Source organism: Mycobacterium sp. Marseille-P9652 (assembly GCF_902652685.1).
Taxonomy (GTDB): Bacteria; Actinomycetota; Actinomycetes; order Mycobacteriales; family Mycobacteriaceae; genus Mycobacterium.
Map to the genome: position 1 here is coordinate 1 of NZ_CACRUY010000021.1, position 56578 is coordinate 56578.

Annotated in this window: 54 protein-coding genes and 3 pseudogenes (1 of these 57 cut by a window edge); 18 read left to right on the top strand and 39 right to left on the bottom strand. The window is 70.3% G+C overall.

Going from position 1 to position 56578, the window contains the following annotated elements:
- Nucleotides 1-82: 82 nt before the first annotated feature.
- The gene (locus tag GPY60_RS26620; RefSeq protein WP_444850858.1) at nucleotides 83-565 is read left to right on the top strand and encodes a hypothetical protein; all 483 of its coding nucleotides are present in this window, start codon (nucleotides 83-85) and stop codon (nucleotides 563-565) included.
- A gap of 191 nt (nucleotides 566-756) precedes the next feature.
- Here GPY60_RS26620 and GPY60_RS13220 read toward each other — a convergent pair whose 3' ends face one another.
- The 5 genes from GPY60_RS13220 to GPY60_RS13240 all read right to left on the bottom strand — a co-directional run bounded on the left by GPY60_RS13220 (nucleotide 757) and on the right by GPY60_RS13240 (nucleotide 6816).
- Nucleotides 757-1644 (bottom strand): L,D-transpeptidase, encoded by an 888-nt coding sequence (locus tag GPY60_RS13220; protein ID WP_156688132.1) that lies wholly within the window; start codon nucleotides 1642-1644, stop codon nucleotides 757-759.
- Nucleotides 1645-1782: 138 nt separating this feature from the next.
- A complete protein-coding gene (locus GPY60_RS13225; protein WP_156688133.1) occupies nucleotides 1783-3210 on the bottom strand; it encodes a phytoene desaturase family protein in 1428 nt (475 codons plus the stop codon).
- Nucleotides 3207-4955 carry a DUF3556 domain-containing protein gene (locus GPY60_RS13230; RefSeq protein WP_156688134.1) on the bottom strand — a complete coding sequence of 583 codons (1749 nt, stop codon included), beginning with the start codon at nucleotides 4953-4955 and terminating at the stop codon, nucleotides 3207-3209. Before GPY60_RS13230 ends, GPY60_RS13225 begins: the two co-directional genes overlap by 4 nt.
- A 142-nt stretch (nucleotides 4956-5097) precedes the next feature.
- Complete coding sequence (locus GPY60_RS13235) at nucleotides 5098-6306, bottom strand: PucR family transcriptional regulator (RefSeq protein WP_370462719.1); 1209 nt, start codon at nucleotides 6304-6306, stop codon at nucleotides 5098-5100.
- A 75-nt stretch (nucleotides 6307-6381) separates the two neighbouring features.
- Nucleotides 6382-6816 carry a hypothetical protein gene (locus GPY60_RS13240; protein ID WP_156688136.1) on the bottom strand — a complete coding sequence of 145 codons (435 nt, stop codon included), beginning with the start codon at nucleotides 6814-6816 and terminating at the stop codon, nucleotides 6382-6384.
- 254 nt (nucleotides 6817-7070) lie between these two features.
- On the opposite strand from GPY60_RS13240, the gene GPY60_RS13245 reads away from it, so the two are divergent.
- The 3 genes from GPY60_RS13245 to GPY60_RS13255 are packed head-to-tail and all read left to right on the top strand — an operon-like array spanning nucleotide 7071 to nucleotide 10717.
- Entirely contained in the window at nucleotides 7071-7826 is a 756-nt protein-coding gene (locus GPY60_RS13245; protein WP_156688199.1) for a lysophospholipid acyltransferase family protein, read from the top strand.
- A gap of 3 nt (nucleotides 7827-7829) precedes the next feature.
- On the top strand, nucleotides 7830-9452 hold the full coding sequence (gene fadD12, locus GPY60_RS13250) for an acyl-CoA ligase FadD12 (RefSeq protein WP_156688137.1): 1623 nt from the start codon (nucleotides 7830-7832) through the stop codon (nucleotides 9450-9452).
- Nucleotides 9449-10717, top strand: coding sequence for an alpha/beta hydrolase (locus GPY60_RS13255; protein WP_156688138.1), 1269 nt, complete (start codon nucleotides 9449-9451; stop codon nucleotides 10715-10717). The genes fadD12 and GPY60_RS13255 overlap by 4 nt, the downstream gene beginning before the upstream one ends.
- Here GPY60_RS13255 and GPY60_RS13260 read toward each other — a convergent pair.
- The 7 genes and pseudogenes from GPY60_RS13260 to uvrC all read right to left on the bottom strand — a co-directional run bounded on the left by GPY60_RS13260 (nucleotide 10714) and on the right by uvrC (nucleotide 18512).
- The gene (locus GPY60_RS13260; RefSeq protein ID WP_156688139.1) at nucleotides 10714-11520 is read right to left on the bottom strand and encodes an SDR family NAD(P)-dependent oxidoreductase; all 807 of its coding nucleotides are present in this window, start codon (nucleotides 11518-11520) and stop codon (nucleotides 10714-10716) included. The genes GPY60_RS13255 and GPY60_RS13260 overlap by 4 nt on opposite strands.
- Nucleotides 11521-11561: 41 nt before the next feature.
- Complete coding sequence (locus GPY60_RS13265; RefSeq protein ID WP_156688140.1) at nucleotides 11562-12224, bottom strand: TetR/AcrR family transcriptional regulator; 663 nt, start codon at nucleotides 12222-12224, stop codon at nucleotides 11562-11564.
- A gap of 3 nt (nucleotides 12225-12227) precedes the next feature.
- The gene (locus tag GPY60_RS13270; RefSeq protein WP_156688141.1) at nucleotides 12228-13619 is read right to left on the bottom strand and encodes a WS/DGAT/MGAT family O-acyltransferase; all 1392 of its coding nucleotides are present in this window, start codon (nucleotides 13617-13619) and stop codon (nucleotides 12228-12230) included.
- Between the two features lie 20 nt (nucleotides 13620-13639).
- Entirely contained in the window at nucleotides 13640-14617 is a 978-nt protein-coding gene (gene whiA, locus GPY60_RS13275) for a DNA-binding protein WhiA (protein ID WP_156688142.1), read from the bottom strand.
- Nucleotides 14614-15646: pseudogene (gene yvcK / locus GPY60_RS13280) on the bottom strand (uridine diphosphate-N-acetylglucosamine-binding protein YvcK). The gene whiA and the pseudogene yvcK overlap by 4 nt, the downstream one beginning before the upstream one ends.
- An 8-nt stretch (nucleotides 15647-15654) precedes the next feature.
- Nucleotides 15655-16572, bottom strand: a complete 918-nt coding sequence (gene rapZ / locus GPY60_RS13285; protein ID WP_156688144.1) for an RNase adapter RapZ — start codon at nucleotides 16570-16572, stop codon at nucleotides 15655-15657.
- Complete coding sequence (uvrC, locus tag GPY60_RS13290) at nucleotides 16569-18512, bottom strand: excinuclease ABC subunit UvrC (RefSeq protein ID WP_156688145.1); 1944 nt, start codon at nucleotides 18510-18512, stop codon at nucleotides 16569-16571. The genes rapZ and uvrC overlap by 4 nt, the downstream gene beginning before the upstream one ends.
- A gap of 124 nt (nucleotides 18513-18636) precedes the next feature.
- Here uvrC and GPY60_RS27085 point away from each other — a divergent pair.
- The 3 genes and pseudogenes from GPY60_RS27085 to GPY60_RS26625 form a co-directional block, all read left to right on the top strand.
- Nucleotides 18637-18768 (top strand): annotated as a pseudogene (locus GPY60_RS27085) (DivIVA domain-containing protein); the annotation flags it as partial.
- A gap of 33 nt (nucleotides 18769-18801) precedes the next feature.
- A pseudogene (locus tag GPY60_RS27725) lies at nucleotides 18802-19041 on the top strand (DivIVA domain-containing protein); the annotation flags it as partial.
- A 152-nt stretch (nucleotides 19042-19193) separates the two neighbouring features.
- The gene (locus GPY60_RS26625) at nucleotides 19194-19337 is read left to right on the top strand and encodes a hypothetical protein (protein ID WP_197283660.1); all 144 of its coding nucleotides are present in this window, start codon (nucleotides 19194-19196) and stop codon (nucleotides 19335-19337) included.
- Between the two features lie 6 nt (nucleotides 19338-19343).
- Here the strand turns inward: GPY60_RS26625 and GPY60_RS13300 are convergent, their stop codons facing one another.
- The 6 genes from GPY60_RS13300 to GPY60_RS13325 all read right to left on the bottom strand — a co-directional run bounded on the left by GPY60_RS13300 (nucleotide 19344) and on the right by GPY60_RS13325 (nucleotide 23080).
- Nucleotides 19344-19745 (bottom strand): hypothetical protein, encoded by a 402-nt coding sequence (locus GPY60_RS13300; RefSeq protein WP_231639639.1) that lies wholly within the window; start codon nucleotides 19743-19745, stop codon nucleotides 19344-19346.
- A 46-nt stretch (nucleotides 19746-19791) separates the two neighbouring features.
- Nucleotides 19792-20469 carry a hypothetical protein gene (locus GPY60_RS13305; protein WP_156688147.1) on the bottom strand — a complete coding sequence of 226 codons (678 nt, stop codon included), beginning with the start codon at nucleotides 20467-20469 and terminating at the stop codon, nucleotides 19792-19794.
- Between the two features lie 18 nt (nucleotides 20470-20487).
- Nucleotides 20488-20949: a PH domain-containing protein gene (locus GPY60_RS13310; protein WP_156688148.1), complete on the bottom strand. Its 462-nt coding sequence runs from the start codon at nucleotides 20947-20949 to the stop codon at nucleotides 20488-20490.
- On the bottom strand, nucleotides 20946-21428 hold the full coding sequence (gene ribH, locus GPY60_RS13315; protein ID WP_156688149.1) for a 6,7-dimethyl-8-ribityllumazine synthase: 483 nt from the start codon (nucleotides 21426-21428) through the stop codon (nucleotides 20946-20948). The genes GPY60_RS13310 and ribH overlap by 4 nt, the downstream gene beginning before the upstream one ends.
- Nucleotides 21425-22702, bottom strand: a complete 1278-nt coding sequence (locus GPY60_RS13320; RefSeq protein ID WP_156688150.1) for a bifunctional 3,4-dihydroxy-2-butanone-4-phosphate synthase/GTP cyclohydrolase II — start codon at nucleotides 22700-22702, stop codon at nucleotides 21425-21427. Before GPY60_RS13320 ends, ribH begins: the two co-directional genes overlap by 4 nt.
- Nucleotides 22703-22810: 108 nt before the next feature.
- On the bottom strand, nucleotides 22811-23080 hold the full coding sequence (locus GPY60_RS13325; protein ID WP_231639640.1) for a hypothetical protein: 270 nt from the start codon (nucleotides 23078-23080) through the stop codon (nucleotides 22811-22813).
- 195 nt (nucleotides 23081-23275) lie between these two features.
- Here GPY60_RS13325 and GPY60_RS13330 point away from each other — a divergent pair, with 195 nt between their 5' ends.
- Complete coding sequence (locus GPY60_RS13330) at nucleotides 23276-23551, top strand: hypothetical protein (RefSeq protein WP_231639641.1); 276 nt, start codon at nucleotides 23276-23278, stop codon at nucleotides 23549-23551.
- Between the two features lie 10 nt (nucleotides 23552-23561).
- Here the strand turns inward: GPY60_RS13330 and GPY60_RS13335 are convergent, their stop codons facing one another.
- Entirely contained in the window at nucleotides 23562-24164 is a 603-nt protein-coding gene (locus tag GPY60_RS13335; protein WP_156688151.1) for a riboflavin synthase, read from the bottom strand.
- Nucleotides 24165-24248: 84 nt separating this feature from the next.
- Here GPY60_RS13335 and GPY60_RS13340 point away from each other — a divergent pair, with 84 nt between their 5' ends.
- Nucleotides 24249-24956 carry an LppX_LprAFG lipoprotein gene (locus GPY60_RS13340; protein WP_197283661.1) on the top strand — a complete coding sequence of 236 codons (708 nt, stop codon included), beginning with the start codon at nucleotides 24249-24251 and terminating at the stop codon, nucleotides 24954-24956.
- Nucleotides 24953-26506 carry an MFS transporter gene (locus tag GPY60_RS13345; RefSeq protein WP_156688153.1) on the top strand — a complete coding sequence of 518 codons (1554 nt, stop codon included), beginning with the start codon at nucleotides 24953-24955 and terminating at the stop codon, nucleotides 26504-26506. Before GPY60_RS13340 ends, GPY60_RS13345 begins: the two co-directional genes overlap by 4 nt.
- A gap of 3 nt (nucleotides 26507-26509) precedes the next feature.
- Here GPY60_RS13345 and ribD read toward each other — a convergent pair whose 3' ends face one another.
- The 7 genes from ribD to GPY60_RS13380 form a co-directional block, all read right to left on the bottom strand.
- Entirely contained in the window at nucleotides 26510-27544 is a 1035-nt protein-coding gene (gene ribD, locus GPY60_RS13350; protein ID WP_156688154.1) for a bifunctional diaminohydroxyphosphoribosylaminopyrimidine deaminase/5-amino-6-(5-phosphoribosylamino)uracil reductase RibD, read from the bottom strand.
- A complete protein-coding gene (gene rpe, locus GPY60_RS13355; protein ID WP_156688155.1) occupies nucleotides 27541-28239 on the bottom strand; it encodes a ribulose-phosphate 3-epimerase in 699 nt (232 codons plus the stop codon). Before rpe ends, ribD begins: the two co-directional genes overlap by 4 nt.
- Before the next feature lie 9 nt (nucleotides 28240-28248).
- Nucleotides 28249-29649, bottom strand: coding sequence for an RsmB/NOP family class I SAM-dependent RNA methyltransferase (locus GPY60_RS13360; RefSeq protein ID WP_156688156.1), 1401 nt, complete (start codon nucleotides 29647-29649; stop codon nucleotides 28249-28251).
- Nucleotides 29646-30575 (bottom strand): methionyl-tRNA formyltransferase, encoded by a 930-nt coding sequence (gene fmt, locus GPY60_RS13365; RefSeq protein WP_156688157.1) that lies wholly within the window; start codon nucleotides 30573-30575, stop codon nucleotides 29646-29648. Before fmt ends, GPY60_RS13360 begins: the two co-directional genes overlap by 4 nt.
- A 43-nt stretch (nucleotides 30576-30618) precedes the next feature.
- Nucleotides 30619-31107 (bottom strand): MarR family winged helix-turn-helix transcriptional regulator, encoded by a 489-nt coding sequence (locus tag GPY60_RS13370; protein ID WP_156688158.1) that lies wholly within the window; start codon nucleotides 31105-31107, stop codon nucleotides 30619-30621.
- Between the two features lie 127 nt (nucleotides 31108-31234).
- Entirely contained in the window at nucleotides 31235-33181 is a 1947-nt protein-coding gene (locus GPY60_RS13375) for a primosomal protein N' (protein WP_156688202.1), read from the bottom strand.
- Between the two features lie 46 nt (nucleotides 33182-33227).
- Nucleotides 33228-33992, bottom strand: coding sequence for a lysoplasmalogenase (locus GPY60_RS13380; RefSeq protein ID WP_156688159.1), 765 nt, complete (start codon nucleotides 33990-33992; stop codon nucleotides 33228-33230).
- Here GPY60_RS13380 and GPY60_RS13385 point away from each other — a divergent pair.
- Nucleotides 33991-34950, top strand: a complete 960-nt coding sequence (locus tag GPY60_RS13385) for an alpha/beta hydrolase (protein WP_156688160.1) — start codon at nucleotides 33991-33993, stop codon at nucleotides 34948-34950. The genes GPY60_RS13380 and GPY60_RS13385 overlap by 2 nt on opposite strands.
- A 23-nt stretch (nucleotides 34951-34973) precedes the next feature.
- Nucleotides 34974-35948, top strand: coding sequence for an alpha/beta hydrolase (locus GPY60_RS13390; RefSeq protein ID WP_156688161.1), 975 nt, complete (start codon nucleotides 34974-34976; stop codon nucleotides 35946-35948).
- A 5-nt stretch (nucleotides 35949-35953) separates the two neighbouring features.
- Here GPY60_RS13390 and GPY60_RS13395 read toward each other — a convergent pair whose 3' ends face one another.
- A complete protein-coding gene (locus GPY60_RS13395; protein ID WP_156688162.1) occupies nucleotides 35954-36982 on the bottom strand; it encodes a helix-turn-helix transcriptional regulator in 1029 nt (342 codons plus the stop codon).
- A 74-nt stretch (nucleotides 36983-37056) separates the two neighbouring features.
- Here GPY60_RS13395 and GPY60_RS13400 point away from each other — a divergent pair, with 74 nt between their 5' ends.
- From GPY60_RS13400 to GPY60_RS13425, 6 genes are all read left to right on the top strand, one after another.
- Nucleotides 37057-38445 carry a cytochrome P450 gene (locus tag GPY60_RS13400; protein ID WP_156688163.1) on the top strand — a complete coding sequence of 463 codons (1389 nt, stop codon included), beginning with the start codon at nucleotides 37057-37059 and terminating at the stop codon, nucleotides 38443-38445.
- Nucleotides 38442-39920 (top strand): flavin-containing monooxygenase, encoded by a 1479-nt coding sequence (locus tag GPY60_RS13405; protein WP_156688164.1) that lies wholly within the window; start codon nucleotides 38442-38444, stop codon nucleotides 39918-39920. The genes GPY60_RS13400 and GPY60_RS13405 overlap by 4 nt, the downstream gene beginning before the upstream one ends.
- A gap of 15 nt (nucleotides 39921-39935) precedes the next feature.
- The gene (locus tag GPY60_RS13410) at nucleotides 39936-40508 is read left to right on the top strand and encodes a pyridoxamine 5'-phosphate oxidase family protein (protein ID WP_156688165.1); all 573 of its coding nucleotides are present in this window, start codon (nucleotides 39936-39938) and stop codon (nucleotides 40506-40508) included.
- Nucleotides 40509-40581: 73 nt separating this feature from the next.
- Nucleotides 40582-42126, top strand: coding sequence for an arylsulfatase (locus tag GPY60_RS13415; protein ID WP_156688166.1), 1545 nt, complete (start codon nucleotides 40582-40584; stop codon nucleotides 42124-42126).
- Between the two features lie 2 nt (nucleotides 42127-42128).
- On the top strand, nucleotides 42129-43043 hold the full coding sequence (locus tag GPY60_RS13420; RefSeq protein ID WP_231639642.1) for an HAD family hydrolase: 915 nt from the start codon (nucleotides 42129-42131) through the stop codon (nucleotides 43041-43043).
- Complete coding sequence (locus GPY60_RS13425; RefSeq protein WP_156688203.1) at nucleotides 43036-43926, top strand: formylglycine-generating enzyme family protein; 891 nt, start codon at nucleotides 43036-43038, stop codon at nucleotides 43924-43926. Before GPY60_RS13420 ends, GPY60_RS13425 begins: the two co-directional genes overlap by 8 nt.
- On the opposite strand, the gene metK is transcribed toward GPY60_RS13425, so the two are convergent.
- The 12 genes from metK to pyrR all read right to left on the bottom strand — a co-directional run.
- Nucleotides 43923-45134 (bottom strand): methionine adenosyltransferase, encoded by a 1212-nt coding sequence (metK, locus tag GPY60_RS13430; RefSeq protein ID WP_156688168.1) that lies wholly within the window; start codon nucleotides 45132-45134, stop codon nucleotides 43923-43925. The two genes, GPY60_RS13425 and metK, sit on opposite strands and share 4 nt — an antisense overlap.
- 69 nt (nucleotides 45135-45203) lie before the next feature.
- Nucleotides 45204-46484: a bifunctional phosphopantothenoylcysteine decarboxylase/phosphopantothenate--cysteine ligase CoaBC gene (gene coaBC, locus GPY60_RS13435; RefSeq protein WP_156688169.1), complete on the bottom strand. Its 1281-nt coding sequence runs from the start codon at nucleotides 46482-46484 to the stop codon at nucleotides 45204-45206.
- 19 nt (nucleotides 46485-46503) lie between these two features.
- On the bottom strand, nucleotides 46504-46836 hold the full coding sequence (gene rpoZ, locus GPY60_RS13440; RefSeq protein WP_156688170.1) for a DNA-directed RNA polymerase subunit omega: 333 nt from the start codon (nucleotides 46834-46836) through the stop codon (nucleotides 46504-46506).
- A gap of 65 nt (nucleotides 46837-46901) precedes the next feature.
- The gene (gene gmk / locus GPY60_RS13445) at nucleotides 46902-47528 is read right to left on the bottom strand and encodes a guanylate kinase (RefSeq protein ID WP_370462720.1); all 627 of its coding nucleotides are present in this window, start codon (nucleotides 47526-47528) and stop codon (nucleotides 46902-46904) included.
- An 89-nt stretch (nucleotides 47529-47617) separates the two neighbouring features.
- Complete coding sequence (gene mihF / locus GPY60_RS13450; protein ID WP_067415791.1) at nucleotides 47618-47935, bottom strand: integration host factor, actinobacterial type; 318 nt, start codon at nucleotides 47933-47935, stop codon at nucleotides 47618-47620.
- Nucleotides 47936-48381: 446 nt separating this feature from the next.
- A complete protein-coding gene (gene pyrF, locus GPY60_RS13455) occupies nucleotides 48382-49206 on the bottom strand; it encodes an orotidine-5'-phosphate decarboxylase (protein WP_156688172.1) in 825 nt (274 codons plus the stop codon).
- Nucleotides 49203-52556 carry a carbamoyl-phosphate synthase large subunit gene (carB, locus tag GPY60_RS13460; RefSeq protein ID WP_156688173.1) on the bottom strand — a complete coding sequence of 1118 codons (3354 nt, stop codon included), beginning with the start codon at nucleotides 52554-52556 and terminating at the stop codon, nucleotides 49203-49205. The genes pyrF and carB overlap by 4 nt, the downstream gene beginning before the upstream one ends.
- Nucleotides 52556-53689, bottom strand: a complete 1134-nt coding sequence (carA, locus tag GPY60_RS13465; protein ID WP_156688174.1) for a glutamine-hydrolyzing carbamoyl-phosphate synthase small subunit — start codon at nucleotides 53687-53689, stop codon at nucleotides 52556-52558. The genes carB and carA overlap by 1 nt, the downstream gene beginning before the upstream one ends.
- Nucleotides 53686-54195 (bottom strand): PH-like domain-containing protein, encoded by a 510-nt coding sequence (locus GPY60_RS13470; protein WP_156688175.1) that lies wholly within the window; start codon nucleotides 54193-54195, stop codon nucleotides 53686-53688. Before GPY60_RS13470 ends, carA begins: the two co-directional genes overlap by 4 nt.
- Nucleotides 54192-55496: a dihydroorotase gene (locus GPY60_RS13475; RefSeq protein WP_156688176.1), complete on the bottom strand. Its 1305-nt coding sequence runs from the start codon at nucleotides 55494-55496 to the stop codon at nucleotides 54192-54194. Before GPY60_RS13475 ends, GPY60_RS13470 begins: the two co-directional genes overlap by 4 nt.
- Nucleotides 55493-56437 carry an aspartate carbamoyltransferase catalytic subunit gene (locus GPY60_RS13480; RefSeq protein ID WP_156688177.1) on the bottom strand — a complete coding sequence of 315 codons (945 nt, stop codon included), beginning with the start codon at nucleotides 56435-56437 and terminating at the stop codon, nucleotides 55493-55495. Before GPY60_RS13480 ends, GPY60_RS13475 begins: the two co-directional genes overlap by 4 nt.
- Nucleotides 56434-56578, bottom strand: partial view of a bifunctional pyr operon transcriptional regulator/uracil phosphoribosyltransferase PyrR gene (pyrR, locus tag GPY60_RS13485; protein ID WP_156688178.1) — the end only. It continues 419 nt past the right edge of the window; only the last 145 of its 564 coding nucleotides appear in the window; its start codon lies beyond the right edge, outside the window — the gene reads right to left on this strand; its stop codon occupies nucleotides 56434-56436. Before pyrR ends, GPY60_RS13480 begins: the two co-directional genes overlap by 4 nt.

The window sequence follows — 56578 nt, forward strand, 5'->3', positions numbered from 1 at the left end:
CCGCCCGCACACCGGGCGAGGCGGGGACGGTGGCCCGGCACCCGCGGCCGAAGTCTGCGCGACCAGCGCCCCGCTCACCGACATGGCCGGCGTCCCGCTGGTGGTACCCGGTCCGGTTCCGGTGGTGCCCGCCGGTGCGCCGCTGATCGCGCTCGGGCCGCCCGTCCCGGTGGGCGCACCCGTCCCGGTGGGCGCGCCCGTGCCCGTCGGCGCGCCCGTGCCCGTCGGCGCGCCCGTGCCCGTCGGCGCGCCCGTGCCCGTCGGCGCGCCCATCCCGGTCGGCGCACCCGTGCCCGTCGGCGCGCCCATCCCGGTCGGCGCACCCGTGCCCGTGGGCGCGCCCATCCCGGTCGGCGCGCCGGTGCCCGTCGGCGCCCCGGTGCCGGTGGTGCCCGTCGGCGCTCCGCTGATCGCACTCGCCGGTGGGCCCGTCGAAGGGGCCGCGCCGGCCGGTGCCGCCCCGATCATCGACATGTCCGGCACCGGCAAGGGCGCGCCGACCGGTCCGGCCCCGGCCGGCGGCCCCGTCGCCGGTCAGCCGCTGCCCGCGGGTCCCGCCCGCTGAGCCCGATCAACCGCCGCACGGACCCGCTGGGAGCTCCCAGCGGGTCCGTTCATTTCGGGGCCTGCTGATGGTTGCGGTGACCTGGCCACACTCGCGACGTGAGCCTTATGCGCCTAGCGCGCGGAAGAGTCGGGAACGCCTGCGAGACAAGGGGTTGCGAGGCGCTCGCGGAAGGACCGTCGTCCGGTCGTCTAGCTGGGCGGGGCTTCCCAGAGCAGCGGTGGCTGCGGCCGCGGCGGCTGCTGCGGCTGCGGCGGTTGCTGCACCGACTCCGGCGCCGCTTCCTGCACGATCACCGGGTCGCCGACATTGACCGTGTTGTAGTACCACTCGGCGTCCTCGGGGCTCAGGCTGATGCACCCGTGGCTGACGTTGTCCAGGCCCATCGCGTTCACGGCCCACGGAGCCGCATGCACGTACAGCCCATGGTTGGTGATGCGCACCGCGTAGTCCACCGGGATCCGGTAGCCGTCGGGGGCATCGACGGGGATTCCGACGCTGCTCGAGTCCATGGTGACCGTGCGTCGCTTGTCCAGGACGGTGTAGGAACCGACCGGCGTCGGGTACTCCGGCCGGCCCATCGAGGCCGGAAGCACGCCCGGTTCGCCCAAGTGGGGTCGGTGATGCGGCGCCGGCAACGACTGCGGCGGTCCCGCCTCGACGCCGTCGATGGTCACGGTGAACGTGTGATCAGAGATGTTGGCCACTCCGAGAACCTTGGGGCCGGTGTGGAATTCAGTGGACAATCCGCCCACCGACAGCGCCACCGTGGTGTGCGGCGGCCAGTACCGATCGGGAACCCACTGCACCACGTCGTTGTCGACCCACTCGTACCTTCCGGTCATCGGGGGCGCGGACCTGACCTCGATGGTGCGCTCGGCGGCGCGCCGGTCTGCCACGGGGCCGCTGAACCTCACCACCACCGGGTACGCGACACCCACGACCGCGCCACGCGCGGGCAGGACCGAGGCGACGGTGAATCCGTACGACCTGTTCGCCGCGGCCTGGCTTACGCCGGGCGCCGCGGCCACGCTCGCAGCGATTCCGATCACGGCAAGAGCGCGCCGAATTACCGCCATGGCCCCTATTCCTCTTAACTGACAAGGTTGCAATAGCCATGGTATGGGGGCCGTGAGCTGCGGAAGTGCAAGGGCGCGTGCGCAATTGGTCAAGACTCGGTCACGGTTCGGCCACGGCGAGCCTGCGCCGGAATGCGGTCAGTGACCGCCCCGCTTGCGCAGCCACTTCAGCGCCGACTCGGCGGCGTAGTAGCCGCACAGCCCGTGGACGCCCGCCCCCGGCGGTGTGGACTGCGAACAGAGGTACACCCCCGGCACGCCGATCGTGTACGGGTCGACGGCGATCCGCGGGCGGAAGATGACCTGCAGCCCGTCGTTGGAGCCGCCGATGATGTCGCCGCCGATGAAGTTGGGGTTGTAGGCCTGCAGTTCGGCCGTGCTCTTGCTGACCGTGGCGACGACACGGTCGCGAAATCCCGGCGCGAACCGCTCGATCTGGTCGACGACGGCGTTGGTCGCGTCCCCGGTGTAACCGAACGGCACGTGCGCATAGGCCCAGACCGGGTGGACGTTGCCCGCCGAGCGCGACGGGTCGGCCACGTACTGCTGCCCGACGAGCACGAACGGCCGCGGCACCATCTTGCCTTGTGCGCGTTGACGTTCGGTGTCGGCCACCTCGTCGAATGTGCCGCCGAGGTGGACGGTGCCGGCGCGGCCGCAGTCCGGATTGGTCCACGGGATGTCGCCCTCGATGGCGAAGTCGACCTTGAACGCCGACGACCCCTCGCGGTAACGCTCGAAGGACCGCCTGATGCGGGCGGGCATGGCGTCGCCGTAGATCCGCAGCGCCAGGGCCGGGCTGAGGTCGAGCATCACCAGGTCGGCGTAGGGGATGTCACCGCGGTCGTTGACCGTCACCCCGGTGCTCACGCTCCCGCCGTGCTCCTCCAGGGCCGCCGCCAGCGCCCTGGTGATCGCCCCCGAGCCGCCCTCGGCGACTGGCCAGCCGTACCGGTGCCCGCTGGCCAGGATCATCAGCCCGAGCGACGCGGTGAGCGGCCGGTCCAGGCGGGTGTAGACGTGCGCGGCCGAGCCGCCGAACAGCGCACGCGCCTGTTCGGTGCGGAACCACCGGGCCATCACGGTGGCGGGGAGCAGCGCGCGCGGCCCGAACCCGGCGAGGCGAACGGGGTGCCGCGGCACGTTGATCACCGGGCGCATCAGGTCTTCGGCCAGGGCGTCGAACCCGGAGGCGAGGTCCCCGACGGCGCGGCGCCACCGCGTGGCGTCGGGTCCCATGCCGGCCGTCGTGCGCTCTAGCGACTGGTACAGCAGGCCGGCGCTGCCGTCGTCGAGCGGGTGCGCGCAGTCGATTTCCGGCCACTTCCACGTCAGGCCGTAGCGCTGCAGGCCGACCTCTTTCCAGAACGGCGACCCGATCCCCAGCGGGTGAAACGCCGAGCAGTGGTCGTGGATGACGCCCGGCACCGTCAACTCACCCGAGCGCGCTCCCCCGCCGATCCTGTCGCGCGCCTCGAGCACCTGGACGTCGACGCCGTGCCGCGCGAGGTGCAGCGCCGCGGCCAGGCCGTTGGGCCCGGCCCCGACCACGACCGCCGTGGTCATCGCGCGCTGCGTTGAGTCGTCACGTGGACGGGCAACTCGTCGCCGGGTTCGGGCCAGGGGTTGCGGGTCAGCATGTCCTTGACGTCGACGTAGCCTTCCTCGATCAGGCCGCGCTCGGCGTCGAAGATGCGGTACCACTGCTTCTGGATGTGGATCGGCTGGCCCTCGAGGACGATCACGCGGACGTCGCCGTCCTCAAAGCCGCACCGGCGCTGCACCGCTTCCAGGAGCTGCTCGTTGTGCAGGTGGCCCTCGCCGAAGTTCCACCCGACGAGCGGCCCGGCGACGATCTCGCCCTCCCGGATCTTGTACTCGGACTCGTCGTCGATCGCGTGCGGCAGCAGGGCGTTGAGCGCCCGGCCGTGCACGTGCATCGCCCGGAAGGCGGCCGTCTTGTCGGCCATGATCTCCGCGGTCTCCGGGTCGTACAGCCGCGCAAGCTGATTCACGACCAACGCGGAGCTCTTGACGACCTCGGCGTCGATCTTCTCCTCGGCGCCCGCGCGGAAACACCACACGCTGGAGGCCCAGTTGCCGGCGTAATACCGCATCGCGGGGAGGAACGAAATCTTCTTGGGGAACATGTTTCCCGCGATCACGAACGCCACCACGACGATAATGAGGGCCAACAACACCGGTGAGCGGAGGTCGGTCGCCCGGATCGAAGCGTAGTGCCCAAACAGGTAGAACAGCGAGAAGATGAAGAAGACGTTCCACTCCAACGGAACCCCCATCGGGAGGTTGGAGATGATGTTGAGGTGGAAGATCACCATGAACCCGATGAGGAACCATCGCCACGGGTGATCCCCGGCGAAGAAGACCAGCACGGTGGGGACCACGAATTCGGCCGTGGTGCCGCCGACGTGGGCCATCAGCTTGGGCAACCAAGAGGGGCGCAGGTCGTTGACGTGGTCGCGGTACAGCATGTGTTTGATCGGGTTGAACAGCTTGGGCCGCAGCAGCGCGTTGTTGCTCGTCATCACCGCCACCACGTAGGGGAAGTGGTGGTTGAGCTTGGAAGTCGCTGCGCCCCACCACAACAACAGCATGATGATCTTGTAGGCCGCGATCTGGTCGGTGAACGGGAAGAAGAACACCAATAGCTTCAGCCAGTAGTGTTCGCCGCGGGCCGCCAGGAAGATGGTCTTGTCCCGCAGGCCCAGTAGCGCCAGCGCGACGATCGTCGGGATGACCCTGACGGGGTCGATCAGGCCGACGTCGCCGGCGGCGGTCACGGGCCCGCCGTGACCGGGAGACAGCAGCGCCCAGACTCCGCCGCCCAGCACGATCGCGTACAGGGCGACGTCGAACACGGTGCGTCTGTCACCGGCGGTGAACGGAACCTTGCCCGGCCAGGCGGGCAACCGAATAGTGTTGGGCCGCAACCAGTACAGGATGCCCCCGATCGGCGGCATGAATCGCCCGGTCAGCGGCCCGGATCCGCAGCCCAGGCCCGTCACCTCGAACAGCAGCGTGAAGACGATGACCTTCTGGTACACGATCGGTTGCGTCCACCAGTCACCGATGCGGCTCAGGCCGCCGAGGCCCGGGGTCAGCGAGATGATCGCGGCGGGCACCGCGACGTACAGCGCGATCTTGATCAGGTACAGCAGGTACACCGCGTACGGAGTCCCGAAGCCGTGTTCGGCCCAGTGCCGGGTGACGACCTGCAGCCGGGTGGCCCGGGGCAGGGTCGGCCAGGTCTTGTGATCGACGTCCGGGAGTTCTGGTGCCATGAATCCCATGGGGTCCTCTTTCGGGATCGGATCTATGTGGCCGACAGGGTGAGTCGCCGATGCCAGCAACGATATCCGCGTGCGTGGATCACACACCATATGCCGGGGCGACGAAGCTCACAGCGGCCTTTGTGCGCTCCGCACGAATGCACTACCCGGGCGCGCGCAGGACCCCTGGAGCCATCCAGCGGCACGCCTCCAGCGCCACCTGCACCTTGAGCACCGCATCGGGATCGTCGAAGCTCAGCCCGCAGAGTTCCGTCGCCTGCGCCACCCGATATTGAATCGTGTTGCGGTGCAGGATCATCGCGTCGGCGGTCGCCACATAGCTGCGGTTGCGGGCCAGGAACTCGCGCAGGGTTTCCCGCAGCAAGCGCGTGCGTTCGTCGTCGACGCCGAGCTCCCCCAGCACGTCACCGACGAAGGCCCGCAGATCCTCGAGATCACCGGCCATCAGGGCGGTGGGCGCCACCTCCCGGTAGAAGGTGAGGCGGGCGGGCCGATGGCCGCCGGCCAGCGCGAGCGCCTTCACCCGCTCGGCCCGCCTCATCGATTGCCGGAAGCCGACCAGCCCGTCGCTCACGTCACCGAAGGCCACGTGCACCTTGATCCCGGCCTTCTCGACCGCTGAGCGCACCCGCGACGTGGACGCCAGTTCCGCCGAGCGCACCGAAAACCACAGCCGCGCCTCGCGTTCGTCGGTGGGCACCATGAGCGCGGGGCCGATCGCGCCCAGTGCCGTGGCCAGCACCGACCGCGCTCGGTCGAACAACTCCACCACCTCCGGGGTGGGCACGTCGGCGTCCGCCCACAGCACCGCCGCGATGTGCGTTCCGCCCAATCGGTAGCCCAACGCCTCCTCCGCGCGGGTGACATCGATCGGGTTGCCGGCGATCACCTGGCCGACCCACTGCTGGCGCAGGCCGCTGCGCCGGCTGACCCACCGGTCGCGTTCCCGTTCGTAGGCCACGCCGACCTGGTCGCATACCAGGTCGATCCAGCGCGCCGACCGGTTCACCAGCTCCACGATCGCCGCCACCCGGTCGTGGCCCGGCAGCGCGGAGGCGTGTCGCATGGCGGCGTCCAGGAAGCGCGCATGTCCGATCCGATACGCCCGGATCAACGCCGACAGGGGGACGTCGCGCTGCGCGAGCGTGCGCGCATACCCCAGCGCCGCGGCCGGCGCTCCCGGCGGGATCTCCGGCGCGTCCAGATCGAGGTAATGGATTGCCGCCACGACGTTTTCGGTGATGCTCGCCCTCAACAGGTCCGCGAGGCGGGCGTCGTGGTCCAGCGCCCGGATCTGCGTCAGGGTCACGGCGACGAGATCGGCGATGAAGTCCTCGCGATCGGCGTACATCTGCCGGGCCACCACCGAGACCGGCGGGCCGCCGACGCCGGTCACCTGCCCGCCTCAGACCGCGCCGGTGCCGGCCTAGCGGCCCGCGAGCGACGGCGCGGTCTTCGTCGTGCCGTCCCCCGGGGCCCGACGCGGGAAGCGCCGTCGCAGGCTGTCGATCATGCCGTCAAGGGCCTGGCGATCCTGTTGTTCGGCGAACGTCATGCGGTTGAAGGTCCGGACGCCGTCCGCATCGCCCTTGGCCTCGGCGACCGCGACCGCCTTGCGGTACTCGTCGATCCGGTGGTCGATGAGCCGGCGGTTCTGGATGAGCAACCGCAGAAAGTAATCGGCCTGCTGGTGGTCCGCGGGCAGCTCCCCGCCGGGTGACGGGGCGGGGCTCCCGACGCCGGCGTGGCGCGGGACGCCGGCCGGACCCGGCCGGTGGACGCGCTGCTCACGGGGGTTGCGAGGGCCGCGCGTGACGCCGGGCCGGGCGCCGTGTCCGTGAGACAAACCTGCGAATTCCATCGTGGTCTCCTCACTCGAGCGGGGCCTGCGGCCTGCGTGGGCCCTGGTGGGCCCTCGGTGGGCTTGGTAACCATAGCGCCAGTATCCGGCGGGCACCATATGCCCTGGTCGCCCAATTTCCAAACGCGTTGACGGCGGCCCAGTGCCCGGTCGCTACCATCGATTCGACGCGGCGGCGCCGCCGGCCGGAGGCTCGAGGGGAGAACGTGAGCGACAAGCCAGACACCGGGGACCTCGACAAGTTCGACCCCGGCATGACCCGGCGCATGGTCAGCGTGATGCGCCCGTTCCTCAAGACGTATTTCCGGTCGGAAGTCCGGGGCCTCGATTCGTTCCCGCCCGGCGGGGTTCTGGTCGTCGGCAACCACTCCGGTGGCATGTTCCCGATGGACGTCCCGGTGTTCAGCGTCGACTTCTACCAGAAGTTCGGCTACGACCGGCCGGTGTACACGCTGAGCCACGACATCTTGATGGCCGGCCCCAGCGGGCAGCTCCTCCGGCGCACCGGCTACATCCGCGCCAACCGGGCGAACGCCGACGCGGCGCTGCGCTCCGGCGGCGTCGTGATCGTCTTTCCGGGCGGCGACTACGACGCCTACCGGCCGACGCTGTCGGAGAACGTCATCGACTTCAACGGCCGCAAGGGCTACGTGAGGACGGCGATCGAGGCGGGCGTGCCCATCGTGCCGGCCGTGTCGATCGGCGGCCAGGAGACCCAGCTCTACCTGTCGCGGGGTACCTGGCTGGCCGAGCGCCTCGGCGTGAAACGCTTGCTGCGCAGCGACATTCTGCCGATGTCGTTCGGCTTCCCGTTCGGGTTCAGCGCCGTCATCCCGCCCAATGTCCCGCTGCCGACGAAGATCGTGACGCAGGTGCTGCCGCCGATCGACATCGCCGCGACGTTCGGCGACGACCCGGACATCGACGAGGTCGACGAGCACGTGCGGACGGTGATGCAGGAGGCCCTCACCGCGCTGGCCGCCACGCGACGCTTCCCAATCCTGGGCTGACCCATGGCAACTCGTCTCGGCCAGGCCGTCGGCCTCGTAGCGACCCTGCGGCGCGCCGGCATCATCGCGCCGATGCGGCCCGACCGCTACCTGAAGATCGCCGCCGCCATGCGCCGCGAAGGCCTCGGCATCACCTCGGGTTTCGCCGCGGCGGCACAGCGTTGCCCGGACCGACCCGGACTGATCGACGAGCTGGGCACCCTGACCTGGGGGCAGCTCGACGAGCAGAGCGACGCGCTGGCCGCCGCGCTGCAGCAACTGCCAGGCGGCCGGCCCACCGTCATCGGCATCATGTGCCGCAACCACCGGGGGTTCGTCCAGTCGCTGGTCGCGGCCAACCGGATCGGCGCGGACATCCTGCTGCTCAACACCTCATTCGCCGGGCCGGCGCTCGCCGACGTCGTCAACCGTGAGGGCGTCGACACCGTCATCTACGACGAGGAGTTCACCGAGACGGTGGACCGGGCGCTCGCGGACAAGCCGGGCGCCACCCGGATCGTCGCGTGGGCCGACGGCCCGCACGAGCTGACGGTGGACAAGCTCGTCGACGACCACGCCGGTCAGCAACCCGAGCGCACCGGCAAGAAGGGCAGGATGATCCTGCTCACCTCCGGCACCACCGGAACACCCAAGGGCGCCAAGCAGTCCGGCGGCAACGCCGGTGTCGGCACGCTGAAGGCCATCCTGGACCGCACGCCCTGGCGTACCGGGGAGACCACGGTGATCGTGGCGCCGATGTTCCACGCGTGGGGCTTCTCGCAGCTGGTGTTCGCCGCGTCCATGGCGTGCACGGTGGTCACCCGCCGCAAGTTCGACCCGGAGGCCACCCTCGACCTCGTCGATCGGTATGGGGCGACCGGGCTGATCGTGGTGCCGGTCATGTTCGACCGCATCATGGAGCTGCCGGCCGACGTCCGCAGGCGCTACAGCGGCCGCACCCTGCGGTTCGCCGCGGCGTCCGGTTCCCGGATGCGGCCCGACGTGGTCCTGGCGTTCATGGACGAGTTCGGCGACGTGATCTACAACAACTACAACGCCACCGAGGCCGGCATGATCGCCACCGCCACCCCGCAGGACCTGCGCGCCGCGCCCGACACCGCGGGTCGCCCCGCCGACGGCACCGAGATCCGGATCCTGGACCCGGAATTCAACGAGCTGCCCACCGGCGAGGTGGGAACCATCTACGTGCGCAACGACACCCAGTTCGACGGCTACACCTCGGGCAGCACCAAGGACTTTCACGCCGACTTCATGTCGTCGGGCGATGTGGGCTACCTCGACGACGCCGGCCGGCTGTTCGTCGTCGGCCGCGACGACGAGATGATCGTCTCCGGTGGAGAGAACGTCTACCCGATCGAGGTCGAGAAGGTACTGGCCGCCCACCCCGACGTCGCGGAGGCGACGGTGATCGCCGTCGACGACCAGCAGTATGGACAGCGGCTGGCGGCCTTCGTCGTCCTCAATGCCGGCGCTTCGGCCACCCCCGACACCCTCAAGCAGCACGTGCGCGACAACCTGGCCAACTACAAGGTGCCCCGCGAGATAGCCGTCCTCGACGAGCTGCCCCGCGGCAGCACCGGCAAGATCCTGCGCAACGAGCTGCAGGCGCGGGTAGGCGGCTCGTGAGGTTCGCATGGGCCCGCCGCCCCCGGCCGCTGACGCGCGCGGCGCTCGAACTGGCCAACGCCGCCAACGGGTTACGCCCGTTGAGCCGCAACACCTACGCCTCGGTGCTGGTGTTCTGGTTCGGTTGGCCGACGTCGGAGGTGCCGGCCCTGTACGCCGCCGCCTCGATGCTCGATGCCGTCCGCCGCGGCCGGCGCGGCGACTTCGCCGGTCGCACCGGCAAGCTGGCGCTGGCGATGACGGCCGCGTCCTGGCCGATCCTGGGTGCGATCGCCTACCTCGGCGCGAAAACCCCGGGGCCGGTGCTGGAGGCCGGGCTGCAGGAACAGCTCGGCCTCGACTACGCCGACGAATTGGCCTCGCTGCCAACCGAACTCTCGGGACCGCGCGCCGGGCGCCGACAGCTGCCCCTGCGCACCACCGTGGCCCGGCGCCGTTACGTGGACAAGCAGAACATCGTGTCCTACGGCCCGCACGGCCGGGCCAACCTCGCCGACATCTGGCGCCGCAGCGACCTGCCGCGTGACGGCAAGGCGCCGGTGCTGCTGCAGGTGCCCGGCGGCGCATGGATGATCGGCTGGCGCCGCCCCCAGGCCTATCCGCTGATGAGCCACCTGGTGTCGCGCGGCTGGGTGTGCGTGTCGATGAACTACCGCGTCTCCCCCTGGCACACCTGGCCCGATCACATCGTCGACGTCAAGCGCGCGCTGGCGTGGGTGAAGGAGAACATCGTGCGCTACGGCGGCGACCCGAACTTCGTGGCGATCAGCGGCGGCTCGGCCGGCGGTCACCTGTCGGCCCTGGCCGCGCTGAGCCCGAACGACCCCAAGTTCCAGCCGGGATTCGAGGAGGCCGACACGTCCGTGGTGGCGGCCGTCCCGTATTACGGCCGCTACGACTGGTATTCGACGGACGCCGACGGGCGAGAAGAGTTCATCGAGGTGCTCGAACGGCTCGTCGTCAAGCGCAAACTCGACACCCATCGCCACATCTATCTCGACGCCTCGCCGATTCGCTACGTGAGTCCCGACGCGCCACCGTTTTTCGTCCTGCACGGCACCAATGACTCGCTCATCCCGGTGGAAGAGGCTCGCGAGTTCGTCGACGAGCTGCGGGCGGTGTCGAAGTCCCCGGTCGCCTACGCCGAACTGCCGAGCGCGCAGCACGCTTTCGACATCTTCGGCTCACCGCGCGCCCACCGGTCGGCCGAGGCGGTCGCGCGGTTCCTGTCGTGGGTGTACGCGACGAACCGGCCGACCGGCTAGCCGTAGGCGGCCGCGGCGCGCTCGGGACTGCGCATGCGTCGCATCACGCTTCCCAGGATCGCCGTGCGGTAGCGCCGCGGCAGCGACGCCAGCGCCGCGGTCAGCAGCTTGGCCCGTGTTCCCGGCACGACGGTGGTCCGCCGCCCCAGCGCCGCCAGCGCCGCCTTGGCGACGACGTCCGGGGTGTCGGCCGACGTCATGCTCAGGCCGGCGCGGGCGGCGAAGCCCGTGTGGACGGGACCCGGCGCCACCGACAGCACGTCCACGCCGTCGGGGCGCAACTCGGCGCGCAGCCCCTCCGCGAACGCCTGAACGTACGCCTTGGTGGCGGCATAGGTCGCCTGGCCGGGCACCCCTTGCCAGCCGAGGATCGACCCGAACAGCACGACTCCCCCGTGGCCACGGGCCACCAGGCGCGGCGCGAACGCCCGCGCGAGCGCGGTCACCGCGGCGACGTTCACCGCGATCATCTCCAGTTGCGTGTCCGGCGCCGAGTCCGTCAGCGGGCCGCTCGTGCCGAATCCGGCGGCCAGCACGAGCAGTCCCACGTCGAGGTCGCGGGTCTGTTCGGCGAGGCGGCGAACCGCGTCCGGTTGCGCCAGGTCGGCGGCGAGGATCTGAGTCTGCACGCCGTGGGCCTCGCGGATCTCCTGCGAAAGATGTTGCAGCCGAGACGTTCTCCGGGCGACGAGCGCCACGTTGAGGCCGCGGCGGGCGACCGCGGTGGCGAGCTCGCGGCCGATCCCCTCGCTGGCGCCGGTGATCAATGCCCACGGCCCGTACCGGCCTGCGAAGCGGTCCATCGATCCAGACTAGCGCCGCAATGTTAACGCCGTCAACTTTCTCAGGCCGATCCGACGCCCCGTTCGATCGTGTCCAGCAGCCGGTCGGAGATCCGCTTCTTCTCTCCCGTGCCCAACGTGCTGAGCGGCCCGTCGAGGAACAGCGTCGCGAGGCCGTGCACCGCCGCCCATGCCGCCTCGTCGACGCCCTCGCGCTGACGGGCGGCGAGTACCCCGGTGGCGACCAGGTCGTCGACGCATTGCCGCAGGATGTTGAACGGATGATCCTGCTCCGCAACGTCTTCGGGGCCGTGCACCGGCTGCCGCCCCGCCGGGTGCGGCGCGAACGCCGTGCGGTACAGGCCGGGCTCGGCGAGCGCGAAGTCGATATACGCCTGGCCCGTCGCGCGGAATCGCGCCAGCGCCCGCCGGTTGCGTGGTCCGCGCTCGGGCGTTGCCGCGATGGCGGTCTTCATGCTGGCCGCCAGTTGCCGCAGGGCGTGCGCGATGACGGCGGCCATCAGCGCGTCGCGGTCGGAGTAGTGCCGGTAGGCCGCCGCGTTGCTGACGCCGACCCGCCGCTGCACGTCGCGCATCACGACCGCGTCGGGCCCGCCCGCCCTCGCCAGCTCCACCGCCGTGTCGAGCAGCGCCCGGCGCAGATCGCCGTGGTGGTAGCTGTCGCCGGTCGAGCCCGCCTGCGCTTTGTTCGGCCGTCCCGCCATGCGCTAGTCGAGCGCCGCCGTGTTCTCGAGTTCGGTGAGCGCCGGCTCGATGCCGTCCGCCATGTCGTCGATGTCGTTGGCCACCTCCGGCGTCGTCACGAAGCCGAAGTCGAGGTTGTCCTGATAGGAGAAGCACGTGATGTTCAGGGCGACATCCATGACCGGCGGCCCGAGCGGCACCAGGGAGTCCAGCTTGGCGCCGGCCATGTAGAGCGGGAACGGCGGCCCCGGAACGTTGGACACCACCAGGTTGATGGGCGCGAGATTCCGTGACAGCCCGCTGGCCGTGTAGGCGCGCGCCGCCAGCTGCAGCAGCCCGGGCGGGGTGGTCTCGGTGAGGCCCATGATCTGGTGCGCGGACAGCGCCTTGGCCATCTCCTTGGCGCTCTGCGTGCTCTCGTGGATGGCGCGCAGCCGCTCGGCCGGGTCGTCGATGTGGGTGGCCAGGGTGACCGTCATGGAGCTCACCTGGTTGCCGACGTCGCTCTTGCTGTCGTCGGTGCGGGTCGACACCGGGATCTGGGCGATCAGTGGCTTGGTCGGCAATTCCCCACGCTTGTCGAGGTATTCGCGCGCGGCGCCGGCCACCAGCGCGAGCACCACGTCGTTGAGCTTCACCCCGAAGGAGTCCTTGACCGCCTTCACCCTGGCCAGCTCCACCCGGCAGCCGGTGATGCGGCGGTGCGGCGACACGGGCGCATTGAACCGCGTCACCGGCGCCTCGAAGTAGCCCGGCGGGCGGCTGCGGATGCCGAAGGTGGCGATCTGCTGGCGCAGCGTCTGCTCGACGAGCCTGGCGATGCGGAACGGCGTCTTGACCCCGACGTTGATGAGCGCCCCGATCGCGCGCCGCTCGAGGCCCGGCAGCTGGAACCCGGCGAGCGAGTCCACCGCCCCGTTGTTGGACGGCGGGCGCGGCTCGGGCTCGACGTCCAGGAGGATCTCGGCCAGGCCGGCGCCCGAGACCCCGTCGACGATGGCGTGGTGCATCTTGGTCAGCGAGGCGATGCGCCCGCCCTCGACGCCCTCGATGACCCACATCTCCCACAGCGGCCGGGAGCGGTCGAGCTTGTAGGACATCAGCCGCCCGACGAGCTCCTCGAGCTCGCGCCGGCCGCCCGGCGCGGGAACGCCGATGCGGCGGATGTGGAAGTCGATGTCGAGGTCCTCGTCCTCGACGAACCAGGGCCGGTCGAGCCCGAGCGGCGCTCCCGTGACCCGCCACCGCAGCTGCGGCAACTCGGGCAGGCGCTCCTCGATCAGCTCGCGGACGCGCTGGAAGCTGTATTCGGGCGCCTTGCGCGGATCGCAGATCGCCAGGGCGCCCACGTGCATATGCCAGCCCGCGGTCTCGGCAGACCAGAACGCCGCGTCAACACTCGAAAGCCGCTTCATGGGTTGACCGTAGCCCTAGCTCAGGCGTCCTCCAATAGGTCCGGCGTCACGGCCGACTCCGTGTCGGGAATGCCGTCGACCTTCGCCTTGCGGTCGGCCATCGACAGCAGGCGCCGAATACGGCCCGCCACAGCGTCTTTCGTCATTGGCGGGTCGGCGAGCCGGCCGAGCTCCTCCAGCGACGCCTGCCGGTGCTCGACGCGCAGCTTGCCGGCCTGGGCCAGGTGGTCGGGGACCGTGTCGCCGAGGATCTCCAGCGCTCGCTCGACCCGGGCCGCCGCCGCGACAGCGGCGCGCGCCGAGCGGCGCAGGTTGGCGTCGTCGAAGTTGGCGAGCCGGTTGGCCGTCGCCCGGACCTCGCGGCGCATGCGCCGTTCCTCCCACACCAGCCGGGTGTCCTGCGCGCCCATCCGGGTGAGCAGGGCGCCGATCGCCTCGCCGTCGCGCACCACCACCCGGTCGGCGCCGCGCACCTCGCGGGCCTTGGCGCTGACCCCGAGACGGCGCGCAGCACCCACCAGCGCCAGCGCGGCCTCCGGGCCGGGGCAGCTGACCTCCAGCGCCGACGAGCGGCCCGGCTCGGTCAGCGAGCCGTGCGCCAAAAAGGCGCCGCGCCAGGCGGCTTCGGCGTCGGCGACGCTGCCGCCGACGACCTGGGCGGGCAGCCCCCGCACCGGACGCCCGCGGTTGTCCAGCAGGCCGGTCTGGCGGGCCAGCGCCTCGCCGTCGTTGGCGACCCGCAGCACGTAGCGGGTGCTCTTGCGAATTCCGCTGGCCGACAACACGTGCACCACCGCGTTGTAGCCGTAGAGCTCGAAGATGTCCTTGCGCAGGCGCCGCGCGATGTTCCCCAGGTCGACCTCGGCCTCCACGACCACCCGGCCCCCCACGATGTGCAGGCCGCCGGCGAACCTGAGCAGGGAGGTGACCTCGGCGCGGCGCGCGCTGACCGACTTCACCACCAGACGACTCAGTTCGTCCTTGACTTCGGTCGTCATCGCCACGCGCCGTCACCCCTCGGTTGGACTTGCACCGTCGACCCGGACTTCCGCGGTGGCCGTGACCGAAGGCGCCCCCGCGCCTCGATGGACCGCCAGGACACTGTCCAGGGCCGCCGCGAGCTTGCCCGGATCATGTAAAGGTGTACCAGGTCGGGCCACGTCGGCGAAGTGGACTTGGGCCTGAAGCAGCGTCGCCGTGCGACGCAGTTGGTCGCGTTCCCGCTCACTCGGCACGCTGTCGGCGTCGATGACGATGTCGTGCACCGTGAAACCGGGCGCGTGCTGGGCCAGGACGTGCAGGTGGCGCTCGACCGAGAACCCGGCCGTCTCCCCCGGCTCGGCCACCAGGTTGAGCACAAGCGCCCGCCGGGCGGTGGTGGCCCGCAACGCCGCCGCGAGGCCGGGAACCAGCACGTGCGGGATGACGCTGGTGAACCACGACCCCGGCCCCAGCACCACCAGGTCGGCGGCCATGATCGCGTCGACGGCCTGCCTCGTCGCCGGCGGGTCGGGCGGAAGGAGCCGCACCCGCCGCACCTTGCCCGGGGTGGTCGCGATCGCCACCTGACCTCGGATCAGCCGGAACATGCGTGGATCCGTCTCCAGGCCGGACACGTCGGCCTCGATCTGCAGGGCGATGGGACACATCGGCAACACCCGGCCCCTGACGCCGAGGATGCGCCCGAGCTCGTCGAGGGCCGCGACCGGATCGGCCAGCACCTCGGACAACCCGGCCAGCAGCAGGTTGCCCACCGGATGCCCGGCCAGCGCGCCGTCGCCGCCGAACCGGTGCTGCAGGATCGTCGCCCACAGCCGCCCGTGGGGGCTGTCGGATGCCAACGCCGCCAACGCCATTCGCAGGTCGCCCGGGGGCACCACGCCCAGCTCGCTACGCAGCCGGCCGGACGAACCGCCGTCGTCGGCGACGGTCACCACGGCGGTGACGTGGTGGGTCAGCCGGCGCGCCGCGGACAGCGTCGCGTACAGGCCGTGCCCGCCCCCGAGCGCGACGATGCCCCTGTTGATCGGTTGAGTCATTCGCGGCCCAGATCCCGGTGCAGCGCCCGCACCGCCAGCCGCGCATCGGTCTGCAGCAGCTGCGCCAGGGCCTCGGCGATCGCGACGCTGCGGTGCTTGCCGCCGGTGCAGCCGATCGCGACCGTCATGTACCGCTTGCCCTCCCGCCGGTAGCCGTCGACGACCAGGGACAGGAGTCGATGGTAGGCGTCCAGGAACTCGGCCGCGCCGGGCTGGCTCAGCACGTAGTCGCGCACCGCCGCGTGCTGACCCGTGAGGGGGCGCAACTCGTCGACCCAGTGCGGATTGGGCAGGAACCGCACGTCCATCACCATGTCGGCGTCCATCGGCAGGCCGTACTTGAACCCGAAGGACTCCACGGTGACGCTGGTGGAGGCCCCCGCGTCCCCGCCGAACGCGCGCTCGATGCTTTCCCGCAGGCCCCGCACCGAGAGCGTCGACGTGTCGATGATCAGGTCGGCCGTGGCCCGCACCGGGGCCAGCATCCGGCGCTCGGCGGCGATCCCCTCGGCCAGCGTCTGCTGGCCCTGCAGCGGGTGGCTGCGCCGGTTCTGCTCGTAGCGGCGCACCAGCATGTCGTCGGACGCCTCCATGAACACCACCCGCGGGGTGATGTTGCGGGTGGCCAGCTCGGTGCGCACCTCGTCCAGGTCGCCGGTGAAACCCCGCGACCGCACGTCCATGACGACGGCCAGCTGCGTGATCCGGGAGCCGGCCGTGAGCCCGAAGTCCACCATGCGGGTGATGAGCTGCGGCGGCAGGTTGTCGGCCACGTACCAGCCCAGGTCCTCCAGGACCTTGGCGGCGGTGCCGCGCCCGGCGCCCGACAGCCCGGTCACCAGGACGACGTCGATGTCCGCCGCGGCGCCTTCGTTCGTGGAGCCCGGGTGGCTGTCGGTGAGGTCACCCGTCATTCGGCAGCTCCGGGCGCTTCGGGTCGCAGCGCCTCGAGGACGGCCGTGGCGGTGGCCACGCCGATCCCCGGTACGGCGGTGATTTGCTCGACGGTGGCCTCCTTGAGGCGGGCTATCGATCCGAAATGCGTGACCAGCGCCTTGCGGCGATGCTCACCCAATCCTGGCACCGAATCGAGCACCGACGCGGTCATTCGCTTGGATCGCTTGCTGCGATGGTAGGCGATGGCGAACCGGTGGGCCTCGTCGCGCACCCGCTGCAGCAGGTACAGACCCTCGCTGTTGCGCGGCATGATGAGCGGATCCGGCTCGGATGGCACCCACACCTCCTCCAGCCGCTTGGCCAGGCCGATCACCGCCACGTCGGTGATGCCGAGTTCCTCGAGCACGGCGCTGGCCGCGTTGACCTGTGGGGCGCCGCCGTCGACGACGTACAGGTTGGGCGGGTACGCGAACTTGCGGGACTTGCCTTCCGGCGACAGCACATTGGGATCGTTGCGATCGCTCAGGTGCCGCAGGAACCTGCGGCGGGTCACCTCGGCGATGGAGGCGACGTCGTCCGAGCGGCCCTGACCGGCGGCTTCGCGGATCGCGAAGTGCCGGTAGTCCGATTTGCGGGGCAGGCCGTCCTCGAACACCACCAGCGAGCCCACGACGTCGGTGCCCTGCACGTGGCTGACGTCGACGCACTCGATGCGCAGCGGCGCCTCGGACAGGCCGAGTGCGTCCTGAATGCTCTGCAGCGCCGCCGATCTGGCGTTGAAGTCGCCGGCGCGCTTCAGCTTGTGTTGCTGCAGCGCCTCTTTCGCGTTGCGCTGCACCGTCTCGGCCAGCGCGCGCTTGTCACCGCGGCGCGGCACCCGCAGCACCACCCGCGAGCCCCGCAGGCCGGACAGCCAGCTGGACAGCTCCTCGGAGTTCGACGGCAGGCACGGCACCAGCACCTCGCGCGGTACGGGGTTGGCGGATTCGTCGGCGGCACCACCCAATTCGGCCTGCTCGCCGTAGAACTGCGTGAGGAACTGCTCGACCAGCCGCTCCTCGCCGGACTCCCCCGGGTCGCCGGATTTCTCGACGATCCAGCCGCGCTGGCCGCGCACCCGTCCGCCGCGGACGTGGAACACCTGCACCGCCGCCTCGAGCTCGTCGTCGGCGAACGCGACCACGTCGGCGTCGGTGCCGTCGCCCAGCACGACGGCCTGCTTCTCCATCGCGCGTTTGAGGGCGCCCAGGTCGTCACGGAGCCGGGCGGCCCGCTCGAAGTCGAGTTCCTCGGCCGCGGCGTTCATCTGCTGCTCCAGCTCGCGGGCGAACCGGTCGGTCTTGCCGGACAGGAAATCGCAGAAGTCGTCGACGATCTGCCGGTGCTCTGCGGCGCTGACCCGGTTCACGCACGGCGCCGAGCACTTGTCGATGTAGCCCAGCAGGCAGGGGCGGTCGATCTGCCTGTGGCGCTTGAACACTCCGTTGGAGCACGTCCGGGCCGGGAAGACCCGGGTCAACAGGTCCAGCGTCTCGCGGATGGCCCACGCGTGCGAGTAAGGACCGAAGTAACGCACCCCTTTGCGCCGCGGGCCGCGGTAGACCATGAGCCGGGGGTATTCCTCGTTGAGCGTGACGGCCAGCACCGGATAGGACTTGTCGTCGCGGTAGCGGACATTGAACCGCGGGTCGAACTCCTTGATCCAGTTGTATTCGAGCTGCAGCGCCTCGACCTCGGTGTTGACCACCGTCCACTCGACCTTGGCCGCGGTGGTCACCATCTGCCGGGTGCGCGGATGCAGGGCGGAGATGTCCTGGAAGTAGGACGTCAGCCGGCTCCTCAGGCTCTTGGCCTTACCCACGTAGATGACGCGCCCGTGCGGGTCCCGGAACCGGTAGACGCCCGGCTCGACCGGGATCGACCCGGGCGCGGGGCGGTACGTGGCGGGATCGGGCACCCATCCAGGCTAGTGGTCCCCGGGGACACGACTATTGGCCGCCGGAGTTCGTCGGTGCCACCATTCCCTCATGGATCACGACGACCCCGAGCGGCGCATCTCGGATCTTGAGAACCGGCTCAGCGTGCCGGCCGAGCCGGGCCGCCTCTCCGCCGCGCAGGTGCACGACGTCGCCTTCTCCAAGCCACCCATCGGGAAGCGCGGCTACAACGAGGACGAGGTCGACGCATTCCTCGACCGCATCGAGGCGACCCTGCGCGGTTCGGCGATGCCCCCACTCACCGCGGACGACGTCCGCACCGTCGCCTTCTCCAAGCCGCCGATCGGGAAGCGCGGCTACAACGAGGACGAGGTCGACGCGTTCCTCGACGTCGTGGCCACGCAGCTGGTTTCGGGGCCGGCCGCGCGCCCGTCGGCGGACCCCCTCCCGAGCGCGAGACACGGCGGGAAGAAGCACGGCACCGAGGAGACGTGGCCCCGCCGAGTGCTCAACGCGGTGACCGACTTCGTCGCCTGGGTCCTGGACTGAGCCTTCCGTTCCTCCGCCGTTATGGTCACCGGCGGACCTGCGGCCTGTCATCCTGTGTCTCATGCCCGACACCAGGGAACCAGCGACCAGCGTGACGGGTGAACGTGCCGCTCAAACGTGTTGACGAATTGAAGCCCGGCGACAGGATCCGCATGAAGATCGGCCACGCCACCGTCGTGGGCGTCGAATGCCTCGACGACGAACGCACCATGCTCACGTTCGCCTACGGCACCAAGGGCCCTGCCGACAACGACCTCACCGTCGACGTGCTCGACGACGACGAGTGGGGCTGGTGAGACCCGTCAGGCGTGCGGGCAGAACATCCCGAGGATCTGCTGGCAGTTGTCCTTGTTGATCAGACCCGGTGGCGCCGGCGGAGGGGGCGGCGGCGGGTTTTCGCCGTCCCAGATGTTCTGGGCGACGTTGCCCTGCCCGAAGTACACGTAATAGTAGGTGTGGCAGATGTTGTTGTCCCAGATCACCGGGTTGGTGACGTGATTGCCGGTCGGGGGCAGGGGCTGGCCAGGGCACCAGTGACACGGGCCCTCCGGGTGGTCGTTCGGGCAACCCGGCCAGGCGTCGAGCGGCATGGGTGCCGGTAGCGCCCCGGCGGTTCCCGCGGCCGGGCCGAGACAGGCCAGACCCAGACCGCCGGCCACCAAGGCCCGCGCGGCGAGGCGAGCGACATAGGTTTGCACGTTCATAGCCGGGAAGGCTAGACGCGAGCGCTTGCGAAATCCTTGCGTTGCGTCAGGCGGTCCGGCCGTCGATCTGCGAGCGCCGCTTGGCGGCCCAATCCGCCATGGGGAAGCCGGGTTTGGCGTCGCAGGCCGAGAGCAGCGCGGTCAGCCGGGGAAGGACGGCCAGCCCGTAGTCGCAGGTCCAGTCCGGCCGCGTCATGGTCCACGTCAGGACGCCGTCACCGGTGCTGAACAAGCTGAGGTGCAGCGGCGGCGCCTGCCCTTGCGGGGCCACACCCACGGCGTCGCCGCGGCAGTTGGCGATGTCACGGAAACCGTTCCACACCACGTCGTGAACGTTGAGGTCCCGGTCGTACCGGTCGACCGCCTCGGCGTACAACGCCGAACCGGTGACCCGATACGACGATTCGGCGTGATCGGACAACCCGGGTGGCCGCAGCGGCGAGTTCTCGAACAACAACGCCGCCGAGCACTCCGGCGGCTGGGCGCTGGTGAAGTAGGAGTCGCCGATGGGGGCCGCGGTGACCGGACCCAGGGGCGTGACATCACCGTTCTGCAGCAGCAGATCACGCGCGGCGACGGGTGGGTGCGCGGGCCGAAACGTCGCCGACGACGAAACCGTCGCCTCACCGGGTGCACGAATTGCCTTACCCTGCACCGAAGTCGAGCATGCCGCCAGCGTCACCACCGCGACGGCGGCCGCGGTCACCCCCGCAACACGAGCCATCGGCTGATGGTAGCGCGATCAGCGCGTGCGCGTCTCCGGCCGGTAGCGCGCCATCAACGACCGCACCGTGTCCATGGCCTCCACGGCGCGGTCCTTGTCGACCGCCTGGATCGCCATCACCGGAATGTACTCGTCGTCGGGCAGGTCGACCCGGGCCCAGCGGCGACCGGCCGGGAACGACACCCCGACGATATCCGCCCAGCGAATCAGCCGGTAGCCCAGCAGATTACGCACCGCCAGGCCGGCGGGACCGACCCGCAGGCGCGGCCGCGCGAACAACAGCACGACACCGGCGATGATCAGACCCAGCCCGCCGATCGCGACCTGGTCGGCGGTCTGGAAGACCACGCCGCTGGACCTGGCCTTCAGCAGCACCCCGACCGCGATGTGGATGGCCGCGATGCAAAACGCCGCGAAGTAGACGAATTTCGGCGTCCGGTGCGGGCGCAACTCGGCATCCCAGCGCTCGGGCTGAGTCACGACCGGGCGCGCAGGTCGCGCAGGGTCAGCGCGGCCGTCAGCGCCGCCCCGGCCGCCTGGGCGCCCTTGTCCTCGGCCGACGACGGCAGGCCGGCCCGCTCCAGCGCCTGCTCCTCGGTGTTGGTCGTCAGCACGCCGTTGGCCACCGGTGTCGACGCGTCGAGCGCGACGCGGGTGAGGCCCTGAGTGACCGCGTCACACACATACTCGAAATGCGGTGTCGCGCCCCGTATCACGACGCCCAGCGCGATGACCGCATCATGGTTGCGCGCCAATTCCTGTGCCACGACCGGAATCTCGATCGCGCCGAGCACCCGCACCACGGTGGGGTTCACGACGCCGGACTCGGCGGTCACCTTGCGCGCCCCGTCCAGCAGGGCGTCGCAGATCTCGGGGTGCCACGTGCTGGCGACGATGCCGACCCGCAGCCCGGACGCGTCACACTCCGGCACCTCCGGCACACCGGCGGCAGGACTCACAGAGCACCGCCGAATTCGCCCGGCAGGTCGACGGATTCGTGGAACTCGTCGAGCCCGGCCAGGTCGTGGCCCATCTTGTCGCGCTTGGTCATCAGATAGCGGATGTTCTCGGCGTTGGCGCGCACCGGCAGGGGCACGCGCTCGATGATGTGCAACCCGTACCCGTCCAGGCCCACCCGCTTGGCCGGGTTGTTGGTCAACAACCGCATGGAACGCACCCCGAGATCGACGAGGATCTGCGCGCCGATGCCGTAATCCCTTGCGTCGGCGGGCAACCCGAGCTTGAGGTTGGCGTCGACGGTGTCGGCGCCGGCGTCCTGCAGCTGATAGGCCTGCAGCTTGTGCATCAGCCCGATGCCGCGGCCCTCGTGGCCGCGCATGTAGAGCACCACGCCGCGGCCCTCCCGCGCGACCATCGCCATCGCGGCGTCCAGTTGCGGACCGCAGTCGCAGCGCCGGGAGCCGAACACGTCACCGGTCAGGCACTCGGAGTGCACGCGCACCAGGACGTCGTCGCCGTCGGCGTTGGGCCCGGCGATCTCGCCCCGAACCAGCGCCACATGCTCGACGTCCTCGTAGATGCTGGAGTAGCCGATCGCCCGAAACTCCCCGTGCCGGGTCGGAATCCGCGCCTCGGCGATCCGCTCGATGTGCTTCTCGTGTTTGCGGCGCCACTCGATCAGGTCGGCGATGGTGATCAGCGCGAGGTCGTGCTCGTCGGCGAACACGCGCAGTTCGTCGGTCTGCGCCATCGCGCCCTCGTCCTTCTGGCTGACGATCTCGCAGATGGCCCCGGCGGGTTGCAGGCCCGCCATCCGGGCCAGATCGACGGCGGCCTCGGTGTGACCGGGCCGCCGCAGCACGCCGCCGTCCTTGGCGCGCAAGGGCACGACGTGCCCGGGCCGGGTGAAGTCGTCGGCCACGCTGCCGGGGTCGGCGAGCAACCGCATGGTGGTCGCCCGGTCGGACGCCGAGATTCCGGTGCCGACACCGAGTCGTGCGTCGACGGTGACCGTGTACGCGGTTCCGTGCTTGTCCTGGTTAACCGCGTACATCGGCAGCAGGCCCAGCCGGTCGCAGATCGCGCCGTCCAGCGGCACGCACAGGTAGCCCGAGGTGTAGCGGACCATGAACGCAACCAGCTCCGGCGTTGCCTTCTCGGCGGCGAAGATGAGGTCGCCCTCGTTCTCGCGGTCCTCGTCATCGATGACGATGACGGCCTTTCCGGCCGCAATGTCGGCAACCGCCCTCTCGACGGAGTCCAACCTCGTCATCTTCGTCGCTACCTTGCTGTCGGGCACGGCCCACATGAGGGGCGCGTGTGTGCTTTCAGTATGAACCAACGCGGAGCCGCTGTTATTGCCGCCGCGTTGTCGCCCCGGTCACCGCCAACTGGCGGGCAAGTCGATGATGTGGTTCGGGCAGTAGTCCTGGGCCGCCTGGGACATGACGTCGCGCGCCAGATCGGCCGACATCTTGCTGCGCAGCGTCATGAAGGCGTATTCGGCCGGCGCATACCCCTGATCGGGTTCGTCCATGAGCCGGCAGGCCTCCTTCTCCTGCGCGGCGAAGTCGGCGTGGGCGATTCCGGCCGGTCCCAGGAGCGTGGCCAGCGCGAGGCCGCCAACGACAAGTGGCCGGGCGATCCTCACGGTCTGCTCCTCCCCAGCGATGCGCTCGTCGCAATGGTATCGGCGGGCTTGCCCGCACGCGTTGAGCCTGCGGTGACGGCGCCGTGTCTGAACCCAGATCGCGATTGGGGCCCCGAACACGCCGTGGGCGCAGTCTCGACGCGAAGAAGACGAAAATCCTGCGATTCCGGTGCGCAGCAATCTACCCTTGGCGGCATGAACATCTCGGTAAAACTGGCGGTACCGGCCGTGACCTTGATGTTCGCGGCCGGGGTGACAGCGGGGATAAGCCATCCGCAAACAGCGCGGGCCGATGCCTGCGCCGATGTGGGCGGCCGGCATGTGAGCGTCGGCGGGTGCACCGATCCGGGACGCTGGGGCAACTGGGTCCTGCCCGCCGGTGCGATGACGGTCCCGCCCCCGGGCGCGCCGCCGCCCTGCTACACCCCGTCCGGCGAGCCGTACTGGACGCCGCCGGGCGAACCCTGCTGACGGGCCCGTCTCAACGGTCGCCGAGCAGCCGTTCTACATATTTGGCGATCACGTCGACCTCGAGGTTCACCCGCGTCCCGACCGGGGCGCTGCCCAGGGTGGTGAGCTCCCGGGTCGTCGGGATGAGCGACACCTCGAACCAGTCGCGCGGTGAGTCGCCCAGCCCGGAGACCGTCAGCGAGATCCCGTCGACGGTGATCGACCCCTTCTCGACGACGTAGCGGGCCACCGTGGCGGGGACCTCGATCCGCACCACCTCCCAGTGCTCGGACGGCGTGCGCGACACCACCTCACCGGTGCCGTCGACGTGCCCCTGGACGATGTGCCCGCCGAGCCGGCTGTTGACCGCGGCCGCGCGCTCGAGGTTCACCCGGCTGCCGACCTGCAGCTCGCCCAGATTGGACCGATCCAGCGTCTCGGCCATCACGTCGGCGGTGAACTCGCCGCCGGGCAGCAACTCGACGACCGTCAGGCACACACCGTTGACGGCGATCGAGTCGCCATGGCCGGCGTCGCCGGTCACGATGGGCCCGCGGATGCTCAGGCGTGCGGCGTCGGCGAGGACCTCCCGGCCCGTGACCTCACCGAGCTCCTCGACAATTCCGGTGAACATTGCACCAGGTTAAACCGGCAAAGCGCGCTCGCCCCCCGACCGCGTTTCGGAAGCCGGTCACCGGCACCCTCTACGATGCTGGATATGCAGACCCGCCGCCGTCTCACGGCCGTCCTCGCCTCCCTGAGCATCGCCACCGCCCTGATCGCCGGCTGCTCATCGGGCACCAAGCAAAGCGGCCCGCCGCTGCCAGACGCCAACACCCTGCTCAAGCAGTCGGCCGAGACGACCAAGACGGTCAAGAGCGGCCACCTTGTCCTGTCAACCTCCGGGAAGATCCAGGGGCTGCCGATCAAGGTGCTGACCGGTGACCTCACCACCTCGCCGGCCACCGCCGCCAAGGGCAACGCGACCATCACCCTGGGCGGGTCTGACATCCAGGTCGACTTCGCGGTCGTCGACGGCGACCTCTACGCCACGCTGACGCCGAACAAGTGGAGCGACTTCGGCAAGGCCTCCGACATCTACGACCCGTCGATCATCCTCAGCCCGACCGACGGCCTGGCCAACGCGCTGAACAACTTCACCGACGCCAAGGCCGAGAGCCGCGAGACCGTCAACGGCCAGACCACAATCAAGATCAGCGGCAAGATATCCGCCGACGCGGTGAACAAGCTGGTTCCCAACTTCTCAGCGTCGCAGCCGGTGCCGGCCACCGTGTGGATCCAGGAGAGCGGTGACCACCAGCTCGTCCAGGCCAACCTGCAGAAGAGCTCCGGCAACTCGGTCCAGATGACGTTCTCCAACTGGAACGAAGCGGTCGAGGTCAGCAAGCCCCCGGTGACCTCATGACCGCGCAGACGGGACGCCGGGTCGCGATCAGCGCCGGCAGCCTCGCCGTCCTGCTGGGCGCCCTGGACACCTACGTCGTCGTGACGATCATGCGCGACATCATGAACGACGTCGGGATCCCGATCAACCAGCTCCAGCGGATCACCTGGATCGTCACGATGTACCTGCTCGGCTACATCGCCGCCATGCCGTTGCTGGGCCGCGCGTCCGACCGGTTCGGCCGCAAGCTGCTCCTGCAGGCGAGCCTGAGCCTGTTCATCGTCGGCTCGGTGATCACGGCGGTGGCCGGCGGGTTCGGCGACTTCCACCTGCTGATCGCCGGCCGCACCGTGCAGGGCGTGGCCAGCGGCGCGCTGCTGCCGGTGACGCTGGCGCTGGGCGCCGACCTGTGGTCGCAGCGCAACCGCGCGGGCGTGCTGGGCGGCATCGGCGCCGCGCAGGAACTGGGCAGCGTGCTGGGCCCGCTGTACGGCATCTTCATCGTGTGGCTGTTCCACGACTGGCGTTACGTCTTCTGGATCAACGTCCCGCTGACCCTGATCGCGATGCTGATGATCCAGTTCAGCCTGCCGTCGCGCCAACGCACGGAAGAACCGGAGCGCATCGACCTGGTGGGCGGCCTGCTGCTCGCGCTCGCCCTCGGTCTGGCCGTGATCGGGCTGTACAACCCCAACCCCGACGGCAAGCAGGTGCTGCCCAGCTACGGATTGCCGCTGGTGATCGGCGCGGCCGTCGCCGGTGTGGCGTTCCTGGTCTGGGAGCGCCGCTCCCGCACGCGGCTGATCGACCCGGCCGGTGTCCAGTTCCGGCCCTTCCTCGCCGCGCTGGGCTCCTCGTTGGCGGCCGGCGCGGCGCTGATGGTGACGCTGGTCGACGTCGAGCTGTTCGGTCAGGGCGTGCTGCAGATGGACCAGAACCAGGCGGCCGGGTTGTTGCTCTGGTTCCTGATTGCGCTACCGATCGGCGCGGTGCTCGGCGGATGGATCGCCACCCTGATCGGCGACCGCGCAATGATTTTCATCGGGTTGCTCATCGCCGCCTACGGCTACTGGCTCATCCACTTCTGGCGCCAGGACGTGATGGACCGCAAGCACGACATCCTCGGCCTGATCACCGTGCCCGCACTGCACGCCGACCTGTTGGTCGCGGGCATCGGGCTCGGCCTGGTGATCGGGCCGCTGTCGTCGGCGGCCCTGCGGGTGGTCCCCTCCGCGCAGCACGGCATCGCCTCGGCGGCGGTGGTGGTCGCCCGCATGACGGGGATGCTGATCGGCGTGGCGGCGCTGACGGCCTGGGGTTTCTACCGGTTCAACCAGATCGTCGCCAACCTGAACGCGTCGATCCCGCCCAACGCCACGCTGTTCGAACGGGTGGCCGCGCAGGGGGCGATGTACCTCAAGGCGTTCGCAATGATGTACGGCGACATCTTCTTAGTCACCGTCGGTATCTGTATCGCGGGGGCGCTGCTCGGCCTGCTGGTCAGCGGCCGCAAGCAACACGCCGAGGAACCCGAAGTCCTCGAGGCGGAGCCGGTCGCGCCGACGCCGTGAGCGTCAGCGCGGCACGAGGCTGAGCACCAGATCCGGCCCGGCGCGGTCGATTCCGTCGAACTGCCAACGCAACGCGCGCGCGATCGTCGGCACCCCGACGTCGTCGACCGCGGTGATCGGCCCCCCGAGCAGGATCGGGGCGACGTAGGCCAGGATGCGGTTGACCGCGCCGGCGCGCAGGAACGCCCCGGCCAGGGTGGGGCCACCCTCGAGCAGCACGTCGGTGCGGTCCGAGACCGCCTTGATCACCTCCATGGGGTCGTGCGTGCGGATCACCATGGTGCGTGAGTCGTCATTGAGAACCTTTGCGTCACCGGGCAATTCGCGCATGCCGACGACGACGCGCAGCGGCTGCCGGGGCGCCAGCGAACCGTCGGGCAGGCGGGCGGTGAGCATGGGGTCGTCGGCCAGCACCGTGCCCGTCCCCACCACGATCGCGTCGGCGATCGCCCGGCGCCGGTGCAGGTCCATGCGCGAAGCCTCGCTGGAGATCCATTGGCTCGACCCGTCCGCCGCGGCGCTGCGGCCGTCGACGCTGCTCGCGTACTTCCACGTCACGTGCGGCAGCCCGGTGCGCACCTTGTGCAGCCACTCCCGCAGGGGCCCGGCGGTCACCTGGTCGGCCAGCACGCCGGAGCGCACCTGCACTCCGGCCGCCTGCAGCCGGCCGGCGCCGCCGCCGGCGATGGCGTTCGGGTCGGCGACGGCGTAGATCACGGCGCTGACCCGGGCCTCGATGAGAGCGTTCACGCAGGGCGGCGTCTTGCCGAAATGGTTGCAGGGCTCGAGCGTGACGACGGCGATGCCGCCCGCCGCCAGGCCGCCGGCCCGGCGCAGCGCCAACACCTCCGCATGGTCCCCGCCGGGCGGCTCGGTGGCGCCGACGCCGACCACGTGGCCCTCCCGGTCCAGGATCACCGCACCGACCGGCGGGTTCGGGTACGTCGTGCCCTTGACGAGGTAGGACTGTTCCATCGCCAGCCGCATCGCCGCCTCGAGGCTGTCGACCGACTGCGGTTGGTTCGTGGGCTGATTCATGCGCCCAGATGCGGCGACGCCGCGGCGGCCTGCCGGCGCAGCGCCTCCACGGCCGCCTCCGGGTCGTCGGCGCCGTACACCGCCGACCCGGCGACGAAGCAGTCGACGCCGGCCTCGGCGGCCTGCTCGATGGTGTCGGCGTTGATGCCGCCGTCGATTTCGACCAGGATCGTCAACTCCCCCGCGTCGATCATCTTGCGGGCCGTGCGAACCTTGCTCAGCACCTCGGGGATGAAGCTCTGGCCGCCGAACCCGGGCTCCACCGACATGATGAGCAACGTGTCGAAGTGCGGGAGGATCTCGAGGTACGGGTCCAGCGGTGTCTTCGGTTTGACGCTGATGCCCGCCTTGGCCCCCGCGGCGCGGATGTCGCGGGCCACGCTCACCGGGCTGTCGGTGGCCTCGGCGTGGAAGGTGACGTTGTAGGCGCCCGCCTCGGCATACGGCGGCGCCCAGCGGTCGGGGTCCTCGATCATCAGGTGGCAGTCCATAGGGATCTTGGTGGTCGCCAGCAGCGCCTCCACCACTGGCAGGCCGATGGTCAAATTCGGCACGAAGTGGTTGTCCATCACGTCGACGTGCAACCAGTCGGCGCCGCGGACGGCGGCGGCCTCGTCGGCCAGGCGGGCGAAATCGGCGGACAGGATGGACGGCGCGATAAGCGGTCCCCCGGTGCTGCGCGGCATGACCGACAGACTACTGAGCTATACGGCCACGCGGCGCAGCGCGGCAGCGAACATGGCGTCGGTGCCGTGCCGGTGCGGCCACAGCTGGACGTACGGCCCGTCGCCCAGCCCGGTGACGGGCTCGAACAGCGGCCTGGTGTCCAGCGCCTCGACCGGGTGACGGCGCAGCGCGTCGGCGACCACCCCGACCGTCTCGGCAAGGTGAGGCGAACAGGTCGCGTACAGCACCACGCCGCCCGGGCGGGTGAGTTGGATTGCCGCCGCGAGCAATTCGCGTTGCAGCTTGGCCAGGGCCGGCACGTCGGCCGGCTGCCGCCGCCAGCGGGCCTCGGGCCGGCGCCGCAACGCACCAAGCCCGGTGCAGGGAGCGTCGACGAGCACCCGGTCGAAACCGGGCTCGAGGCCGCTCTCCCGGCCGTCGACGCGCACGACGTCGACAGGCAGGCCGCGCGTGTTCTCCGCCACCATGTCCGCGCGGCGGGGCGCGGGTTCGACGGCGGTCACCCGTGCGCCGGACCCGGCGCCGATCCCGGCCAGCAGCGCGGTCTTTCCGCCCGGCCCGGCGCACAGGTCAAGCCAGCGACCGGTGTCGCCGTCGACCGGCGCCAGCGTCAGCGCGCGGGCCACCAACTGGCTGCCCTCGTCCTGCACCAGTGCGGCGCCGTCGCGCACCGGGGCCAGCCGTCCGGGATCTCCGCCCGGCAGGTACACCGCGTACGGCGAGAAGCGGCCCACCGTGCCGCCGACCGCCTCGGCCAGGTCGGCGGCGGTCAGGGCGCCCGGCCGGGCCGCCAGGTGCACCTGCGGCCGCTCGTCGTCGCTGGCGAGCACGGCCTCGAGCTCCGCGGCGTCCGCGCCCAACGCGTCGGCGAACGCCTGGGCGATCCAGCGGGGGTGTGCGTGCACGAAGGCGGCATGCCCCACGGGGTCGCGCGATCGGTCGGGGGCCAGCTCGGCGACCCACGACCGTTCGTCCCGCCCGGCGATGGTCCGCAGCACGCCGTTGACGAAACCGGCTCGTGCCGAGTCGAATTCGATCCCGGCCTGTTCGACCGTGGTCGACACCGCGGCGTGTTCGCCGACCCGCGTGCGCAGCAGCTGATAAGCCCCCAGGCGCAACAGGTCGAGAAGCACCGGGTCGATGACGTCCGGCGCGCGGCCGGCCGCGGCACCGATGATCGCATCGAGCAGCCCCCGGGTGCGGCAGGTCCCATAGGTGAGCTCGGTGGCGAAGGCCGCGTCGCGGCCGGTGATGCCGCGCTCGCGCAGCAGCGCGGGCAGGGCCAGGTTCGCATAGGCGTCGCGCTCGGTGACGGCCCGCAGCACCTGAAACGCCGCGGCGCGGGCGGGATCGAGCGGCTTGCGACGTCGCGGGCCGCGTGGTCGGTTGTGCGCCCGCTGCGGCCTGTTGTCGCTCATGACGCCCGCACGGCGGGGTCGAGCCGGGCACCGCGCGCCCAATCGACGGCGTTCATGAATTTCTTTCCCGGGGGCTGGATCTGGCCGAGACGCACGGGCTGCGATCCGGTGCCGACCCACACTCCCTTGCGGTCCACGTGGATCGCGCCGGGCTGCAACGGAATTGGCGGCTCCTCGACCCGCACGGGCCCCAGCTTGATGCGCAGGTCGCCGATCAGGGTCCAGGCGCCGGGGTTCGGTGTCACGGCGCGAATCCGGCGCTCCACCACCTGGGCCGGCAGGTCCCAGCGCACCCGGGCCTCCTCGACGGTGATCTTCGGCGCGACACTCACCCCGTCGGCCGACTGCGGTCGCGGGGTCAGCGTGCCGTCGGCGATGCCGTCGAGCGTCGCCGAGAGCAGCACCGCACCCGAATCTGCCAGGCGCGCTAGGAGTTCCCCGGCCGTGTCGGTGGGCCGGATCTCCTCGGTGACGACCCCGTACACCGGTCCGGAGTCCAGGCTCGGTTCGATCTGGAACGTCGTCGCGCCCGTGACCGCGTCCCCGGCGGCGATCGCCGCCTGCACCGGTGCCGCGCCGCGCCAGGCGGGCAGCAGGGAGAAATGCAGGTTGACCCACCCGTGCGCGGGCACCGCCAGCAGGTCGTCGCGCAGCAGCGCGCCATAGGCGACCACGGGGCAGCAGTCCGGCGCCAGCTCCGACAGCTCGGCGACGAACTCCGGCGAGTTCGGCCGCGACGGCCGCAACACCGGAATCCCGCGGTCGAGCGCCTCGCGGGCCACGGGCGAGGGCTCCGGCCTGCCACGCCGGCCGGACGCCGCGTCGGGCCGGGTCAGCACCGCGACCACCTCATGGCGGGGCGAGTCGATCAGGCGGCGCAGCGAGGGCAGCGCGGGTTCGGGGGTGCCGGCGAAGACGAGACGCACCGGCACAGTCTAGGGATGGCCGACCCGGGCGCCGGTGCGGCGACTACAAATCGGCGTCGGCGTCCAGATGCACGTCGGGCTCGCCGCCCGCCGCGGTGAACGCCGTGAGCGCCCGAACCAGCCCGTGCCGCTCGGGCGGCGGCATCTTCTCGACGATCGCCGCGATCTCGGCGCGCCGGTAGGCGGTGACGCGGCGGACGACCTCCCGGCCGCGCTTGGTCAGCGCGGCGAGCAATTCCCGGCGCGACGTGGGGTGCGGGAGCCGGTCGATCAGCCCCGCGGCGACGAGGCGGTCCACCATCCGGCCGGTGGCCGACGGCTGCACGCCGAGCAGGCCGGCGAGCGTGGCCAGGTTGACGGGACCCCGATTGGAAAGAATCACGAGGGTCCGGAACTGAGCGATCGTGATCGACTCGTCGACTTGGGCAATGGAACGCACCGAAATGGCCACCAGCAAACGGGAAGCCGTGAGCAATGCGTCGGTGATCACGTCCAGCGATTCGTCAGCCGTCGTCGTATGGTCCGCAGCCATCGCCCCTCCCTCTGGGCCCGATTCCGGCCCGTCGCGGGCTGAAGACTAGAAAGCATAACAGCCTTCTAATGTCGTAGTCAGTGACTGTTTCTCACGCACACTGTCACTGGCGGCACGGCATGTATCACTACCCGATGTTCAGCGGGTCGATCTGGACACGCACCGGCTCGTGGTTCGCGCGGGCGCTGAGCACGCCCACGGCCCGGCGCAGCGAAGCCGCCAGCGCCAGGCCGTGTTCGCGCCGCACCCGAACCAGCATCCTCGTCACCGGCAGTTCGGCGGGCGTCCCGGGCGGGCGGCGCACCCCCGGCGGCAGATCCACGGGGCCCAGCACCTCGGCGTCCTCGGGCAACCGCGACTCGTCGAGCAGCGCGTTGACCGCCGGGTAACTGCCGTCGATGGCGGCCATGTGCACGCTGGGCGGCAGACCGACCTCGGTGCGCGCGGCGAGTTCGGCCTCGGCGTGCCCCACCGGGTCCCACCGGACCAGGGATTGCACTGTGGCGATGGAGGATTCGGCAACGACGATCACGACACCGCCGTCACCGCGCGGACGCACCAGCGCGGCCGCGCCCATCCAGCGCCACAGCGCCTCCTCGGCGGCGCGCAGGTCTTGGCGGCCCAGGAGCGCCCAGGTGTCCAGCAGCAGCGCCGCGCCGTACCCGCCCGCAGCGGCGGGCTCGGCACCCGGCGTGGCCACCACGAGCGCCGCGCCCGGGCCGACCTCCCCCACCACCGCCTCGCCGGAGGAGGTGACGACCGGCGTGCCGGGAAACGCCCTGCCGAGTTCCTCGGCGGTGCGCCGTGCCCCGATCACGACGGCCCGCACCGCGTCCGACCCGCAGCGGGTGCACCGCAGCGTCGGCTCCGCCCGTCCGCACCACCGGCAGACGGCGCCGACACCGCCGCGCTCCTGCAGCGACAGGGGTCCCGTGCAGTGCCGGCACCGGGCGATCGTGCGGCAGCGGCCGCACGCCAGCGACGGCACGTACCCGCGCCGCGGCACCTGCACCAGCACGGGGGCCCCGGATTCGAGCGCGGAGCGGGCGGCGCGCAGTGCGACGGACGGCAGCCGCGCCGTGCGCGCCGCGGGGTCACGTTCCTCGGCGTAGCCGGTGTCGTCGAGCGCGACGACCCGCGGCGTGCGGGCGCGGACCACCGGCCGCGCCGCGACGATGTCGTGCGCCCAGCCGCCGCGCACCAGGGCGTGCGCTTCGGCGGTGCGGGCGTAGCCGCCGATCAGCGCCGCGCAGCGCGCCTGATGCGCGCGCAGCATCGCCACCTCGCGGGCGTGCGGGTAGGGCGCCCGGGGCTCGGCCAGGGAGTCGTCGGCGTCGGCCCACACCATGACCAGGCCGAGGTCGGCGAGTGGCGCGAAGACCGCACTGCGGGTGCCGATCACCAGCCGCGCGCCGCCGCGCAGCCCCGCGAGCCAGCGCCGGTAGCGCGCCGCCGGCCCGAGGCCCGCCGACAGCGCCACCACGCTGTTTTCGTCGATGAGCGCGGTCGCGGCCCGCCAGAGGGTGTCCAGGTCGCGCTGGTCGGGCACGATCGCCAGCACGGCGCGGCCCGTCCGGACCGTTTGCGCGGCCGCCTCGGCGAGCCGGTCGGCCCAGGACTCCCCCGGCAGGGCCTGCCAGACGGCGCGCGCGGCGCGCGATTCCGCCAGGGCGGCCAGGAACTGCTCGCCGCGGGCGTAGGTCCCCCACCCGCTCACGTCGACGGGCGCGACGACGGGCAGCGGCAGGATCGGCGCGGCCTCGCGCTCCACCTTGGCGTGCCGGGGTGGCACGGCCAGGCGCACCACGTCCGGCCGGGTGCCGGCGTAGCGTGCCGCCACGGCGTCCACCAGGCGCCGGATCTCCGCGGTGAGAACGGGTTCGGGGGACACGACGCGGTCGAGCCAACCGAGCTGGCCGACGTGGTCGGTGTCGGCGCGGCGTTCGAGCACGAACCCGTCGACCAGCCGCCCGTGGAAACGCACCCGCACCCGCACCCCGGGCTGGGCGTCGTCGGACTGCTCCGCCGACACCAGGTAGTCGAAGTCGCGGTCGAGGTGCGGGACCGACAGCATCGGCAGGACGCGAGCGATCGGTTCCACCTGAACCGGGAAGGTGTTGCTACTCAAAGCCTTCGACGGGCCAGTCGACGATCTCCTCGTCGTCCTCGTAGAGCTCGGGCTCTTCCCGGCCGAAGAAGAAGCCGGCCGTGATGAGGATCTGGGCCGCCGCGTAGAGCCACCAGATCGGCACGGCCAATGCGTCGTTGTTCAGGACGAAGCGGCCGAAGGCGATCATGGTGTCCGACACCGCAAAACACACGGCGCCCACCGCCGTCCAGATGGTCGGCAGCCGCGCCAGTTGAGCGGCGCACACCATCGCGGTCAACGCGAGGATGTAGACGGTGACGGGGATCGTGAGCGCGTCATGGCTCAGCCGGTGCCAGAGCAACGCCAGCATGACGATCACGCCGAGGACGATGAGGACGCACGCCGCCAGGCGCGGGGTCGACGGGCGCGCCCGCGGGATGAGCGGCAGCAGGGCGGCCAGGAAACACAAGTGCGCCAACAGGAAAGCGGTCAGGCCCAGGCCGAACGACATCGTCCACCACGGAATGGCGAGCAACCAGTCACCGACGGCCGACAGCAGCAGCGCGGGCACGAGCCAGCGGCGCTCGCGGACGATCGAGTGGCCGAGCGCCGCGCCGGCGAGCAACAGCGCCATCAACGCCTTGAACGGGGGCTGCAGAACCCAGTGCCCGGTGAGTTCCGTCCCCGGCGGCGAGCGCAGCGCGAGCACCGTCAGGTAGACCCCGTAGGCGAGCCCGGCCCAGCCCGCGAGCACCCAGGCGCCCGACACCACGCGGGGTGCGTACGGTACCTCCATGCCCAGCCTGGACAGCACAGCCGACGAAAAACCCGCTATCGACCCCATCCTGCAGAAGGTACTGGATGCGGTTCCGTTCCGGTTAACAACCGACGACGGTGTCGAGGCGGCGCGTCAGCGATTCCGTGACCTGCCGCGGCGGCCATTGCACACCGACATGCGGGTCGAGGACCGGGCGATCCCGGGCCCGGCCGGACAGATCGGGGCCCGGATCTACTGGCCGACGGACATGCCCGACGGCGGCGCTCCCGTCGTGCTCTATTTCCATGGCGGCGGTTTCGTCGTGGGCGACCTCGACACGCACGACGGAACGGCCCGCCAGCACGCCGTGGGAGCGACCGCCATCGTGGTGTCCGTCGATTACCGGTTGGCGCCCGAGCACCCGTACCCCGCCGCCGTCGAAGACGCCTGGGCCGCAACGCTGTGGCTCGCCGAGCACGCCCGGCTGATCGGCGCGGACACCACGCGGATCGCACTGGCCGGGGACTCGGCCGGCGGGACCATCGCCGCGGCCACGGCCCAGCGGGCCCGCGACCGGTCGGGACCCCCGATCGCGTTCCAGCTGCTGTGGTACCCCTCCACGCTGTGGGATTCGACGCTGCCGTCCTTCACCGAGAACGCGACGGCCCCGATACTCGACGCGCGGGCGGTCGCCGCGTTCTCCCGTTGGTATGCGGGCGATGTCGACCTGTCCGATCCTCCGCCGGGCATGGCGCCGGGTCGGGCGGAGTCCCTGGCCGGCCTGCCGCCCGCCTACATCGCGGTCGCCGGTCACGACCCGCTGCGCGACGACGGCATCCGCTACGGCGAACTGCTGGCGGCGGCGGGCGTTCCCGTCGAGGTCCACAACGCCGAGACCATGGTGCACGGCTACCTCGGCTACGCGGGCGTGGTGCCCGCGGCCACCGCCGCGACGGACCGCGGCCTGGCGGCGTTGCGTACCGCCCTGCACGGCTGACCACCGGGCGTACGGTGAACCCCATGACGGAGCCGACATCCCCGCTTGCACATGCCCGGCCGGGCATCGACCCCGCGTTCAAGCAATTGCTCGACGCCTTCCCGATGACGTTCAGCGCCGCCGACGGCGTCGAGGTCGCACGCTCGCGGTTGAAGATGCTGAAGGTGCCCGACGAGATGCTGCCCGAAGTGCGGATCGAGGAGCGGACGGTCGGCTACGGCGACGTCACGGACATCAATGTGCGCATCTACTGGCCGCGCCAGGCCGACGAGCCCCTGCCCGTCGTCGTGTTCTACCACGGCGGCGGATTCTCGCTGGGCGACCTGGACACGCACGACCCCGTCGCACGCTCCCACGCCCTGGGCGCGGACGCCATCGTGGTCTCCGTCGACTACCGGTTGGCCCCCGAGCACCCGTTCCCGGCCGCGGTGCACGACAGTTGGGCGGCGCTGCAGTGGGTGGCCGCGAACGCCGCCGAGCTGGGCGGTGACCCGAACCGCATCGCGGTGGCCGGCGACTCGGCCGGCGGCAACCTCGCGGCCGTCATGGCGCATCTGGCCCGTGATAACGGCGGCCCGGCACTGCGGTTCCAGTTGCTGTGGTACCCGGTCGTCACCGCGGACCTGTCGCTGCCGTCGTACGTCGAGAACGCCAACGCGCCGATCCTGGACCGCGGCGTCATCGACGCCTTCCTGTCCTGGTACCTGCCCGACACCGACATCAGCGACCCCACGGCGCTGCCGGTCACCCTGGCCCCGGCCAACGCGGACGACCACTCCGACCTGCCGCCCGCCTACATCGGGACCGCGGAACACGATCCGCTGCGCGACGACGGGGCCCGCTACGCCGAATTGCTCAACGCGGCCGGCGTGCCCGCCGAACACAGCAACGAGGGCAATCTCGTCCACGGCTACATCAGCTTCGAGATGGTGATCCCCGCGGCCGCCGAGGCCACCAGCCGCGGGATCGCCGCGCTGCGAAAGGCGTTGCACGAGTAGAAGTCTCAGCGTCGCGAATATGCGCTGGGCGCAACGCCGTACCAGCGCTTGAACGCGTGCGAGAACGTCGACACCTCCGTGTAGCCCAGGCGGGTGGACACCTCCTCCACCGTCAGCCCGACGTTGCGGAGCAGGTCGACCGCCACCGTCGAACGCGCCTCGTTCAGCAGCGCCCGAAACGACGTGTCCTCCTCGGCGAGCCGGCGGCGCAGCGTCCGCGGGTGGATGTCGAGCTCCGTCGCGACGTCCGCCAGCGTGGGGAATACGCCCGAATCCCGAAACAGCTTGCTGCGCACCAGCGCGGTGATGCCCTGGCGGCGCTCGCTGCTCTGCATCAGCACGTCGCACTGCGCCATGCACAATTCCATCGTGTGGCGATCGGCCTGCGGCAGGGGCTCGTCGAACATGGCCCGCGGAAAGTGCAAGCGGTTGTGCGCCCGCCCGAACGCGACGTCGTGCACGGGCACCAGCGCCAGCACCGGTCGCAGCAGCGCCTCGTCGACCGCCAGCTCGGCCGACACCTCCGGCGCGTACTTCTCGGCCACGGGCAGCGCGAATGTCACCGTGGTCGCGATGATTCCGGCGATGTCGCGTTCGATGAAGAAGCCCCGCACGTCCTCCGGCAGGTGGGCCGCGCCGATCTCGATCACACAGTCGTCGGCGGTTTCGAACAGCTCGAGGTCGATGTGCAGCATGGTCAGGGCGAAGTACCGCATCGCCATCGAGAACAGTTCGCGCAGTGTGCCGCACGACATCACGGCGAACCCGAACAGACCCATGTGGGTGAGCGTGAACCGGCTGCCGACGTCGACGCCCAGGCCGGCCGCGCCGGGCAACCGGTCCAGCAACCGGCGCACGGCCCGGATCTCGTCGAGCGCGCTCACCACGGCGTCCGGGTTGGTGAGGTGGGCCGGGTCGATCGCGGTGCCCGCCAGAATGTCGCGGGTCGGGACCCCCCGCTCGTTTCCGACCTCGCACAGCACGCGTGTCGCGTAGACCGGGTGGCTCACCTCGCTCGGGGGCTGCTGCCGCATGGCTGTCCTAAAGTCCCAACTCGCTGTCCGATTCTCTCATTATGGACCGGGCGCCTCGCCCCTACAGTTGACCCATGGCGACCCTCACCGCGGAGCGGCTACCCGGAACACCCGCCAAGCGCCTGAGCGCGTGGACCATGACGCGCGAGGCCATCACCGTCGGCTTCGACGTCGGCGACGGGTTCCTGGGCCGGGCGCGGGGCAGTGACATTGTCCGGTTCCGTTGCGGTGGAAGACGTTTCGTGTCGATCAGTCACCCCGACTACGTGGACCACGTACTGCACGCGGCGCGGCTGCGCTACGTCAAGTCCGACGAGTACGAGCCGATCCGGGCCACCGCGGGGGTCAATCTCCTGACCGACGAGGGCGACTCGTGGGCCACCCACCGCGGTCTGCTCAACCCCACATTCGCGCGGCGGCACCTCAACCAGATCGTCGACCTGATGATCGATCCGATCACCGACATCGCCGACGGCCTGACCGCGGGACGACGATTCGACATGCACGAGACGATGGTCGAGGCGACCCTGCGCGTGGTCGCCAATTCCCTGTTCAGCCAGGACTTCGGCCCGCTGGTGCACAGCATGAACGACCTGGCGACGCGCGGGATGCGGCACGCGGAGAAGCTGGAACGGCTCGCGCTGTGGGGCCTGATGCCGCGACCGGTGTACGACGCGCTGAACCGGTGCGTGTTCTCGGGAGTCCGAATGCCGCCGCCGCTGCGCGACATGCAAAACATCGTGCTGACCCTGGACGCGGCGGTCAACGCCATCATCGACCACCGCCTGGCGCACCCCACCGACTCGGCCGACTTCCTCAACGTGTTGCTGCGCGCGGACGGCGGCCGTTGGCCGCGCCGCCGGATCCGCGACGAAGCCCTCACCTTCATGCTCGCCGGCCACGAGACCACCGCGAACGCCATGTCGTGGTTCTGGTACCTGATGGCGTTGCACACCGACGCCCGCGAGCGGATGCTCGCCGAGGTCGACGACGCGCTGTGCGGCCGCCGTCCCACCGCCGACCACCTGGGCCGGCTGCCGTGGACGTCGGCGTGCCTGCAGGAGTCGCAGCGCTACTTCTCCGCGGTGTGGGTGATCGCGCGCAGAGCGGTGGCCGACGACGTCCTCGGCAATCACCACATCCGGCCCGGCACCACCGTCGCGATCCCGATCCACCACATCCACCACGACCCGCGCTGGTGGCGCGACCCGGAAGCCTTCGACCCCAACCGGTTTCTCGTCCCCGACCGGACGCGGCCGCGGTCGGCGTACCTGCCGTTCGGCGGCGGCCGGCGGATCTGCATCGGGCAGAGCTTCGCGTTGATGGAGATGGTGCTCATCGCGGCGATCATGAGCCAGCGGCACGTCTTCGACCTCGCCCCCGGCCACCCGGTCGAACCGGAGGCAACGCTGACGTTGCGGCCCAGGCACGGGCTGCACATGATCGGAACGAGCCGCCCATGAGACCCGACTACCACACCCTGATCGTCGGCGCCGGCTTCTCCGGCATCGGGACGGCGATCAAGCTCGACCAGGCCGGACTGCCCGACTACCTGATCGTCGAGGCCGGCGACGGGGTCGGCGGGACGTGGCACTGGAACACCTATCCCGGCATCGCCGTCGACATCCCGTCGTTCTCCTACCAGTTCTCGTTCGAGCAGAGCACGAACTGGTCGCGGACGTACGCGCCGGGCCGCGAATTGAAGGCCTACGCCGAGCACTGCGTCGACAAATACGGCCTGCGATCGCGAATCCGGTTCAACACGAAGGTGTTTGCCGCGGAGTACGACGACGAGGCCTCGCTGTGGCGCGTCCAGACCGACCCCGGCGGGGTGGTGACCGCCCGGTTCCTCGTCAGCGCCTGCGGCGTGCTCACCGTGCCCAAGTCACCCGACATCGACGGGGTGGACTCGTTCGCCGGGATCACCATGCACACGGCGCGCTGGGACCACGGCCAGGACCTGACCGGCAAGCGCGTCGCCGTCATCGGCACCGGCGCCTCCGCCGTGCAGGTGATCCCCGAGATCGCGCCGATCGTCGAGCAACTCACCGTCTTTCAGCGCACGCCGATCTGGTGCTTTCCCAAGTTCGACGTCGCGCTGCCGGCGGCGGCGCGCCGGGCGATGCGCATTCCCGGCGGCAAGCTCCTCCAGCGGGCGCTGAGCCAGGCGTTCGTCGAGCTGAGCTTCACCATCGCCGCGCAGTACTTCACCGTGTTCCCGCTCGCCAAGAGGATGGCGAAGGCCGGCGAGAGGTACCTGCGTCAACAGGTCCACGACCCCGAGGTGCGCGAAAAGCTCACGCCCCGTTACGCCGTCGGCTGCAAGCGGCCCGGCTTCCACAACGAGTACCTGGCCACCTACAACCGTGACAACGTGCGGCTGGTCACCGAGCCGATCGCCAAGATCACCCCGTCGGCGGTGGCCACGACCGACGGCGAGAACCACGAGGTCGACGTGCTCATCCTGGCGACCGGGTTCAAGGTGATGGACACCGACAACGTCCCGACGTTCGCGGTCACCGGCCGTGGCGGCAAGTCGTTGAGCCGCTTCTGGGACGAGAACCGGCTGCAGGCCTACGAGGGGGTTTCGGTTCCGGCCTTCCCCAACCTCTTCACCGTGTTCGGACCGTACGGCTACGTCGGCTCCTCGTATTTCGCGCTCATCGAAACCCAGACCCATCACATCGTGCGGTGCCTGAAGCGCGCCCGCACCACGGGCGCGACCCGCGTCGAGGTGACCGAGGAGGCCAACGACCGGTACTTCGCCGAGATGATGCGCAAGCGGCACCGGCAAATCTTCTGGCAGGACAGCTGCCGGCTGGCCAACAGCTACTACTTCGACAAGAACGGCGACGTGCCGCTACGCCCCGCCACCACCGTCGAAGCCTACTGGCGCAGCAGGCGATTCGATCTCGACGACTACCGGTTCACCGGCTAGGACTACGCTTCACGGGTGGCCAAGGTCTTCCCCCGCATCGACTCCTCGCTCCGGGAGTTCATCGGCGAGCAGGCGATGTTCTTCGTGGCCACCGCCCCCTCAGACGGAGGCCGAATCAACCTGTCGCCTAAGGGGTACGCCGACACGTTCGCCGTGCTCGACGATCACACCGTCGCGTACCTCGACCTGTTCGGCAGCGGCGTCGAGACCATCGCCCACCTGCGCGACAACGGCCGCATCACCGTCATGTTCTGCTCGTTCACCCGCAGCTCGCGGATCCTGCGGCTGTTCGGCACGGGACGGGTCGTTCGCCCGGACGACGCCGAATTCGATTCACTAATAACCCATTTCGACGCGAAGCACGCGGGCGCACGGGCCGTCATCGTCATCGATGTCGAGCGCATCGCCGACGCGTGCGGGTTCGCGGTGCCGTACTACGAGCTGGTCGGCGAACGACCCGTCCTCGACGCGCATCACACCAAGGCCGACGGGGATGCCTACGCTCGCACCATCGGCCGCAACCGGCACAGCATCGACGGCCTGCCCGGGCTGGAGCCGGACCACCCGCTCCCGCCCCACGTCCCGTGAGCGTCAGCAAAGGTCTCGTCCGAACGACTTTTGCTCGTTAGGCTTTCCTGCAGGCGGGGACGAAGGAGGCCTCATGCCGAATGGAAAGCCCAACATCCTCGTCATCTGGGGCGACGACATCGGGATCACCAACCTCAGCTGCTACAGCCACGGCCTGATGGGCTATCGCACCCCCAACATCGACCGCATCGCCGCCGAGGGCATGTTGTTCACCGACTCGTACGGTGAGCAGAGCTGCACAGCGGGACGGGCGTCGTTCATCACCGGCCAAAGCGTCTATCGCACCGGGCTGAGCAAGGTGGGCATGCCCGGTGTGAACGTGGGCCTGTCGGCCGACGACCCGACGATCGCCGAGCTGCTGAAGCCGCTGGGCTACGCGACCGGCCAGTTCGGCAAGAACCACCTGGGCGATCTGAACAGGTACTTGCCTACCGCGCACGGTTTCGACGAATTCTTCGGCAACCTCTATCACCTCAACGCCGAGGAAGAACCCGAGCACCCGGACTACCCCACCGAGCGGGAGGCCCCGCTGATGCGCAAGGCGCTGCTGCCACGCGGGGTGATCCACTCGTGGGCCACCGAGGAGGACAGCGGCGAGGACGACGAGCGCTTCGGTCCGGTGGGAAAGCAGCGCATCGAGGACACCGGGCCCCTGACCCGGGAGCGAATGCTGACGGTCGACGACGAGTTCACCACGGCCTGCCTCGACTTCATCCGGCGCCAGCATGCGGCGGACACACCGTTCTTCGTGTGGATGAACACCACCCACATGCATTTCCGGACCCACACCAAACCGGAGTCGCTGGGACAGGCGGGGAGGTGGCAGTCGCCGTACCACGACACGATGATCGACCACGACCGCAACGTCGGTCAGCTGCTGGATGCGCTCGACGAACTCGGCATCGCCGACGACACCATCGTCATCTACAGCACCGACAACGGCCCACACGCCAACAGCTGGCCCGACGGCGCGACCACGCCGTTTCGCAGCGAGAAGAACACCAACTGGGAGGGCGCCTTCCGCATCCCGGAACTCATCCGCTGGCCCGGAAAGATCGCGGCGGGCGCGGTGTCCAACGAGATCGTCCAGCACCACGACTGGCTGCCGACGTTCCTGGCCGCCGCGGGCGAACCGGACATCGTCGACAAGCTCAAGCGGGGCCACCAGGTCGGCGACAAGCGGTTCAAGGTCCATATCGACGGCTACAACCTGCTGCCCTACCTGACCGGTGAGGTCGCCGAGAGCCCGCGCAAGGGCATGATCTACTTCTCCGACGACTGCGACGTGCTGGGCATCCGCTACGACAACTGGAAGCTGGTGTTCATGGAACAACGCTGCAAGGGCACGTTGCAGCTGTGGTTCGAGCCGTTCACCGCGCTGCGGGCGCCCAAGCTGTTCAACCTGCGCACCGATCCGTTCGAAGAGGCCGATGTCACGTCGAATACGTACTGGGACTGGGTGATAGACCGCATCTTCCTTGCGTTCTTCGGCGTGGCGCTGGTGAACCAGTTCCTGGAAACCTTCAAGGAGTTTCCGCCCAGAGCCAAGCCGGCGTCGTTCACCATCGACCACGCCGTGGAACAGCTCAAGGAGTTCCTCGCGGCCCGAGGTCAGTGAGTTTGGCAACGCTTGACAGCTGGAACGACGGCCCGGCGAAATCGGCGATCATCGACTTCGTCGATCGGGTAACTCACGAAAGATCAGCGGATTTCGTCGCGCCGGACGCGCGGGTGGCGGTCTTCGACAACGACGGCACCTTGTGGTGCGAGAAGCCGTTCTACATCCAGCTCGACTTCCTGGTGCGCCGATTCGCCGAGCAGGCGCACGCCGATCCGAGCCTTCGGGAGCGTGAGCCGTACAAGGGCGCCTACGAGGGCGACCTTACCTGGTTGTCCGATGCGGTGGCCAAACACCATCGGGGTGACGATTCCGAGCTCGGACCGCTTGTGGCAGCGATACTTTCGGCACATGCGTCGATCACCGTCGACGAACACCGCGCCCGCGTGGAGGCGTTCTTCCGCGACGCCACCCACCCAACGCTGGGGCGTCCGTACATGTCGTGCGCATACCGGCCCATGGTGGAGCTGCTGCGTTACCTGAGGGCCCACGGCTTCACCAATTTCATCGTCTCGGGCGGCGGACGCGACTTCATCCGGCCCGTCAGCGGGCTGCTCTACGACATTCCACCCGAACGGGTCGTGGGCAGCTCGGTCGGCCTGACGTATCGCGACGGGGATCTGTTCACCACGGCTCAGCCGGAATTTCTCGACGAGGGCCCCATCAAACCGGTCCGGTTGTGGAGCCGGATCGGGCGCCGGCCCACACTGGCCGCGGGTAACTCCGACGGCGACATCGAGATGCTGCACTACACCGGGGCTTCGGGGACTCCATCGCTGCGCCTGCTGATCCGCCACGATGACGCCGAGCGCGAATTCGCCTACACCGCGGGCGCGGAGAAGGCGGCGACGTTGGTCGAGCCGAGCGGCTGGACAGCGGTCAGCATGCGCGACGACTGGGCGAGTGTCTTTGACTGAGGACCTGATCTGGATCCCGGCGCAGACGGCCGTGCTGGGCTCCGACGACCACTACCCGGAGGAGGCGCCCGCGCATTCGGTCGGCGTACCGGGCTTCTGGATGCAGGCCTGCCCGGTGACCAACACGCAATTCGCCGAATTCGTCGATGCCACGGGCTATCTCACCGTCGCCGAGCGGGCGTTGAACCCGGCGGACTACCCCGGTGCGCCAAAGGACAATGTGCAGCCGGGGTCGATGGTCTTTCGCCGCACCAGCGGCCCGGTCGACCTGCGCCACTTGAGCCAGTGGTGGGCATGGACGCCCGGGGCGTCGTGGCGCCACCCGGTGGGGCCGGGCTCCTCGATCGCCAAGCGTGCCGAGCATCCGGTCGTCCACGTCGCCTACGAGGACGCCGAGGCGTACGCGAGCTGGGCGGGGCGGTCACTGCCAACCGAGGCGGAATGGGAGACCGCGGCGCGCGGGGGACTCGTGCAGGCGACCTACACATGGGGCGCGGAGCCCGAGGGACCCGGCCAACGCCTCGCCAACTACTGGCACGGCGAGTTCCCCTGGCGTCCCGACCCCGGCTACGGGCGCACCACACCGGTGGGCAGCTTCCCGCCGAACGGCTACGGCCTCTTCGACATGGCCGGCAACGTCTGGGAATGGACGACCGACTGGTATGCCGATACCCGCGCCGGCCCCGGTCGTGAGGCCGGCAGCTATGACCCGGCGCAGCCCCAGTTCCGGATCCCCCGCAAGGTGATCAAAGGGGGCTCGTTCCTCTGCGCGGACAGCTATTGCCGCCGCTATCGCCCCGCCGCCCGCCGACCGCAACCGATCGATACGGGCATGAGCCACATCGGCTTTCGATGTGTGCTACGCGAAGTTCCCGAGGCCTAGACGGCGCGCTTGAGCTCGTCGACCTTGTCGAGCCGCTCCCACGGCAGGTCGACGTCGGTGCGGCCGAAGTGCCCGTACGCGGCGGTCTGCGCGTAGATCGGGCGCAACAGGTCCAGGTCGCGGATGATGGCGCCGGGCCGCAGGTCGAACACCTCGGGGACGATCTTCTCGATCTTGACCGGGTCGACCGTCGCGGTGCCGAACGTCTCGACGAACAGGCCGACGGGCGCGGCCTTGCCGATCGCGTAGGCCACCTGAACCTCCACCCGCTCCGCGAGGCCGGCGGCGACGATGTTCTTGGCCACCCACCGCATCGCGTACGCGGCCGACCGGTCCACCTTGGACGGGTCCTTGCCGGAGAAGGCGCCGCCGCCGTGGCGGGCCCACCCGCCGTAGGTGTCGACGATGATCTTGCGGCCGGTCAGGCCCGCGTCACCCATCGGCCCGCCCAGGACGAACTTGCCGGTCGGGTTGAAAAGCAAGCGGGTCGATGACGTGTCCAGCGTGTCGTGCGCGAGGTCGTCCAGGACGGTGTTGACGACCTTTTCCCGAAGGTCGGGGGTCAGGGTCTTCTCCAGGTCGATGTCGGCCGCGTGCTGGGTGGAGATCACCACGGTGTCGAGCCGGACCGGGACGTTGTCCTCGTATTCGATGGTGACCTGCGTCTTGCCGTCCGGGCGCAGGTACGGCAGCACGCCGTTCTTGCGCACCTCGGTCAGCCGCCGGGACAGGCGGTGGGCCAGCGCGATCGGCAAGGGCATCAGTTCGGGGGTGTCGGCAATGGCGTAGCCGAACATCAGGCCCTGGTCGCCGGCGCCCTGGGCGTCCAGCGGGTCCGCGGTGCCCTCGACCCTGGCCTCGAAAGCGGTGTCGACGCCCTGGGCGATGTCGGGCGACTGCGCGCCGATGCCGATGTTCACCCCGCACGACGCCCCGTCGAAACCCTTGTCCGACGAGTCGTAGCCGATCGCGAGGATGCGCTCACGCACCGTGTTGGTGATGTCGGCGAACGCCTCCTTGGCCGTCGTCGTCACCTCGCCCACCACGTGCACCTGGCCGGTCGTGACCAGCGTCTCGACCGCCACCCGGGAGCGCGGGTCCTGCGCCAGGAGCGAGTCGAGGACCGAGTCGCTGATCGCGTCACAGATTTTGTCGGGGTGCCCCTCCGTCACCGACTCACTGGTAAACAGCCGACCATTTTCGCTCACAGCTTGATCCTTCCAAATAGTTAGGTAGCCGAATCATATCGGCTGGCATCGCGGCGCGAACCGGGACCGCTACGCGCCGCTCCCGTCGTCTGCGTCGCCGTGTAGGAACGCGACGATCGCGTCCACGATACGACTGGCCATCAACGTCTTGGAGCCGTGCTGCAGCGCCGCCTCGGTGCCGTCGGACGCCAGCAGCCAGCCGTCGTTGTTGTCCACCTCGAACGCCCTGCCGTCGCCGACGGCGTTGACGACCAACAGATCGCAGCCCTTGCGCTGCAGCTTCGCCCGGGCGTGGAAGAGCACGTCGCCGTTGGCGTCGCCGGTCTCGGCGGCAAACCCCACGATGGCCCGCATGTTGGGCAGCTCGCCGTGGGAGCGCGCTCGCACCACGCCGGCCAGCACGTCGTCGTTGCGGGTCAGCTTGATCGCGGGTGGTTCGGCACGGTCGTCGGCGTCCTTTTTGATCTTGGCGACGGCAACCTCGGCGGGCCGGAAGTCGGCGACCGCCGCGGCCATCACCAACACGTCCGCTTCCGGGGCGTGCTTGGAGACCGCGTCCCCGAGTTGCTCGGCGGAACTGACGTGCACGACGTCCACGCCGGCCGGGTCGATCAGCCCGGCGGTGTGCCCGGCGATGAGGGTGACCTGGGCGCCGCGCTGGGCGGCGACGCGCGCCACCGCGTAGCCCTGCTTGCCCGAGCTGCGGTTTCCGACGAACCGGACGGGGTCGATCGGTTCGCGGGTGCCCCCGGCGGTGACCAGCAGGCGCCAGCCGGCCAGGTCGTAGGGCAGCGCGTCGTGGCGCTCCAGCAGCAGCTGGGCCAGCGTGGTGATCTCCTCGGCCTCAGGCAGGCGGCCCGCGCCGCTGTCGGCGCCGGTGAGCCGCCCGGAGGCGGGTTCCAGCACCACGGCGCCCCGGCGGCGCAGCGTGGCCACGTTGTCCGCGGTGGCCGGGTGTAGCCACATCTCCGTGTGCATCGCCGGCGCGAACAACACCGGGCACCGCGCGGTCAGCAGCGTCGCGGTCAGCAGGTCGTCTGCGCGGCCGTGCACGGCCCGCGCCAGCAGGTCGGCGGTCGCGGGGGCCACCACGACGAGGTCGGCCTGCTGGCCGAGCCGGACGTGCGGCACCTCGGGGACATCCTCGAAGACCCCGGTGGTCACGGGGTGGCCGGACAGCGCCTCGAACGTGGCTGCGCCGACGAAGCGCAGCGCGGAGTCGGTCGGGATGACGCGGACGGAGTGGCCGGCCTCGGAGAGCTGACGAACCACGGTGCATGCCTTGTAGGCGGCGATGCCCCCGGAGACGCCGACGATAACTTTTTTCGCGATGCGATCGCGGTCGTCCACAGCGCGCCCGGCCTGCCTGTTACTCGCCCTCGGTGTGCTCGAGCAGGTCGGCGTGGATCTCGCGCAGCGCGATGGACAGCGGCTTTTCCTGCAGGCCCGGCTCGACCAGGGGGCCGACGTACTCGAGGATGCCCTCGCCGAGCTGGTTGTAGTAGTCGTTGATCTGGCGGGCCCGCTTGGCGGCGTAGATCACCAGGGCGTACTTGCTCGAGACGCGGTCCAGCAATTCGTCGATGGGCGGATTGGTGATGCCCAGCGGGGTGTCGTAGGCGCTCTGCCCGCCCGCCGACGGGTCGAATTGGTCCATGGCGGGGACGGCGGCCAGCGGCGCGTCGGACTGCGGACTAGTCACGTAAGTCAATCTCCTACAGCTGATGGTGTGAAAGCGACGTCGAACTTGACGCTGAATCTGGGGTGTTATGCCGGGCCCGGCGCAGTTCCTAGCAGCAAGGATACCAATTCGGCGCAGGCAGACTCCAATCGACTGTTGACGACGACCTCGTCGAAGTCGCCCTGAGCTGCCAGTTCCACGCGGGCCGTGTCCAGGCGGCGCCGGATCGCCTCCGGCGTCTCGGTGCCCCGGCCGACCAGCCTGGCCTCCAGGTCCTCCCAGGTGGGCGGCGCCAGAAACACGGTGAGAACCTCGGGCATCGCCTTCTTGATCGCCCGCGCGCCGGCCAGATCGACCTCGATCAGCACGGGATGCCCCGAGGCGGTCGCAGCCCGTACGGGGTCGGCGAGCGTGCCCGACCGGTGCAGCCCGCCGTGGATGTCGGCCCACTCCAGCAGGGCGCCCTCGTCAATGAGCTGCTGGAAGCGGGCCGGGGTGACGAAGTGGTAGTCGACGCCGTCGACTTCGCCCGGCCGCGGCGCCCGCGTCGTGGCCGAGACGCTGAAATGCAGGTCCGGGATCCGCTCGCGCAGACACCGGACCACGGTTGACTTTCCGACCGCCGAGGGACCGGACAGCACCACAACACGCCCGTGACCTGTCGTCTCAAGCCGGGCCTGCTGCGTGACGTCCGGTCCCCCGCCGGCGCCTATCGGCGCCGTCGGGATCGGTGCGCCCGCCGGCTGTGCCGGATTGCCCGCGTCCTCATCAGGCCGTGCGGCCTGCATCGACGGCGGGTGGGCTAGGCGGAGCCGAACTTTTCGAGCAGAGCCTTGCGCTGCCGATCGCCCAGGCCCCGCAGGCGGCGGGTCGGCGCGATCTCCAGCTCGGTCATGATTTCCTGCGCCTTCACCTTGCCAACCTTCGGCAAGGCCTCCAGCAGCGCAGAGACCTTCATCTTGCCCAGAACCTCATCGGTTTCGGCGTCCTTGAGCACCTGCGAAAGGTTGGTGCCACCACGCTTCAGCCGGTCCTTGAGCTCTGCTCGTGCACGACGTGCGGCAGCCGCCTTCTCCAAGGCGGCCGCGCGCTGCTCGTCGGTCAACTGGGGAAGGGCCACGATTCCTCCGTATCTCGATCTTTCGATCCGTCTCTGCCGGGTACTTCTGCCAGCGCAGACGACCGTACTCACGCTTCGGAACGAAATCTAACCCGCCCCCCTGGTTCAGGTCTGCAAACGCCCAGCGTGGTGCGCCGGACGGCCCGTGCGAAGGCACCGACGAGGTCTCGGAAGGGGGGGGTAGCCCGGGCGGCGTCGCCGGGGGGAAAGGGCCGCGATCTGCCTTCTACCAGGCATTTTGGGTTTCCGGTCGCGCGGACCGCCGCGCCGACGGCCGTCGCGGAGTCCGGCGAGGGGCGGCCACGGGGACAGGGTGCCGGGCGTCACGGATTTTTGATCGCGTTCGCGCGTGTCGCCATCCGCCCGCGACGGTTGCCGAGGTCGGGGCTCACGGATGGGAACTCGGCATTTTCCGTGCATATCCCACACGTTCGGCGTTCTGGGGCTCAGGCTCCCAGGTAGGCGACGGCGTCGCGCATGCGTTCGGCCGCGCCCCGCAGGTCCGCCACGGCCGGGCCCGCGCGCAGGACCTCGCGCGCGACGACGGGCAGCAGCTGCCTCGGCGCCGCCCCGCCGAGTCCGGCCAGCGCCTCGGGCCGCCCACCCTGCGCGCCGACGCCCGGCACCAGCACGGGGCCGCCGAGCGCGCTGACGTCGGGCGCCTCGAAGACGGTCGCGCCCACCACGACGCCGACGTAGCCGGGCTCCGAGGAGCTCATCGACTTGTTCACCACGGCCGCCTGGTCGACGACGAGCTGGGCCACGGTGCGGCCGTCGAACGTGGCGCGCTGCACGGTCCCGCCCTCGGGGTTGGACGTCGCCGCCAGCACGAACACCCCGCGATCGTGCGCCGCGGCGGCTTCCAGCAGCGGCCGCAGCGAGCCGAACCCCAGATAGGGCGACGCGGTCACCGCGTCGGCGGCCAGGGGCGATTCCCCGGCCCACGCGGCGGCGTAGGCCGCCATCGTCGTCCCGATGTCCCCCCGCTTGGCATCGGCCAGCACGAGGACCCCGGCGGTGCGCAGGGCGGCGATCGTGCGTTCCAGCACCGCGTAGCCGATCGAGCCGTAGGCCTCGAAGAACGCCACCTGGGGTTTGACGACGGCGAAGCCGGCGAACGCCTCGACGCAGACGTCGCAGAAGGCGGAGAGCCCGTCGGCGGTGATCGGCAGCCCCCACGCCCCCAGCAGCTCGGGGTGCGGGTCGATGCCCAGGCACAGCGGCCCGCGGCGCGCCTTCGCCTCGGCGAGGCGGGCGCCGAACCCCGTCATTCTCGGGGGCCCGCCGGGCCGATGAGGCTGTGCAGCTCCTGCAGCGACCGCACGTCGATGTCGCCGCGGATGCCCGCTTCGATGCCCTGGATGGCGGCGGACGCCCCCTGCACCGTGGTGATGCAGGGGATGTTGGCCGAGACCGCGACCGAACGGATCTCGTAGCCGTCGATGCGCGGGCCGGAGTTGCCGAACGGCGTGTTGATCACCATGTCGACCTCACCGGCCTTGATCGCGTCGACCGCGGACATCGCGGGGCGACCCTCCTGCGGCGGCTCGAAATGCTTGCGCACCTCGTCGCAGGGAATCCCGTTGCGGCGCAACGTCTCCGCGGTGCCCTCGGTGGCGAGCACCCGGAATCCCAGGTCGGCCAGGCGCTTGACCGGGAACACCAGGGATCGCTTGTCCCGGTTGGCGACCGACACGAAGACGGTCCCGCGGGCGGGAAGCGAACCGTAGGCGGCGGTCTGGCTCTTGGCGAAGGCGGTGCCGAAGTCGCGGTCGATGCCCATGACCTCGCCGGTCGACTTCATCTCCGGCCCCAGCAGGGAGTCAATTGCGGCGCCGTCCAGCCGGCGGAAGCGGTGGAAGGGCAACACGGCCTCCTTGACCGCGATCGGGGCCTGTGGCGGCGCGTGCGCGCCGTCGGATTCGCGGGCCAGCATGCCCTCGTCGCGGAGCTGGGAAATGCTGGCGCCCAACATGATCCGGGCGCACGCCTTGGCCAGTGGGATCGCGGTGGCCTTCGAGACGAACGGCACCGTGCGGCTGGCGCGCGGGTTGGCCTCCAGGACGTAGAGCACGTCGTCCTTCAGCGCGTACTGCACGTTGAGCAGCCCCACCACGCCGATTCCGTGCGCGATGGCCTCCGTCGCGCGGCGCACCTTTTCGATGTCGCTGCGGCCCAGAGTGACCGGCGGCAGCGCGCAGGCGGAGTCGCCGGAGTGGATGCCGGCCTCCTCGATGTGCTCCATGATGCCGCCGATGTAGACCTCGGAGCCGTCGCACAGGGCGTCGACGTCGATCTCCACCGCGTCCTCGAGGAACCGGTCGACCAGCACGGGATGCTCGGGCGACAGCTGGGTGGCGCGGGTGATGTAGTCCTTCAGCGTCGCCTCGTCGTAGACGATCTCCATGCCGCGGCCGCCCAGCACGTAGGAGGGCCGCACGAGCACGGGGTAGCCGATCTCCTCGGCGATCCGGCGCGCCTGCGGGAAGGTCGTGGCGGTGCCGTACCGGGGCGCGGGCAGTCCCGCGGTGGCCAGCACGTCGCCGAACGCGCCGCGGTCCTCGGCCAGGTCGATCGCCTCGGGCGGCGTGCCCACGATCGGGACGCCCGCGTCGGCGAGCCGCTGCGCCAGGCCCAGCGGCGTCTGCCCGCCCAGTTGCACGATCACCCCCGCCACGCCGGGGCCGTCACCGCCGGACTCCGACTCGGCGTGGAACACCTCGAGGACGTCCTCGAACGTCAGGGGTTCGAAGTAGAGCCGGTCGGCGGTGTCGTAGTCGGTGGACACCGTCTCGGGGTTGCAGTTGACCATCACGGTCTCGAAACCGGCCTGGCTCAACGTGGTCGCCGCGTGCACGCAGCTGTAGTCGAACTCGATGCCCTGGCCGATGCGGTTCGGCCCGGACCCGAGGATGAGCACCTTGGGCCTGACGGCCTGCGGGGCCACCTCGGTCTCGGCGGCCGGGTCGAGCTCGTAGCTGCTGTAGTGGTAGGGCGTCTTGGCCTCGAACTCCGCGGCGCAGGTGTCCACGGTCTTGTACACCGGCCGGATGCCGAGCCGCTCGCGCAGCGAGCGGACCCCGTTCTCGCCGGCCAATTCCGGCCTCAGGGCGGCGATCTGGCGGTCCGACAGCCCGCTGTGCTTGGCGCGCCGCAGCAGGTCGGCGTCGAGCACCGGGGCCGCCACCAGTTCCGCGCGCAGCCCCACCAGCTCGCCGATCTCGGCGACGAACCAGGGGTCGACGCCCGAGGCTTCGGCCACCCGCTCCACCGGGGCGCCGAGCCGCAGCGCCAGCTCGATGTCGTAGAGCCGGCCCTCGGTGGGGGTCCGCAGGCGCTCGAGGACGGCGTCGAGATCGCCCTCGGGGTCCGGTTTCGTCCAGAAGCCGGCGCGGTCGGTCTCCAGCGAGCGCATCACCTTGCCGAGGGCCTCGACGAAGTTGCGCCCCAACGACATCGCCTCGCCGACCGACTTCATCGTGGTGGTCAGCGTGGGATCGGCGCCGGGGAACTTCTCGAACGCGAACCGCGGCGCCTTGACCACGACGTAGTCCAGGGTGGGTTCGAAGCAGGCCGGGGTTTCCTTGGTGATGTCGTTGACGATCTCGTCGAGGGTGTAGCCGATAGCGAGCTTGGCGGCGATCTTGGCGATCGGGAAGCCGGTGGCCTTCGACGCCAGGGCACTCGACCGCGACACCCGCGGGTTCATCTCGACGACGATCAGCCGCCCGTCGCGCGGGTCCACCGCGAACTGGATGTTGCAGCCGCCGGTGTCCACCCCGACCTCGCGCAGGATCGCGATGCCCAAGTCGCGCATCCGCTGGTATTCACGGTCGGTGAGCGTCATGGCCGGCGCGACGGTGACCGAGTCGCCGGTGTGCACGCCCATCGGGTCGACGTTCTCGATCGAGCAGACCACCACCACGTTGTCGTGGCCGTCGCGCATCAGCTCGAGCTCGTATTCCTTCCAGCCGTAGATCGATTCCTCGATCAGCACGTTGGCGCTGGGCGACGCGGCCAGGCCTGCACCGGCCATGCGGTCGACCTCGTCGGCGGAGCTCGCCATGCCCGAGCCCAGGCCGCCCATCGTGAAGCTGGGCCGCACCACCACCGGCAGGCCGAGTTCGGCGACCGTCTCGCGCACCTCGTCCATCGTGAAACAGACGCGGCTGCGCGCGGATTCGCCGCCGACCTTGGCGACGATGTCCTTGAACCGCTGGCGGTCCTCGCCGCGCTGGATCGCGTCGAAGTCGGCGCCGATCAGTTCGACGTCGTAGCGCTCCAGCGCCCCGTTCTCGTAGAGCGCGACCGCGGTGTTGAGGGCGGTCTGGCCGCCCAGCGTGGCCAGCAGCGCGTCGATCTTGTTGCCGCGCTTGGCCTGCTGGGCGATCACCTTTTCGACGAACGCCGGCGTGATGGGCTCGACGTAGGTGTGGTCGGCGTACTCCGGGTCGGTCATGATGGTCGCCGGGTTCGAGTTGATGAGGCTGACCTCCAGCCCCTCGGCCCGCAGCACCCGGCAGGCCTGGGTGCCGGAGTAGTCGAACTCGGCGGCCTGGCCGATGATGATCGGCCCGGAGCCGATCACCAGCACGTGCTTGAGGTCCGTGCGGCGCGGCACTAGCGCTCCCCTCCCCGTTGTTCAGCGGCCATCAGGTCGATGAATTGGTCGAACAGGTACTCGGCGTCGTGCGGTCCGGCCGCGGCCTCCGGGTGATACTGCACCGAAAACGCCCGTCCGTCGGCCAGTTTGACGCCCTCGACCACCCCGTCGTTGGCGCAGGTGTGGCTGACGATCGCCCGGCCGAACGGCGTGTCGAAGGACTGGCCGGCCTCCCCCTCCAGCGCGAACCCGTGGTTCTGCGCGGTGACGGCGACACGCCCGGTGGCGTGGTCGATGACCGGGATGTTGATGCCGCGGTGGCCGAATACCATCTTGTAGGTGGACAATCCCAGCGCCCGGCCGAGGATCTGATTGCCGAAACAGATGCCGAACAGCGGGATTCCGGCCTCGATGACCTGCCGGGTGACGGCGACGACGTGGTCGGCGGTCGCGGGGTCGCCGGGACCGTTCGACAGGAAAACCCCGTCCGGTTTCACGTCGGCGATCTGCTCGAAGGTCGCAGACGCCGGCAGCACGTGACTGCGGATGCCGCGGCGGGAGAAGTTGCGCGGCGTGTTGGTCTTGATGCCGAGGTCCAGGGCCGCGACGGTAAACCGCTGCGGGCCTTCCGGTTCCACGGTGTAGACCTCGGGCGTGCTCACCTCGCCGGCGAGGTCGGCGCCCAGCATCGACTCCTGGCCCCGGACCCGCTCCAGCAGTTCGGCGGTGTCGGCCAGAGCGTCGCCCGAGAACAACCCGGCCTTCATCGATCCCCTGCTGCGCAGGTGGCGCACGACCGCCCGGGTGTCGATGCCGGCGATCCCGACGACGTGCTGGCGTACCAGCTCGTCCTCGAGCGTGCCGGTGGCACGCCAGTTGGACGCGCGCGGCGACGGGTCGCGCACCGCGTAACCGGCCACCCAGATCTTGTCGCCGCGGCTCTCCGCGTCCTCGCCGTTCCAGCCGGTGTTGCCGATCTGCGGCGCGGTGGCCACCACGATCTGGCGGTGGTAGCTGGGATCGGTGAGCGTCTCCTGGTAGCCCGACATCGCGGTGGAGAACACCGCCTCGCCGAGCGCCTGGCCGACCTTGCCGAACGGCGTCCCGGTGAAGACGCGGCCGTCCTCGAGTACCAGCACTGCTTTACTCACGCGGCTCCCTCCTGTTGCGACTCCAGCCACGGGTCGTAGTCGGCGCGGTGATTCGCGCGGAAGCCCGTGTCGATCTCCGTTCCCGACGCCAGCCGCCACCGGATCGCCAGTATGCCGATTCGGGCCACGCCCCTACCTCCCATGCTGCGCTCGATGCGGATGGACGCGAGCGACTCCCGGGGAATCCAAATCGGTTGCGCGCGAACGCGTTCCAATAATATCCCGCTGGCGTAGCGGGTCAGCACGGCCTTGCTTCGGTAACCCAGGTCGCCGGCCGCGATCCGCTCGTTCCAGCCGGGCGCCATCATCGAGCCGCAGTAGTGGCCACGGGTCGTGATGATCGCCGCGCCGACCACGTCCGGGATGGCGGGCAGCTCGCCGAGCAGCTCCTGTTGCCGCTGCGCCCGGCTTCGCCAGCCGCGCATCATCAGCTGCATGACCACCGCGATCACCACCACCAGCACGGCCGCGAAGATCAGCGACCCCACCAGCGTGCCGGAATTCATGCCGGGCACTTCCCGTCGCGCGCGGTGACCTCGCCGCGCAGCAGGGTCGCGGTCACGGTGGCGGGCAGGGTCATCGACTCGTACGGGGTGTTGGCCGACCGGCTGGCCAGATCCGGCCCGGCGACGGTCCAGGTGGCGTCCGGGTCGACGACGGTCAGGTTGGCGGGCTCGCCAACCTCCAGGGGGCGGCCGTGATCCGGCAATCCGACGATGCGCGCCGGGTTTTCGCTCATCACGCGGGCGATGTCGCGCCAGCCCAGCAGCCCGGGCACCACCATCGCCTGCACCACCACGGACAGCGCCGTCTGCAGCCCCAGCATGCCGGGACGCGCGGCGGAGAACTCGACACATTTCTCGTGCTCGGCGTGCGGGGCGTGGTCGGTGGCCACGCAGTCGATGATTCCCTCGGCCAGCGCCGCGCGCAGCGCCGCGGCGTCGGACGCCTCCCGCAACGGCGGGTTGACGCGGTTGACCCCGTCGTAGCCGGTCAGCCTGCCGTCGTCGAGCAGCAGGTGGTGCGGTGTCACCTCGGCGGTGATCGAAATGCCCTGCTGTTTGGCCCATCTCACAATCTCGACGGTGCCCGCGGTGGACGCGTGACAGATGTGCACCCGGGCGCCGGCGTCGCGGGCCAGCAGCGCGTCGCGCGCGACGATGGACTCCTCCGCGGCGCGCGGCCACCCGGACAGCCCGAGCCGCGCGGCGGTGGGTCCCTCGTGCGCGACGGCGCCGACCGTCAGCCGGGGCTCCTCGGCGTGCTGGGCGATCAGGACGCCGAGTCCGGTGGCGTACTCGAGCGCGCGGCGCATCACCAGCGGGTCGTGCACGCAGATGCCGTCGTCGGAGAACATCCGCACCTGGGCGGCCCCGGCGGCCATCATGCCCATCTCGGTGAGTTCGGCGCCGGCAAGCCCGATGGTGACGGCGCCGACGGGGTGCACGTCGACGAGGCCGACCTGCCGGCCGCGCTGCCAGACGTGGTCGGTGACCACCGGGCTGTCGGCGACGGGATTGGTGTTGGCCATCGCGAACACCGCGGTGTAGCCGCCCAATGCCGCCGCGGCCGAGCCGGTTTCGATGTCCTCGGCGTATTCGCGGCCGGGTTCACGCAGGTGGGTGTGCAGGTCGACGAACCCGGGCAGCAATATCTGTCCGGTCGCGTCGATGACGTCTAGATCCTTTTCAAGTGTTCCGGGCTGCTCGAGCCCCGGGCCGATTGCGGCGACCTGCCCGTCATCGACGAGCACGTCGACCGGCTCTCCCTCGCCGTACAGCCGGACCCCGCGGATCAACACGCTCACGCCGCGATCTCCTCTGCCCCTACCAAGACGTGGAACAGCACGGCCATGCGCACGTGCACCCCGTTGGAAACCTGTTGCAGCACGGCCGATTGCGACGAATCCGCCACCGAGGACGAGATCTCCATGCCGCGCAGCATCGGGCCCGGGTGCAGCACCACGGCGTGGCCGGGCAGCATCGCCTGGCGGCGCCCGGAAAGCCCGTAGCGGGTGGAGTATTCGCGCACCGACGGGAAGAAGCCGCCGTTCATCCGCTCGGCCTGCACCCGCAGCATCAGCACCGCATCGGCGGCGGGCAGCTCGGCGTCGAAGTCGTGCGACACGGTGACTGGCCACCCGTCGACCCCGGCCGGCAGGAGCGTCGGGGGCGCGACCAGGACCACCTCGGCGCCCAGGGTGTGCAGCAGCATGACGTTCGAGCGGGCCACGCGGCTGTGCAGGATGTCGCCGACGATCACGACGCGCCGGCCCTCGATGTCGCCGAGGCGCTGGCGGATGGTGAGCGCGTCGAGCAGCGCCTGCGTCGGGTGCTCGTGCGTGCCGTCACCGGCGTTGATCACCGACGGACCGTCGTTGGCGCTGCCCGTCCATTCGGCAAGCAGGTGCGCGGCGCCGGAGGCCGGGTGCCGGATGATCAGCGCGTCGGCGCCGGCGGCCCGCAGCGTCAGCGCGGTGTCGCGCAGCGACTCGCCCTTGCCCACCGACGAGCCGGCCGCGCTGACGTTGATCACGTCGGCGCTCATCCACTTGCCGGCGACCTCGAAGGAAACCCTTGTGCGGGTTGAATTCTCGTAGAACATCGTGATCACGGTGCGGCCGCGCAGCGTCGGCAGCTTCTTGATCTCGCGGCCGACCAGGGCCTGGGCGAACCGGTCGGCGTCGTCGAGGATGGCGGTGGCGTCGTCGCGGGTCAGGTCGCCGGCGGCCAGCAGGTGGCGGGTCATCGGGAGATCACCACGCCGTCGCGGCCGTCGTTCTCGGTGAGGAGCACGTGCACACTCTCGCTGCGCGAGGTCGGCACGTTCTTGCCCACGTAGTCGGCGCGCAGCGGCAGCTCGCGGTGGCCGCGGTCGACCAGAACGGCC

Bases quoted from the DNA above. Each gene is read 5' to 3' on its own strand.
- GPY60_RS26620 (WP_444850858.1), top strand. From the start codon at position 83: ATGGCCGGCGTCCCGCTGGTGGTACCCGGTCCGGTTCCGGTGGTGCCC.
- GPY60_RS13220 (WP_156688132.1), bottom strand. From the start codon at position 1,644: ATGGCGGTAATTCGGCGCGCTCTTGCCGTGATCGGAATCGCTGCGAGC.
- GPY60_RS13225 (WP_156688133.1), bottom strand. From the start codon at position 3,210: ATGACCACGGCGGTCGTGGTCGGGGCCGGGCCCAACGGCCTGGCCGCG.
- GPY60_RS13230 (WP_156688134.1), bottom strand. From the start codon at position 4,955: ATGGGATTCATGGCACCAGAACTCCCGGACGTCGATCACAAGACCTGG.
- GPY60_RS13235 (WP_370462719.1), bottom strand. From the start codon at position 6,306: ATGTACGCCGATCGCGAGGACTTCATCGCCGATCTCGTCGCCGTGACC.
- GPY60_RS13240 (WP_156688136.1), bottom strand. From the start codon at position 6,816: ATGGAATTCGCAGGTTTGTCTCACGGACACGGCGCCCGGCCCGGCGTC.
- GPY60_RS13245 (WP_156688199.1), top strand. From the start codon at position 7,071: ATGACCCGGCGCATGGTCAGCGTGATGCGCCCGTTCCTCAAGACGTAT.
- fadD12 (WP_156688137.1), top strand. From the start codon at position 7,830: ATGGCAACTCGTCTCGGCCAGGCCGTCGGCCTCGTAGCGACCCTGCGG.
- GPY60_RS13260 (WP_156688139.1), bottom strand. From the start codon at position 11,520: ATGGACCGCTTCGCAGGCCGGTACGGGCCGTGGGCATTGATCACCGGC.
- GPY60_RS13265 (WP_156688140.1), bottom strand. From the start codon at position 12,224: ATGGCGGGACGGCCGAACAAAGCGCAGGCGGGCTCGACCGGCGACAGC.
- GPY60_RS13270 (WP_156688141.1), bottom strand. From the start codon at position 13,619: ATGAAGCGGCTTTCGAGTGTTGACGCGGCGTTCTGGTCTGCCGAGACC.
- whiA (WP_156688142.1), bottom strand. From the start codon at position 14,617: ATGACGACCGAAGTCAAGGACGAACTGAGTCGTCTGGTGGTGAAGTCG.
- rapZ (WP_156688144.1), bottom strand. From the start codon at position 16,572: ATGACGGGTGACCTCACCGACAGCCACCCGGGCTCCACGAACGAAGGC.
- GPY60_RS26625 (WP_197283660.1), top strand. From the start codon at position 19,194: ATGAAGATCGGCCACGCCACCGTCGTGGGCGTCGAATGCCTCGACGAC.
- GPY60_RS13300 (WP_231639639.1), bottom strand. From the start codon at position 19,745: ATGAACGTGCAAACCTATGTCGCTCGCCTCGCCGCGCGGGCCTTGGTG.
- GPY60_RS13305 (WP_156688147.1), bottom strand. From the start codon at position 20,469: ATGGCTCGTGTTGCGGGGGTGACCGCGGCCGCCGTCGCGGTGGTGACG.
- GPY60_RS13320 (WP_156688150.1), bottom strand. From the start codon at position 22,702: ATGACGAGGTTGGACTCCGTCGAGAGGGCGGTTGCCGACATTGCGGCC.
- GPY60_RS13330 (WP_231639641.1), top strand. From the start codon at position 23,276: ATGAACATCTCGGTAAAACTGGCGGTACCGGCCGTGACCTTGATGTTC.
- GPY60_RS13335 (WP_156688151.1), bottom strand. From the start codon at position 24,164: ATGTTCACCGGAATTGTCGAGGAGCTCGGTGAGGTCACGGGCCGGGAG.
- GPY60_RS13340 (WP_197283661.1), top strand. From the start codon at position 24,249: ATGCAGACCCGCCGCCGTCTCACGGCCGTCCTCGCCTCCCTGAGCATC.
- GPY60_RS13345 (WP_156688153.1), top strand. From the start codon at position 24,953: ATGACCGCGCAGACGGGACGCCGGGTCGCGATCAGCGCCGGCAGCCTC.
- ribD (WP_156688154.1), bottom strand. From the start codon at position 27,544: ATGAATCAGCCCACGAACCAACCGCAGTCGGTCGACAGCCTCGAGGCG.
- GPY60_RS13360 (WP_156688156.1), bottom strand. From the start codon at position 29,649: ATGAGCGACAACAGGCCGCAGCGGGCGCACAACCGACCACGCGGCCCG.
- GPY60_RS13370 (WP_156688158.1), bottom strand. From the start codon at position 31,107: ATGGCTGCGGACCATACGACGACGGCTGACGAATCGCTGGACGTGATC.
- GPY60_RS13375 (WP_156688202.1), bottom strand. From the start codon at position 33,181: ATGCTGTCGGTCCCGCACCTCGACCGCGACTTCGACTACCTGGTGTCG.
- GPY60_RS13385 (WP_156688160.1), top strand. From the start codon at position 33,991: ATGCCCAGCCTGGACAGCACAGCCGACGAAAAACCCGCTATCGACCCC.
- GPY60_RS13380 (WP_156688159.1), bottom strand. From the start codon at position 33,992: ATGGAGGTACCGTACGCACCCCGCGTGGTGTCGGGCGCCTGGGTGCTC.
- GPY60_RS13390 (WP_156688161.1), top strand. From the start codon at position 34,974: ATGACGGAGCCGACATCCCCGCTTGCACATGCCCGGCCGGGCATCGAC.
- GPY60_RS13395 (WP_156688162.1), bottom strand. From the start codon at position 36,982: ATGCGGCAGCAGCCCCCGAGCGAGGTGAGCCACCCGGTCTACGCGACA.
- GPY60_RS13400 (WP_156688163.1), top strand. From the start codon at position 37,057: ATGGCGACCCTCACCGCGGAGCGGCTACCCGGAACACCCGCCAAGCGC.
- GPY60_RS13405 (WP_156688164.1), top strand. From the start codon at position 38,442: ATGAGACCCGACTACCACACCCTGATCGTCGGCGCCGGCTTCTCCGGC.
- GPY60_RS13415 (WP_156688166.1), top strand. From the start codon at position 40,582: ATGCCGAATGGAAAGCCCAACATCCTCGTCATCTGGGGCGACGACATC.
- pyrF (WP_156688172.1), bottom strand. From the start codon at position 49,206: ATGACGGGGTTCGGCGCCCGCCTCGCCGAGGCGAAGGCGCGCCGCGGG.
- GPY60_RS13470 (WP_156688175.1), bottom strand. From the start codon at position 54,195: ATGAATTCCGGCACGCTGGTGGGGTCGCTGATCTTCGCGGCCGTGCTG.
- GPY60_RS13480 (WP_156688177.1), bottom strand. From the start codon at position 56,437: ATGACCCGCCACCTGCTGGCCGCCGGCGACCTGACCCGCGACGACGCC.